Raw genomic sequence first — 55,005 nt, 5'->3', positions numbered from 1 at the left:
GGCAGTGCTCGATCTCGGCAGCGCAGCCCAATGCGTCGGCGTCCTCGGCGGTATCGTCGATGATTCGCGAGAGCATCTCCGAGATGGTCACCGCACCGTCCCTTGATGCAAAGATGCAATCCGTGCCGTAGCGCTGGGCGCGCCACTTGTTCTCGACCGCAATCGCGCGTTCGACCGCGGTGACCTCTTTCGACAGATGCGGCCGCAGGTAGAGGTGCCGCGTCAGACAGCGATACAGCGAGGCGATGGCGACGGCGTCGTCGACGAAAGTGCAGGTGTCGGGCGCGCGAAGCTCCAGTGTCGGATGCTTCATCGATGGCCGCATCGCCCACCAGATGTGGCTCTCGTCGGAGATCACGCCGGAGCGCTGCAATGCGCCGACATAGTCGTCGAATTCGCTTTTGCCGTCGAACAGCTCGGGCAGGCCGGTGCGCGGCAACTCGGAATAGGCCGCAAGCCGGTAACCTTTCAGTCCGGTCTTGTGCGAATTCCAGAACGGCGAGGACGCAGCCAGCGCAATGAACAGTGGCAGATGCGGCAGCATCGCCCGCATCACCGCCATCCGCTTCTCGGGATCCGGCAATTGAACATGCACGTGCATACCGCACATCATGTTGCGATGGCCGATGCTGCGCAGATCCTCGATCATCTCCTCGTAGCGCGGCTTCGGGCTCGGCTGCGACATGCGCCACACCGCCGTGGGGTGCGTGCCGCAGGCCATGATCACAAAGCCATACTGCGCGGCGACATTGGCGACCTCGCGGCGCAGGAACCTCAACTCTTCCCGTGCGTCATTGACGTCGACGTGAACATTGGTGGCGACCTCGAGCTGCGACTGCAGCATCTCGCGCATGGCCTGGCCACCGGTCGACCAGTTGGCTGATTCGAACAGCTCGTTCGGAGTCTGGATTGCGACCTCGAGGGTACGGCGATCGGCAAGGAAGTACTCCTCCTCGATGCCGAAGGAATATTCGGCCGCCTTGCCGCGGCCGCCGGCCGAGCGAATGACGAGATGCTGCTTGTCGTCGGAGGAATCGAGGCGCAGCAATTTCAAAACATCCAAAGCAATCGTCATCGTGCCACCCGGCGATGGTACTACCTGCGGGCGATAATCCGTCTGATAGGGGCGGGTTCCGCCTCGGAGCCCCTGGAAATTGAGAGGTCGAATGGAACAATTTTCGCGGCTTCGGATGCGCGCGCGATCAGCGCGTGATTCGCGGGCACCTCCGTCCAGTCCGTTTCCTTGTCGAACGGCTCTGACACGACGACGACCTGGTCGCCAGCCTCGCGGAAATAGAGCGTGTTGGCGGCATCGTTGACGGCGACACGAAATGCGTAGAGATCGCGCCCGTTGGCGATCGCGCTGGTGAAGCGCAGCCGCTCGCGAAGCTGGCCTTCGTTGACGAGACCGACGAGCGACTGCAGCACGGCCTTGGTTGCGCCGAGCGGATCGGCGTCGAGGCCGGCACCCATCATCGCGAGGAACACGGCCTCGGAATCGGTCGTTCCCGTTCGGGACGGGTAATAGGCGTCCGGAATCAGCGCCTCGACCTTCCGCCGCAACCTGTTCCAGCTTCCGACAAAACCGTTATGCATGAACATCCACTGGCCGCAGGCGAATGGATGGCAATTCTGCCGCGTCACCGCGGTGCCAGTGGCGGCGCGCACATGGGCAAAGAACAGATGCGAGCGCAGGTGGCGACAGAGGTAGCGCAGATTCTCATCCGACCAGGCCGGCCGCGTCTCACGATAAAGACCAGGCTCCGGATGCTCGCCATACCAGCCGAGACCAAAGCCGTCGCCGTTCGATCCCGCCGTCGACTGCAGCGAGCGGATGCTCTGCGCGATCAGCGAATGCTCGGGCTCGGTGACATAAGGTTCGAACGAGGTGGTCTCGCCCCGATATGCGATCCAGCGGCACATGCGGCCTTCCTGTCAGGTTTCCTGCTGAGATGCCCCAACACGCCTGACAGGATGATTGTTCCGGGGAACAACCGCTCAGCTTGGCAGCGGGATCAGGGGCGCGACCTCGCGATCGGTATGGTTCTCGCTTGCCGCGAGACCAGCCGCGACGCCGATACGATCGGCCTCCGGCCGGTTCTGGCTCATCTTGCGCTTGCCTTCGAACCGCACCACGGGGATGCGCACGCCGACGATCCCGCGCAGCTGCGCGGCGATGAAATCGGCAGGCGCGTCACTGACCGCCCACGGTTCTGCGCGCGCGCCTTCGTGCTTGCTCGTCAGCCGCGTCACGACCTCGAGCAGGCGCTCCGGCTCCTGGAAGAATTCCACCGGGCCATAGGCGAGCACGGCGATGTAATTCCAGGTCGGCACGACCTTTTCGGTCTCCTGCTTGGTCGCGTACCAGGATGGCGTCACATAGGCATCGGGACCTGCGAAGATCGCAAGTGCGTCGCCGATCGGCTGCAGCTTCCATTGCGGGTTGGCCTTCGCAACATGTCCGTACAGCACGCCGTGCTCGCCGTCGTTCTCATCGAGGAAGAGCGGCAACGGGGTCGCGACCAGCCCCTCTGTGGTGGCCGTGACGAGGCTTGCGAGACGGGCGGCGCGAATGGTTGCGCGGATGCTCTCGATGTCGTCGTCCCTGAAAGCCGGGGGGATATACATGGTGATCTCCGTTCCTGACACGGAGATAGCCGGAATCCGGCCCGCCATAAACTGCCAGTTTTGGACGATCTCATCAGCCCGGCTCGGCAATCGCCTGCGTCGGACTATAGTTTCTAGCCCTGTTCGCCGAGCGTTTCGACGTAAGCCTTGCCATAGGGGTAGAAATGCTCCTTGTGGCCCGCATCCCATTGCGCCTTAAATCCGGGCGCGGTGATGTCCCAATCCGGACGGCAGCTCATGCTGACGGCTCTGAGATCATGGCGAAGCTCTTCGACGGTCGGCCGACCGAAGAACCAGTAGCCATTATAGATCTTGTGAATACGCAAGCCGGGCTCGAGCACGATGACATGCGGGATCATCGGATTGTGGACGGGATCGGTATATTCGGCGATGTCGAGATCCTTCTGCACGATCCGCCTGGGATCGGACAGGAAAGGCCAGTGCGCTCCCGCTCCTGACCGGTATTCGTTGGTCTGGGTGATGGTGTCGGTGGTGATGGTCACCAGCCGGCAATAGCCGACCTCCATCTCGCGATGGAGTTGCACCAGCCCCTCGGTCTGCCGACGGTCCTTCGGACAATATCCGCCGCGACCGAGCACGACGATCATCGGATCGATGCCTTGCAACTCGGAAAGCTTGCGATGTTTGCCGGTGTGGTCGCTGAGCTCGTAGTCCGGGAAGGTCACTCCCGGCACCATGTCGGTTCGCATGCGGCTCTCCTGTAGTCTCAGAGATCGATCACAATGTCGCTGTGTGGTCGGGCGCAGCAGATCAGGACATTTCCGTCCGCCGGTCGGTCGAGCGGATCGGGCTGATAGCTGACGCCGCCCGCAATCAGCCCGCTCTCGCAGTTGTGGCACACTCCCGTTCGGCACGACCAGCGCACGGGGACGTCGCAGGCCTCGGCGAGCTCGAGTAGGCTCGCATATGATGGCGCCCAGCAGACATTGAGGCCGCTGCGGGCGAAAGACACCATGGGTCCGGGGCCGCGCGAGCCGACCGGCGGATGCGGGCGCGGCTTCGCCGACGCCTTGATGCCGGGCGTCAGCGACGGTCTCGCGCCAAACAACTCCGTGTGGATGCGATCGGATGCGACGCCCCATTCGTGGAGGCCCGAGGTGAGGTCGCTCATGAAGGTGGCCGGTCCGCACAGGTAGAAGTCGCCGTTTTGCGGCAAGTTGAGTTGCCGCAGCAGGGCAGCGTCCAGATGTCCGACGCTGTCGAAATCCATCTCGATCCGATCGCCGGGATCGGGCTTGCTGTAACAGACATGGCTGTGATGGTGAGGAAGTCTGGCCAGGAGCTCGCGCACCTCGCCGGCGAACGCGTGCTCGCGGCCATTGCGGGTGCCGTGCAGCCACCAGATGTCTCGTGACGATCCTTCTGCTGCGAGCGCGTGAAGCATGGCGAGCACCGGCGTCGCGCCTATGCCGGCGCTCAGCAGAACGACCGGCCGCTTGTCCTTTCGTAGTGTAAAGCTGCCGCGGGGCGCGCCGAGTTGCACGATGTCGCCGGACCGGAGCTCGTCGGCGACGTATGCGCTGGCAATGCCGTGCGGCTCCCGCTTGATGCTGAGACGATAGGACGCCGCGTCGACCTGGCTCGACAGCGAATAGCTGCGCGTCATCGGCGGCGTATTGGAAGGCCCGAGCCTGATGGTGACGAATTGACCGGGCAGGGCGGCCGCCCCGGCATGTCCATCCGCGGGTTCTAGGACCAACGACGTCACGTCGTTGGTTTCGACGATCTTGTGCGCAACGCGAAACGGTCGGAATCCGTGCCACGCCGGAGGCGGGCTTGCAGCGGGGCCGAGACCGGCGTTGCCGGCCGCCGCATTCTGGCCAAGCAGCGCCTCGAAGGCACGATGCCAGCCACGGCTCAGCGCCGGAATCTTCAGCGCGCGTTCAAGACCGTCGCGCGGGTGAGGGGGCAGGTAAAGCAACGCGTTGATCTCGGACACGCTCATCCCTTCAGGCCCACTCGCGACCCGAACGATCTCGTCGCCGGCCCCGACGTCACCTTCCTCGATCACGCGACAATAGAAGCCGGGCCGGCCGTGCTTGACCAGCAGCGCAGCCATGTCGGGCTCCCGCATGCGAATGCCAAGCCGGTAGCATGTGACGCGCGGCTGCGTCACCTCGAACAGGGCAGAGCCGATCCTGTAACGATCTCCGATGAAGACGTCGGCGTCGGCCAAGCCTTCAACCGTGAAGTTCTCACCGAATTGGCCAGGGACGAGGTTCGAGCGCCCCAGATGTTTTTGCCAATAACGATAGGACTCATCCTGATAGACGTAGACAGCGCGCTGTTCGCCGCCGTGACCTGCGGCATCGCCCTGGCCATCGCCGTCGATGTTGAGCCGTCGCGCCCTGCGCCGGCCTTCGACGGGAGACTTCCAGATGCCGGTATGGACCGTCCTGCCTTGCCAGGTGACGTCGCCCGGCAGGCCAACATTGACGGACAGCAAGCGTGCCATTTCTGTTCTCCGGCGTGACCAGAGCCGCGCTTCGACCCGGCGGATTCCGGATCGAGGCAGGTGCCAATCTGCATCCGGTTCGTGGCTTTGGCACGTTAGGCGTTGTTAGACTTTGCTAGATCGTCTTGCCGCCGGCCGTCTGCACGCCGATTTAAAGGCAGGTCATCGCAAAGCGGGAGGTCGCAATGGACGACAATGCCACGCGGACAGCGCTCCAGCGCCACTGGGACGCCTCGGACGCGAACGATTTCGAGGCGGAGCACGACATCTATCGCGAGGATGCCGTGCTCGACTATCCGCAGTCCGGCGAGCGCATTCACGGTCGCCGCAACATCAAGGAAAGCCGCTTTGTGCAGCCGAACAAGAAGCGCTTCACGGTGCGGCGGATCATCGGCGGTGGTGATCTCTGGGTCAGCGAATTCGTCCTGACCTATGACGGCATACCGTCCTATGTCGTCAGCATCATGGAATTCCGTGACGGGCTGGTAACGCACGAAACGCAATATTTCGGCGATAGGTTCGATCCGTCGCCATCGCGCGCGCATCTCGTGGAGCGATTGGGTTAAGCACGCTGATGTCTTGATCAGGTTTGACACCACGGAACCCGATGCGGCGGCTGGTCGCAGCCCGATGCCTTGATTCCGGCCCACCCATCGTTATTTCTGAAGCGAACAAGAATCCGGGCCCCTCTGGCGAGGACGCTGATCATGTCAGCAAAACCTCGCGATGTCGGATGACCTGTCCCGCGCGAATGCGATGGATCGGCCGATTGTCGGGCCCTCTTGAGTTCCCTCCGACCCGATCGTCCCCATCGCTAGCCCCGCGGCCATTTCGCAAGCAAAGGGAGCAACGATGTCTGACGCTATCCATTCCAATCCCATCGAACCCGAAATCACCGAGCCGTCGCGTTTCAGCGAGCAGGCTGCGGCTGCACTGGTGATATCAGGCGCGCTGGTTGCCGTCGCTGACCGGCGCGTGTCCCCGGTCGAGCGCGACGAGGTGATCCGCTTCATCAGGGAGCGCGGTCTGGCGCCGCACATCAGCGATGACCGCTTGTCGTCCATGTTCGATGAGCTCGCCGCACGGCTCGAGGAGCCTGACTTCGCTAATGTCGTCATCGACACGCTGCGTCCGGTCTCGGACCTGCCGCTGTCGTCCCATCTCATCGAGCTGTCGGAGCGCGTCGCCGCCGCTGACGAAGACGTGCATCCGCACGAAGTGCAGGCGATCAAGCTGTTGCGACTGCTGACGCTGGTGCTGCCGCGCGCCAAGCCGGTGGCTGCGGTCAGCGTCGCCGCGAAGGAATGATCATGAGTGCAGCGTCGGACGAGCAGCGGACGAAATTCGAGGGCGCCGGTAGCGGGCCTGCCGGTGGCGACCCGCGGCTCGATGCGCTTGTCCATCGATTGCCGCCGCGCCTTGCCGGCACTGTCGACTATCTCCTGCAACCATCCAGCCGCTGGGTCCGGATTCCCGCTGGGATGCTGCTTATCGTCGGGGGCACGCTGTCCTTCCTGCCGGTGCTCGGGATCTGGATGCTGCCGCTGGGCCTCGCGCTGCTCGCCGAGGATGTGCCGGCGCTGCGCGCCTCGCGCTCGAAAGTCTTCGACTGGATCGAGCGCCGCAAGCCGCACTGGCTGGATCCGTCCGCTCCGAAGAATGATGGGACATGATTGACTTCACCACGGCCGACGCGCTGACCGCGCTGCTGCAGGTCGTTCTGATCGACCTCGTGCTCGCCGGCGACAACGCCGTCGTCATCGGTCTTGCCGCCGCCGGCCTGCCGCCCGATCAGCGCCGCCGCGCCATCGTCGTCGGCATCATCGCGGCCACTGGCCTGCGCATTGCTTTTGCCGGCGTCGCGACCCAGCTTCTGCAGGTGATCGGCCTGCTGCTGGCCGGCGGCGTGCTGCTGCTATGGGTGTGCTGGAAGATGTGGCGTGAGCTGCGCGAGCAGGCCGCACAGTCCAGTCAGCTTGCGTTCAACCATGGCGGGGGCGCGACCGGCGTGGCGGTGACCCGGAAAACCTTCGGGCAGGCGGCGATGCAGATCGTTGCGGCCGACGTCTCGATGTCGCTCGATAACGTGCTCGCGGTTGCGGGTGCGGCGCGCGAGCATCCCTACATCCTGGCGTTCGGCCTGCTGCTGTCGGTCGCGCTGATGGGCGTTGCCGCCGACCTGCTCGGGCGCGTGCTGCAGAAGCAGCGCTGGATTGCCTATGTCGGTCTCGCCATCATCGTCTACGTCGCCTTCGAGATGATCTATCGCGGCTCGCTCGAGCTCGCGCCTGTCATCGCCAGTCTCTAACCCCTGCTTTCGTCTTCCTGCCTTCGTCTTCCTGGAGTGATCGATGTCGTCCGAATCCAAAGCACCTTTGGCGAACCCGCCGATCGGCCTGTTTCCGCGGCTGATCTTCGGCTCCCGCTGGCTGCAATTGCCGCTCTATGTCGGCCTCATCGTCGCGCAGGCGGTCTATGTGCTGCTGTTCCTGAAGGAGCTCTGGCACCTGGTCGCGCATTCGTTCGATGCCAGCGAGCAGCAGATCATGCTGGTCGTGCTCGGCCTGATCGACGTCGTCATGATCTCGAACCTGCTCGTGATGGTGATCGTCGGCGGCTACGAGACCTTCGTCTCGCGCCTGAACCTGCGCGGCCATCCGGACGAGCCGGAATGGCTGAGCCACGTCAATGCCAGCGTCCTCAAGATCAAGCTCGCAATGGCGATCGTCGGCATCTCCTCGATCTCGCTGCTGAGGACTTTCATCGAGGCCGGCAATCTCGGCACCACCCGCAGCAATTTCACCGAGACCGGTGTGATGTGGCAGGTGCTGATCCACCTGACCTTCATCATCTCCGCGATCGGCATCGCCTGGGTCGACCGTCTCAGCGACAACGGGCATCGCAAGGAGAACGGGCACGCCTGACGTGAGCCGGCCTGATCAGAGACGCCGGCTCCGCGCCAGTGTCTCGGAGGGCATCTCTCCGAACGCCAGCCGGTAGCCGCGGGAGAAGTCGCCGAGGTGCCAGAAGCCGTTGCCTAGCGCTGCGGCCTTGACGCTCAAGCCGGAAAGGCCGGACATGAGTTGAATGCGGGTGGACCACAGCCGCTTGAGCCGCAGATAATGATGCAAGCTCACGCCGTGCACCGCATGCGTCGCGGTCTGGAGCGTGCGCACCGAGATGTTGAGGGCGGCGGCGAGGTCTTCGCTGTAGAGCGGGCGGCTGCCGAACATCGCCGCCACTTCGTCGAGCTGCGCGATCAGCTTGCGGTGCTTGTCGAACGATCCTGCTCGTGCACGGAGACTGTCGGTCGGCACCAGCGTGTCGTCGAGGCAGGCGAGCAGCGTCTCCTGGATCGGCCGGTTGAGCAATGCGAACTCCCTGGGGTCGTCGAGGCTGGAGGCCAGGCTGAACATGCTCGTGATCGCGGTGCGCAAGCGTGCCATCGCCGCGTCGTGCGGGCGGTAGTAGGTAAGCCCGCTGGTGTAATCAGCCCAGCCGCGATGGCGCATCTCCGAGTTGAAGCGCATCATCAAGTACGTGTTGGTGCCATGCGCGAGGGAATCGATCGGGACCTTGCCGCGCACGACGTTGACCATGGAGCTGTCGATCTCACTGCCGTTGGTGATCGAGTGAAACGAGAACGGCACCGTGAGGCCGATGCCCTGGTCGGTGCCGACCTCGGCCTCCAGGCGGCGAGCGAAGGCACGCTGCAGCACGAACAGTCCGTCCTGCAGCGGCAGGATGGCGCGCGTCAGCGAGACGTCTTTCGGACGGAGCGGCGTGCTGACGCCGAGACCGAGCACGTCATTGGCGCGAAACGCGTCGAAGTCCGAGAAGCGCTCGATGCGAAGGATGCGCGAAGCTGTGAGCTGACGTACCGGCATGTCTGGATACCGAGCGGTGCCAGGAGAAGCAAGAATAGCACCGGCGGAAGGTATCAGGTAGCCGGTCCTCGGCCCTATTCCGGAAAACTACTGCGGCGCTTTATCAGGCGATTTGCGCATAGGCGGCATTCTCGCGCCGCTCACGCTCGCCCAGTTCGCGCACCAGCTCCTGAAGAAATGCGTCCGTGAAGGCGGGCAGGGTGCGCTCGGCGCGAACATAGATGCCGAGATCCGACCACACCGGGCTTCCGGCATTGTCGAGCGGCAGGAACACGAGCTGGCTGTCGCGTGACAGCCTGATAATGCCGAGCTGGGTCTGGAAGGCGACGCCGACGCCGCGCGCGGCGAGCTCGCGCATCAAATCGATCGAGTTGGCCTGGATCGCCGGTTCCGGCGTCTCGGAAAGCTGCGCGATCAATGGCTGCAGCAAATGATAGATCGACAGCTCCGGCAGCGCCTGAATGACGGGGAAGGCGAGACATTGCTCCAGCGTCACGGTCTTGCGGCGTGCCAGCGGATGCTCGCGGGCGACCAGCGCGCCGAGGCGGAACCGCTTCAATGCGACCTGGCGCAGGTCGGGCGGATGCCTGAGCGCGATGGCGATGCCGATGTCGGCCTCGCCCCGGCGCAGGGCTTCGAGCACGTCGGACGATCCCATCACCTCGGTGGTGAAGCTGACGCGCCGGGCCCGGCTGCGATGCGAGGCGATCAAATCCGGCAACACCGATTCCGTGAGGGACTCGATACAGGCGATGCTGATCGTGCCGCGCCAGGCGCCTGATAGTGATGCCACGTCGGAGCGGAAGCGATCGAGGTCCTGCAGCACGTTCATGACGTGGCGGGCCAGCATCTCGCCGACTGTCGTCAGCGTCAGGCCACGGGCGGTTCGCTCGAATAAGGGTGATCCAACCTCTTGTTCAAGTTTGAGAATTTGGCGGCTAACGGCTGACGAGGCGACGTTCAAAAGACGCGCCGCGGCTCGGATCGAGCCGGTGCGGCGGACGGCGTGAAAGTACTGGATGGCCGGTGAATGAAAGCGCATGGGACCCCCGGCGACCACTATAGCTGTTGCCGAAACGGCAGCAACATGTGCGAAAATCTCTGCCTTTTGAGAGCACTGTTTTCACCCTAGTGTCATCTGCCGACGGGCCCTCGGGCCCGCGCGGCAACGTGCCCGCAACGATGCGGCAGGGGGATTTGGGGTGAACGAGACGATCGCTTGCGAGCTGGAGCACGGGGATGCCCGTCTGGTCGACCGCCGCCGCGCGGCTGCCTATGTCGGCGTGACCGCCGGCCGCTTCGAGCAGCTGGTGCGCGACAATGTCGTGCCGGCGCCTGTCATGGTCGACAACAAGCGGCGCTGGCCGATCGCGCTGCTCGACGTTGCCCGGGACGCGGTCGGCAGCAGCCTGCCGTCACCCCCGGCAGTGAAAGCCAATGTCGAGGCGCGTCCGTGCGATCGCGACGCCGTCCCGTCTTCGCGAGAGCTGCCCGATGCGGCCTGGTTCGAGCAGCGCGCGAGCTTCGTGCAGCGCGTCCGCCGCTCGCTGCTTTCGGGCAACGAGATCCGACTGCTGCGCGAGTTCAAGCTGCTCAGGCAGAGCCAGATCAGCATGTACGGCTACTACGGCAGCTTCGAAGCGCTGATGGTGCGCGGCTACATCGTCGAGATCGACCGCAAGCCGCCATCGAGCCGCCCGCTGGTCAGCTACCGCCTGACGGCGCAAGGCGAGCAGGTGATCGCCGCGCTGAGAGACGAGCCGGTGTTCTGACCGAACGCGCGACGATCGTTCGAGAAGTTCCAGAAAACACGACTGGACCATCTCGGCACTCACGCTATATATTCGCGAATATAGCGTGGAACGCGCGAGGATTTGCGATGGAGATCAAAGTCAAGTCACTGACGACTTGCGAAGTCGCCGAGGACGGCGGTGCGATCTCGCTGGGCTTCGAGGATGCGACAGGCAATCCCGCCGCGGTCAGCATCTCGCTCAACCAGGTCGGCGCGCTCATCATGACGCTGCCGGGATTGCTCGAGGCCGCGCTCAAGGCCCGCTACGGCGACCACAGCCTGCGCTACGCCTATCCGCTGGCCTCATGGGTGCTGGAACAGTCGACCGATACGACCCAGCGCATCATCACGCTGGAAACCGAGGACGGCTTCAAGGTTCGCTTTTCAATCCCGAAGGACGAGCAAAGCCTGCTCGGCGAGGCGCTGACCCAGCCGATGCCTGAGATGACGGCGCGGCCGAACTAGAGCTTGCTGACTCGAGAACAACTGCTCCGCCAGTCTGCTCGCGAGCGCGCGCAGCTAAGGTATCGCCCTTCCGGTCACGACTTGCGGGAACGGGCGATGTCGCTCCTCAGCGCTTCAAGATCCTTGTGCACGGCGCGTGCGGCGTCGCGCTCGATCTTGCGGTATCGCGCCACGAGCTTTTCGCCGAACGGGGTGAGCATCGCGCCGCCGCCGTTCTTGCCGCCGGCCTGAGGCTCGACCGCGGGATGTCCGCAGATGCGGTTGATCTCGTCGACGAGATCCCAGGCGCGCTTGTACGACATGTCCATGGCACGGCCGGCCGCCGAAATCGAGCCTTGATCGCGGATCTGCTCCAGCAGCTCGATCTTGCCCGGCCCGATCCGATCCTCGCTGTCGATGTCGATGCGAAGGCTGAGCTGGGGCAACGATCTGGCGCTTGCGCGCGACATGATGGCTCTCTTGAATGACTCTAAACCGAGATTGCCATTCTTGCCCGTCGCGAACAAGGCGGCATCCGCATCACCGTACGGCGTGCAACTCCAGGAATGCCTTCACGCCTGTCACTTCGCCGGTGTCGGATGCGGTGTAGCCGGGCAGGGTGGCGATAGCCGCGCGGAAATCGTGGCTGCGGATGATGTCGAGGATGCGCCGCATCGGCTCGGTCTCGAGGAAGGCGCGCTTGCAGACGAAGAAATAATCCTCGGTGAGGATGCGGATGAAGTCGAGGCCGAACTGGCGGGCGGCCGCCTCGACGCCGAAGCAGACATCGGCCATGCCGCTTGCGACATAGGCCGCAACCGCGGCGTGGGTGAATTCGATCTGCTGGGCGCCGTTGATCTTGCTCTCGTCGATGCCGTGGGCGGTGAGCAATTGATCGAACAGCAGGCGCGTGCCGGAATCGTGATCGCGGTTGACGAAGCGGGCGTTTGGCTTGGTGAGGTCATGGAGTGAGGCAATGCGCAGCGGATTGCCGCGTGCGACCATCAGGCCCATCTCGCGCGTCACAAAGCTGATGATGCGATCCTCGCGCGGGTCGAGCCACTCGCGCGCGGCCTTGATGCCCTGGGCGCGCAGCGCGCCGTGCGGCAGATGCAGGCCGGAGAGGTCGCAAGCGCCCTGCGCCAGCGACACCAGCGAGTGCTGGTTGCTGACATAGCGCAGGTCGACGCCGATGCCGGGCTCGCGGTCGAGGAATTCGCGCAGCTTTGCCACCGCAAAGCCGTGGCTGGCGTGGACGCGGATCACGGAGGGGCGCTGCTCCAGGAACGGCTTGATCTCGCTTGCAAGCTCCTGCGCGAGGTTTTCCAGCTGCGGTCCGAGCCGCGCCTGCATGCGCTCGCCCGCCCACACCAGCCGCTCGCCGAACGGCGTCAGCTTCGAGCCCTTGCCGCGCTGGGTTTCCACCAGTGGCGTTCCGAAGAACTCCGACCATTGCTCGATCAGATTCCAGACATGCCGGTAAGAGAGGTGGGCATCGCTGGCCGCGCTCGTGATCTTCCCGGTCTTCCTGATTTCGTTGAGTACGTTGAGCATGACGACCGCAGTGCGCGGATTGCCCTCGCGGCGAAATCGCCAGACGGCCTCGATCTCAACCTGAAGCATCGCAGATCCTTATGAACTTCGCTTCATATGCAGAGCGGCCATCGGCAAACCATATCATATTTACTCGGCTACCTACGTGCCTAATCTGGCATACCAGATCAGGAGGAAATATGATGTCTGTTGCATATGACTTTGTGTGTTCGCCGGCCACTGAGTTCATGGCCCGGCCGCAGCATCTGCTTATTGACGGGCGCCGCGTGCCCGCGAGTTCCGGCCGCACCTTCAAGTCCCTCAATCCTGCGACCGGGCAGGTCATCGCCACCATCGCCGAGGGCGGCGAGGCTGATGTCGAGATCGCCGTGGCCGCGGCCCGCCGCGCCTTCGAAGGTCCGTGGCGCACGATGCGCGCCTCCGAGCGCGGCCAGATATTGATGCGCTGGGCGGAGCTGCTCAAGCGCAACGCCGATGAGATCATCGAGCTGGAATCGATCGATGCCGGCAAGCCGATCTCAGCGACGACGCGCCAGGACTTTCCGGCCGCTCTGGACACGCTGACCTACTATGCCGGCTGGGCCGACAAGATCACCGGCGATGTCGTGCCGGTGCGCGACGATGCCCTGACCTACACCATGCGCGAGCCGGTCGGCGTGGTCGCGGCGATCGTGCCGTGGAATTTCCCGTTGATGATCGGCATGTGGAAGCTCGCCCCGGCGCTCGCCTGCGGCTGCACCATCGTGATGAAGCCGGCCGAGCTGACCTCGCTGTCGGCGCTGCGCATCGCCGAGCTCGCGCTCGAAGCCGGCCTGCCGGCGGGTGTCTTCAATGTCGTCACGGGGCCGGGTCGTGTCGTCGGCGACGCGCTGGTCAACCACCCGGACGTAGACAAGGTCACCTTCACGGGGTCGCCGGGTGTGGGGCGCGGAATCATGAAGGGCGCGGCGAGCAACTTCAAACGCGTCTCGCTCGAGCTTGGCGGCAAGTCGGCCAACGTCATCTTTGATGACGCCGATCTTGAAGCCGCCAGCAAGGCTGCGGCCTCCGGCATCTTCTTCAATGCGGGCCAGGTCTGCTCGGCCGGCTCGCGCGTGCTGGTGCAGGCAAAGGCCTATGACGAGGTCGTCGAGCGCCTCGCCGCGCGCGCGAAGTCGATCAGGATCGGCGATCCGCTCGATCGCAAGACCGCGCTCGGGCCCGTCATTTCCGAGAAGCAGATGAAGTCGATTCTCGACTATGTCGAGATCGGCCAGAAGGAAGGGGCAAGGCTCGTCACCGGTGGCGAGAGGGTCAGCGAGCGCGGTTATTTCATCAGCCCGACCGTGTTCGCCGACGTTGCGCACGAGATGCGGATTTCGCAGGAGGAAATCTTCGGGCCGGTCGTCAGCGTCATCAAGTTCACCGACGAGGCCGATGCTTTACGGATCGCTAACGGCACGGCCTACAGCCTTGCCGCCGGCGTCTGGAGCCGCGATGTCGGCAAGCTGCAGCGCTTCGTCAAGCGGGCGCGGGCCGGCACGGTCTGGATGAACACCTATGGCTATACCGACGTGCGGCTGCCTTGGGGCGGCGAGCGCGATTCCGGCCTCGGCCGTGAGCACGGCACCGCCGCGCTCGACAATTTCACCGAGCCCAAGGCCCTCTGGATGAACTTGGCCGTCTGATACCTCCCGAGCGGCCAAACCCTGGAGCCCGCCTGATCCGCCCGATCAGGCGGGCTCTTTTTGAGATCGATAAAATTGTCTGGAGTCCGCTCAGGTGCGGCAAACCCTGCAGAGAAGAAGCGCGGCAGCTTAAACCAGAGTTTTGGAACCGACCTGCATTCTGCCGCAAAAGGGCAGGGCATCAACATGTCAGTTCTCAAGGAGGTCGTCGCTGCAGTCGTGGGGGTCTATGCGCTCCTGTTTGCGTGCGACGCATGGTTCGGGGTCGGCGAGGCGCGCTTCGACGATTCCTATTACAGCGCCAGCTTCTACGCGCCGAAGCCGCAGGAATTCCGCTTCAAGGGCGACACGCCGCCGGCGACCAGGGTCAGCGACGCATTTGCGCAGTTCTCGGCGGCTGAAGCCAAGCCGAACAAGCGCTACTCGTCGCTGACGACGATTATCCGCTAGGCGCGCTCGGCTGCCTGGTTCTCGCCCGGATGCTGTCCCGCGCGTTGCGGGATCAGCAGCAGGCAAACCACCATGAATGCCGCGATCACGGCGGACGCCAGCGGCCGGCTCAAGGCTAGTCCGCCATGATCGAGCGGCTTGTCGAGGAAATCGCCGACCGTTGCGCCCAGCGGACGCGTCAGGATGAAGGCGGCCCAGAACAGGGTCACGCGAGAAACGCGGGTCCAGAAGTAGAACCCTGCAACGACGGCAAGCGCCGCGGCGAAGATCAATGCGCCGCCGCGATAACCCATATCGCCGGTGTCGGCGATCCAGTCGCCGAGCGCGGTGCCCAGCGTCTGCGAGAAGGTGATCGCGCCCCAATAAAAGGCTTCGACGCGCGGCGTGCTGACGCTATTGACCGAGATCGTTCCCTCCGAGCGATACCAGAGGCCGAGCACCAGCACGAGACAAGCGAGCAACAGCGTTGCGCCGCCGGTGTAGCCGATGCCGAGCGAGCGGTCGGCAAAGTCGGCCATGGTTGTGCCGAAGGTGGTCGAAGCCACGATCGTCGCCCAGTACAGCGCCGGGTGGAATCTGCTTGCGCGGATTTGCGCGGCGACCAGGACGATCATCGCCGCCAGGAACAGGCACGTGCCCGCAAAGTAGCCCCAGTTGAGCGTCATGGTGACGGTGTCGCCGCCGGTCTCGCCCAGCGTGGTCGCCGCGATCTTGATGATCCAGAAGCCGAGCGTGACTTCGGGGACCTTGCTCTCGCTGAGAATGCCGCTCTTGGTGGGATCTTGCATGAAACTCCTCGCCGCGTCCGACATGCGGCGAACGCGATCAATCGTGTTGCCGACGATGTGACGGCTGACATACGGCGACGGTGGACATCAGTTTCACCGTGATTGGTGACGGGAAGGTGGCGGCTCCCTTCAACAAGGCGTGACGCTCACTCCCCCTGGATCCATTCCGCAACCCCGCGCCACAGCGTGTCGCGGTGTTCGGGGCGGAAGAAGCCGAAATGGCCGATCGCCTTGGCGCCGACATCAGACGGGTTGACGGTCAGCACCTCCGGCTTGATGCCGCTGAAGCCCGACGCGAGCAGCTCGACGGCTGGTCGCGTTGCCCAGGGATCGTCGGAGAAGCAGAGCGCGCGCAGCTCGCCTTTGAACCTGGCAAAGTTCTCCAGCGCCGGCAATTTTGAATCGAACAGATAGCGCGGGCTCGAAACCCAATCGGCCCATTGCAGGAACACGCCCTTGGGCAAATCCTCGCCGATGCCGACCCAGCCTGGCGCGTAGCCGAGTGCGTGGACCAGCGGCACGCCGACGAAATTCATGAAGGCGAAGACGCGATATCTTTCCGGCGAGGTCATCAGTCGCCAGGTCGCGGCCTGCGAGGCCACGAACGCCGCGCGCGAAATCTCGCTGTTGTTCTCGATCAGCCCGAGCGCCTGACCTCCGAAGGAATGGCCGATGTAGGCGAGCGGCAGGCCATGATAGCGCTCGCGCATCCAGCGCACTGCCGCGGTGACATCAAGCGCGGCCCAGTCCGACATCGAGGCCTTGAAGCCGACCAGCGATTTCGGCTGGTTGTAGCCGACCATCGCCGGCAGGCGGGAGTCGCCGATGCCGCGATAATCATAAGTGAGCACCGCGCAGCCGCGATGGGCGAGGTAGGAGGCGAAGCCCTTGTAGATCTTGCGCGGGACGGCGGTCGCCGAATTGATCAGGACGGCTTGGCGCTTGGCGCCGCGCGGCAGGAACAGCGTGCCTGATAGCGCATACCCGTCGGTCGCCGGGAAGCTGATCTCGTCGATGAAAGCGTCGTCCAGTGGCGCGTCCATGGTGGATGCTGTCTTGCCGGGTTTGCTCTGCCGCCCCCTAGCAAATGCGAATTCGGCTTTGCCCGCAAGGGTTTGCCTTGCGAAATGGATTTACAACTGGCGGTGTCGTGCCAGCCTGTGTATAAGGCGGCCCTCGCAACCCACAGATCAGGTTGCACTTTTCGCTTCACGGAGAGATTGCGATGTCCGAGCGGTGGACGCCCGAGTCCTGGCGCAGCAAGCCGGTGCTACAGGTGCCCGATTATCCCGACGCCAAGGCTTTGGCCGACGTCGAGGCGCAGCTTGCAACCTTTCCGCCGCTGGTCTTCGCCGGCGAGGCGCGCAACCTGAAGAAGGCACTGGCTCGCGTTGCGGCCGGTGACGCCTTCCTGCTGCAGGGCGGCGATTGCGCCGAGAGCTTTGCCGAGCATGGCGCCAACAACATCCGCGATTTCTTCCGCGTGCTGCTGCAGATGGCTGTCGTGCTGACCTATGCCGGCGCCGTGCCGGTGGTGAAGGTCGGTCGCATCGCCGGCCAGTTCGCCAAGCCGCGCTCATCGCCGACCGAGAAGGTTGGTGGCGTCGAGCTGCCGAGCTATCGCGGCGACATCGTCAACGACATCGCCTTCACCAAGGAAGCGCGCATACCGGATCCGCAGCGCCAATTGATGGCCTATCGCCAGTCGGCCGCGACGCTGAACCTGCTCCGCGCGTTCGCGACCGGCGGCTACGCCAATCTCGGCAGCGTGCACGAGTGGATGCTCGGCTTCCTGAAGGATTCACCGCAGTCCCGCCGCTACAAGGAGCTGGCCGACCGCATCTCGGACGCGCTCAACTTCATGCGCGCCTGCGGCCTCGATCTCGAAAGCCATCCGGAGCTGCGCGCCACCGATTTCTACACCAGCCATGAGGCGCTGCTGCTCGGCTACGAGCAGGCCATGACCCGCGTCGATTCCACGACCGGCGACTGGTATGCGACCTCGGGCCACATGATCTGGATCGGCGACCGTACCCGCCAGCTCGATCATGGCCATGTCGAATATTTCCGCGGCATCAAGAACCCGATCGGGTTGAAGTGCGGCCCGTCGCTGAAGCCCGACGAGCTGTTGAAGCTGATCGACGTGCTCAATCCCGACAACGAGCCCGGCCGGCTGACGCTGATCAACCGCTTCGGCTCCGACAAGGTCGCCGATCATCTGCCGGGCCTGATCCGCGCGGTGAAGCGCGAGGGCAGGGTGGTGGTCTGGTCGTGCGATCCGATGCACGGCAACACCATCACCTCGACCACGGGCTACAAGACGCGGCCGTTCGATCGCGTGCTGTCGGAGGTGAAGTCGTTCTTCACCATCCACGCCGCCGAAGGCACCCATGCCGGCGGCGTGCATCTGGAGATGACGGGCCAGGACGTCACCGAGTGCATCGGCGGCGCCCGCGCCATCACCGACGAGGATCTCAACGACCGCTATCACACGGTGTGCGATCCCCGTCTCAATGCGGAGCAATCCATCGATATGGCCTTCCTGGTCGCCGAACTGCTGAAGCAGGAACGCGCCGGCAAGGTTCGGCCGATTCCGGCCGCGGCGGGGCTCTAAGACCTTGCTGCGCATCTGGAAGGCGACGATCAATTCCCGCAACGGAATGGCCTTTGCGTTCCGTTCGGAGCAGGCCATCCGCGAGGAGGTCTTTGCGCTGATCCTGTCGCTGCCGGTGGCGTGGTTCGTCGCCGCCACCGCGATGCGGGCAGTCGAGCTGGTGTGTGCGGTTGCGTTCGTGCTGGTCGTCGAGCTGCTGAACACGGCGATCGAGAAGCTCGCCGATCGCCTGACCATGGATCACGACAAGCAGATCGGCCGGGTCAAGGACATGGGCTCGGCCGCAGTTGGCGTCGCGCTGCTGATGGCCGGCGCATTCTGGATCATCGCCGTCATCGAGCGATTGGGATTCCTCTAGCCCGAGGGCGGCGGCCATGACCGAACGTCTCAACGCATTCGCGGTCACGCTCGCCCAGCTCAATCCGACCATGGGCGATATCGAGGGCAACGCGGCGAAGGCTCGCGTCGCACGCTCGCGCGCCATCGCCGACAGCGCCGATCTCGTGCTGTTTCCGGAATTGTTCATCGCCGGCTATCCGCCGGAGGATCTGGTGCAGAAGCCGGCCTTCCAGGCCGCCTGCCGCGCCGCGATCGAAGCGCTCGCGCGCGAGACCGCCGACGGCGGTCCGGCCATGCTCATCGGCACGCCCTGGGTCGAGGACGGCAAGCTCTACAATGCCTGCGCGCTGCTCGATGGCGGGCGCATTGCGGCGCTGCGCTTCAAGTGCAATCTGCCGAATTACGGCGTGTTCGACGAGAAGCGGCTGTTTTCGCGCGGCCCCGCGTCCGGTCCCGTCACGGTGCGCGGCGTGCGGATCGGCGTGCCGATTTGCGAGGACATCTGGTTGGAAGAGTCCGAGGATTACGAGAATTTGGTCGAGACGCTGGCCGAGACCGGCGCCGAGATCATCCTGGTGCCGAACGGCTCGCCCTATGCCCGCGACAAGAACGACGTGCGTCTGTCGGTGGCGGTTGCGCGGGTCACCGAAAGCGGCTTGCCGCTGGTCTATCTCAATCAGGTCGGCGGCCAGGACGAGCTCGTGTTCGACGGCGCCTCGTTCGCGCTCAACGGCGATCTCTCGCTCGCGGCGCAACTGCCTGCGTTCGCGGAGAGCATCACCACATTGCGTTTCACCAGGACCGGCGGCGACTGGCGCTGCACCGGTCCGATCGCGGAGCAGCCCGAAGGCGACCGCGCCGATTACGCGGCCTGCGTGCTCGGCTTGCGCGACTATGTCAGCAAGAACGGCTTTCCCGGCGTGCTGCTCGGCATTTCCGGCGGCATCGACTCCGCGCTGTGTGCCGCGATCGCGGTCGATGCGCTCGGGGTCGACCAGGTGCATGGCGTGATGCTGCCGTATCGCTACACGGCGGCTCACTCGATTGCCGATGCCGGCGAGCTCGCCGGCCATCTCGGCATCCGCTACGAGGTGTTGCCGATCGCCGAAGCGGTGAACGGCTTCGAGACCATCTTGTCCGGCCTCTTCAAGAACCTGCCGCCTGACATCACCGAGGAAAACTTGCAGGCCCGCACCCGCGGCACGCTGCTGATGGCGATCTCCAACAAGACCGGGCTGATGGTGGTGACGACCGGCAACAAGTCGGAGATGTCGGTCGGCTATGCCACGCTCTATGGCGACATGAATGGCGGCTTCAATCCGATCAAGGACATCTACAAGACGCAGGTGTTCCGTCTCGCGAGCTTGCGCAATTCATGGAAACCAGACGGCGCGCTCGGACCGACGGGCGAGGTGATCCCGTCTGACATCATCACACGCCCGCCGACGGCGGAGCTGCGCGAGAACCAGACCGATCAGGATTCTCTGCCGCCCTACGACGTGCTCGATGCGATCCTCGAGCGTCTTGTCGAACGCGAGGAGCCGCTCGACCAGATCATCGCCGCCGGTTTCGACCGCGAGACGGTGACCCGGATCGACCATCTGCTCAACGTCGCCGAATACAAGCGCCGCCAAGCCGCGCCCGGCGTCAAGGTGACGCGCAAGAATTTCGGCCGCGACCGCCGCTATCCCATCACCAATCGCTTCCGCGATCGGGGCGAGAAGCTGCCAGTGCCGGACGAGACGCTGGTCTCACGCGGCAACAAGGCGTCAATCGACGCGTTCGAGGGGTGAGGCGAGACGTGGTGAGCAAGTGGTCTCGCCACCTGTGACGCTGTCATCATCCGCGAAGGCGGATGATCCAGTACGCCGCGGCGGACATTGTGAAAACTAACTTCTGCCCCGAAGTACTGGATGCCCCGCCTTCGCGGGGCATGACAGTTGAGTTTGTGGCAGCCTACTTCTGCTGCGGCAGGAAGGTCGGGCCGACCGAGCGGATCGGCTTGTTCTCCGATGTGGTCGCGGCGTTCGCATCCGCAGGCGGCGCTGCAGCCGGCGCGGCGGCGGTCGTCGGCGCGGGAGCTGCGCCCTTCTTGCCATTCGCAGGCGTGCCCCTGGTGAGCTGGCGCTGCTGCATCTTCTTGGCGCTCTCCTCGGTGACGATGATGTCACCCTGCTGCTCGACGGCCGCCTTGTCGTCGGCCGATTTCAGCGCGTCGGCCCAGCTCTGGCCGGCCGCCTTGCAGGAGCAGGACGGGTTGAACTCGCTGCGGAATTTGAAAGCGTTCGGCAGCGACGTGTAGGGCTGGCCGCTGATCGAGACCGCGGAGTTCATGTCCTCGCCGGGATTGCGGTGGGCATAGAGCACGGCTTCGGCCGCCGGACACAGCGCCTTGCAGGTCTTCTCGTCGTCGGGGAAGCGCGCCGGCACGGTCGCAAACGAGATCGGGAAATAGGCGCCGTCGCAGGTGCGCACGCACACGGTGCGATAGGTGCCGGACTGCGGGCCGAGATCGGATGGCGGCACAGGTTGCGGATTATTCAGGTTGTTGCCGCCGCCGAACAGATTGCTCAGGAAGTTGCCGCCCTGCGACTGCGCGGCATTGGCGTATTGGGGGCCGCAATTGTTCTGCGCGAGAGCGACCAGCACGGAGCGACGCTGGCTGTCGCGCTCGGGGTTGCCGCCGCCCGGGCCGCCACCGCGCAGGCGCTCGAGATTGCCAGTGATCTGGTCCAGATTGGCGCGCATCTGCTGGATCTGGGTGTTGACCGGACCGCATTGCGCGGACTGGCCGTTGAACAGCGAGAAGAAGCCGGTGGAGTCGCAGCCCATGCGCTTGGCCTGCATGGTGACGCGGTCGAGTTCGGCCTGCTGCTTGGCCTGGGAATCCTGGTAGCGGCGGATCTGGTCCTCGCGCGCGGGATCGCTGCTGCCGCCGCGGTCGAGCGCGGCGAGCTGGCCTTCCAGGCGCACGCACATCGGGTTCGGTCCGAGGCCGCCCTGAGCAGGCGGAGGCGGCGCCGCGCCCGGCGGGCCAGCCTGCGCGAAGGCATCAGTGGCGAGCACGACGCCGAGAAGCACGGTGCAGGCAAGGAGGAAGCGGGGACGGGACAGGGACAAAAGTTCAGGCATATCCGCCATTCTAGCGAGGTCACGGCCCCAAGTGACTTTCCAATACGATTGGGGGCACGACGCGCGCCCTCCAATAGCCGCTTCCCGCGGCATCGTCACGTCGTTTCAGGGGCCGTAAACGGGTCCTAAGGTCCGCCAGTTCCGAGCGAATTCAGCGCTGGCAGGTGATTGCGACATATTCGTCGCAATGGCCATGGGAGCAGTTTGCGCCGGATTTGGGGACAGAGCCGGTAATTTCGTCGGGATCGACCCGGCGGTAGGCTGATGCCTGTGCAAAGTCTCGTGATTGGCAATAGGTGCGGGCGACCTGAGCGCCGCACTTGTCGCCCTTGGCCAGGCACTGGTCGACGCCATAGCCGTTGGCCTGGTTTTCAATGATGAAGATGCGGGTCTCAGCGCAGGCGCTGGATGCAGCAAGGATCGAGGCGCAAGAAATCAGCGCGTGCAAGGTTCGCATGAAAACACCTTGGGGCATAAAAGGAGGAACTGCCGGTTCCAGAATGGGCTCAAATGGTTAAGGATGATGAACCATCAGGGCGGGGCGGCCGCGCTTTGCGGAAATAAGGCGGCATTTCCGTGGCTCTCTTGACGAAAGCCGGCTTCGTGGCCCATATGGCCGGCATGAACGGTCTCCTCGCCATCTGCATTATTTGCCGCGAGATTACGAGCTAGCGATTCGCTGGCTGGAGCCGTCTTTTCTCAAAACACATTGAGAGCACTGGACGCCCGGCCAACAGCCGACGGGTGTCCATATGGAATTGCGTCTTTACGATACGTTGAGCCGGGAGAAGCGCACCTTCGTGCCGCTCGATGCGAACAACGTCCGCATGTATGTCTGCGGACCGACCGTCTATGACTTCGCCCATATCGGCAACGCCCGGCCGGTGATCGTGTTCGACGTGCTGTTTCGGTTGCTCCGCCATCTCTATGGCGAGGCCCACGTTACATACGTCCGCAACATCACCGACGTTGACGACAAGATCAACGACCGCGCAGGCCGGGACTTTCCCGGCCTGCCGCTGAACGAGGCGATCCGCAAGGTCACGGAAGCCACGGGCAAGCAGTTTCACGCCGACGTCGATGCGCTGGGTGCGCTGCGCCCGAGCGTCGAACCGCGTGCGACCGAGCATATCGGCGAGATGCGCGAGATCATTGAAAGGCTGATTGCCGGCGGCTTTGCTTATGTTGCGGAGGACCACGTGCTGTTCTCGCCGCAGGCGATGAACGCGGCCAATTCGGACCTGCCGCGCTATGGCGCGCTGTCGAAGCGCTCACTCGACGAAATGATCGCCGGCGCGCGGGTCGACGTGGCGCCCTACAAGAAGGATTCGACCGACTTCGTGCTGTGGAAGCCGTCCAAGCTCGGCGAACCGTCCTGGCCTTCGCCGGCCGGCATCAAGGCCGAGGGGCGTCCGGGCTGGCACATCGAGTGCTCGGCCATGGCCTGGAAACATCTCGGCGAGCAGTTCGATGTCCATGGCGGCGGCATCGATCTCGTGTTTCCACATCACGAGAACGAGGTGGCGCAGACCTGCTGCGCCTTCCACCAGCAGCGCATGGCGAACTACTGGATGCACAACGGCTTCCTGCAGGTCGAGAGTGAGAAGATGTCGAAGTCGCTCGGCAACTTCATCACGATCCACGAACTGCTCAAGGACTGGCCGGGTGAAGTGCTGCGCCTCAACATGCTGAAGACGCACTACACCTCGCCGATCGACTGGACCATGAAGTCGCTGGAGGAGAGTGGCAAGACGCTTGACGACTGGTATCGGACCGCCGCCGACGTCGAATCCGGCAAGCCGGCTGCGTCCGTGGTCGACGCGCTGCTCGACGATCTCAACACACCGCTGGCGATCGCGGCGCTGCACAGCCTGCGCGGCAGTGACGTGCCCGCGCTTGCGGGCTCGTTGCGGCTGCTCGGCTTCCTCTCCGAGAGCGCTGCGCAATGGACGGATCGCAAGCAGCAGGCGAGCGGCGTTGACGTCAAGGAGGTCGAACGCCTGATCTCGGAGCGGACGGCGGCGCGGGCGCGCAAGGATTTCGCCGAGTCCGACCGCATCCGCGATCAGCTCGCCGCCATGGGCGTCGCGATCAAGGACTCCAAGGACGGGACAACCTGGGAGATCGTGCGATGACGCGGCCCGATACGCCGTTTCCGCGGCACTGGCTCTATTACATCGCGCTGAAGATCCTGCTGCTCGGGGCCGCCGTGGCGATCGTGCTGAAACTCTACGGGATGTGGTGAAGACGATGGCACAGGCGCATCCCAAGCCCGGTCTGCGGCCGTTTCTGCCTGATGACGTGCCGATGCTGGCCGCGATCTTCGTCGCCAGCATCCAGGAGCTGACCGGGGACGACTACAGCGAGGCGCAGCAGGAGGCCTGGATGGGGGCGGCCGAGACCGAAGAGTTCGGCAAGCGGCTCGCGTCCGACCTGACGCTGATCGCGACGCTGGACGGCTCGCCGGTCGGCTTCGCCTCGCTGCGCGGCGCCGATCACATCCGCATGCTCTATGTGCATCCGGCCGTGGGGCGGCAGGGTATCGCGACCATGCTGGTCGATGCGCTGGAGAAGCTCGCCGGCGGTCGCGGCGCCGCGGCCCTCACGGTGGACGCGAGCGAAACCGCCCAGAACTTCTTCGCCAAGCGCGGCTACACCGCCCAGCAGCGCAACAGCGTTACCATCAATGACGAATGGCTCGCCAACACCACCATGAAAAAGACGCTCGGAGCGCCGCAATGAGTAAAGAGCGCCTTTATCTGTTCGACACCACGCTGCGCGACGGCGCGCAGACCAACGGCGTCGATTTCACCCTGGCCGACAAGCAGGTCATCGCGGCGATGCTCGACGACCTCGGCATCGACTATGTCGAGGGCGGCTATCCCGGCGCCAATCCGCTCGACACGGAGTTCTTTGGCGCCAAGCCGAAGCTCAACCATGCGCGCTTCACCGCCTTCGGCATGACGCGGCGGGCAGGGCGCTCGGTCTCCAACGATCCCGGTGTCGCCGGCCTCTTGGAAGCCAAGGCGGACGCGATCTGCTTCGTCGCGAAGTCGTCCGCCTATCAGGTGCGCGTCGCGCTCGAGACGACGAAGGAAGAGAATCTCGCCTCGATCCGTGACAGCGTCGCAGCCGCAAAGGCCGCCGGCCGAGAAGTCATGCTCGACTGCGAGCATTTCTTCGACGGCTACAAGGAAGATGCCGGTTTTGCGCTCGCCTGCGCCAAGGCGGCCTTCGATGCCGGTGCGCGCTGGGTGGTGTTGTGCGACACCAATGGCGGCACCATGCCGAACGAGGTGGAAGCCATCGTCACTGAAGTGACAAAACACATCCCCGGCGATCACGTCGGCATCCACGCCCATAACGATACCGAGCAGGCGGTGGCGAACTCGCTCGCCGCGGTCCGTGCCGGTGCGCGGCAGATCCAGGGCACGCTGAACGGGCTTGGCGAGCGCTGCGGCAATGCCAATCTCTGTTCGCTGATCCCGACGTTGAAATTGAAGAAGGAGTTTTCCGACGCCTTCGAGATTTCGGTGACACCGGAGAAGCTGGCGACCCTCGTCAAGGTTTCGCGCACGCTCGATGACATGCTCAATCGCGTGCCGAACCGCCATGCGGCCTATGTCGGCGAGAGCGCCTTCGTCACCAAGACAGGCATCCATGCCTCCGCCGTGATGAAGGATCCGCAGACTTACGAGCACGTGTTGCCGGAGCTGGTCGGCAACCATCGCAAGGTGCTGGTGTCGGACCAGGCCGGCCGCTCCAACGTCATGGCCGAGCTCGATCGTGCCGGCATCGCCTATGAGAAGAGCGATCCGAAGCTGACGCGGCTGGTCGAGGAATTGAAGGAGCGCGAGGCCCAGGGCTACGCCTATGAATCCGCCAATGCCTCGTTCGATCTTTTGGCGCGCCGGACACTGGGCAAAGTGCCGCATTATTTCGAGGTCGAGCAGTTCGACGTCAATGTCGAGCAGCGCTACAACGCGCTCGGCGAGCGGGTCACTGTGGCACTCGCGGTGGTCAAGGTCGATGTCGCCGGCGAGCATCTGATCTCGGCCGCGGAAGGCAACGGCCCCGTCAACGCACTCGACGTTGCCTTGCGCAAGGACCTCGGCAAGTACCAGAAATATATCGAGGGCCTGACGCTGATCGACTATCGCGTTCGTATCCTCAATGGCGGCACCGGCGCGGTGACGCGCGTGCTGATCGAGAGCGAGGACGAGAACGGCGATCGCTGGACCACCGTCGGCGTGTCCCCGAACATCATCGACGCCTCGTTCCAGGCGCTGATGGATTCGGTGATCTACAAGCTCGTGAAATCGGGCGCGCCGGCGTAGGCTAGGGCGTGGGGCACTGGCGGTGCCACAAACACCGTCATTGCGAGCCTCCGGGCCCGCGCGCAGCGCGGCCCGATGACAGGCTCCGCGAAGCAATCAGACTGTCTCCGCGGAGGGATTCTGGATTGCTTCGCTGCGCTCGCAATGACGAGGAGGAGAGGGCAAGGGAATGATCGACCACATCTCCGTCGGCGTCAGTGAGCTCGAGCGATCCGTAAAATTCTACGAGGCTACGCTCGCCGCGCTCGGCCTCACGCGCCTCGTCACGCGGCCGCGCACGGTCGGTTTCGGCAAGGCCTATCCCGAATTCTGGATCAATCTGCGGGAGGGGATGCCGCGCGTAGGTCCTTCGAGCGGCGTGCACATCTGCTTGCGGGCGAAGACGATCGGCGAAGTCGATGCGTTTCATGCCGCCGCGCTTGCGAGCGGCGGCGCCTCGGACGGCGCACCTGGCATCCGCCCGCACGATCGCGTTCGCTATTACGCGGCTTTCGTCACCGACCCCGATGGCAACAGGATCGAGGCGGTGACTTTTCCAGCGGAATGATCAGAGCTTGCGCGCGACGTCCGGGGCCATCTGCTTTTCCGCCTCGGCGATCTGCGCCGCCGCTGACCTCAGCTTCGGCAGAATATCCTCGACCCGTTCGGCCTTGAGGATGTCGACCGAAAGGCCGGCGCGGATGAACTCGGTCTGGCGCATATGCGACAGCAGCGAGAACAGCGGCTCCCAGAAATTGTCGATGTTGGCGAGCAACACCGGCTTGGCGTGCCGGCCGAGCTGCTTCCAGGTCAATTGCTCGACCAGCTCCTCCAGCGTGCCGACGCCGCCCGGCAGCGCCACGAAGGCGTCGGAGCGCTCGAACATCAACCGCTTGCGCTCGTGCATGTCGGGGGTGACGATCATCTCCTGTACACGGGTCAGCGCGTTCTCGCGCTTGCGCAGGAATTCGGGGATGATGCCGGTGACGGTGCCGCCGTGATCCAGCACGGAGGTTGCGACCGAGCCCATCAGGCCCAGCGAGCCGCCGCCATAGACCAGGCGGATGTTGTTCTCGGCGAGCGCCTTGCCGAACGCCTTGGCGCCTTCGGTGAAGTGGGGATTGGTTCCGGGACCGGAGCCGCAATAGACACAGACGGTTTTGATCGTGCTCATTGGCACCATGATGCATTGCAGCGAAGGGCCGTCAAGCCCTTCAGGTGATTCGGACTACCCGGAAATCTACCGGTAAATGGCGACAAACAATCGAAGATTCGCCATCTGGCGGGGTGCGCTTGGCCCCGGAAGCTTCTATATGACGAGCGAAAACAGTTAATCGCAACGCGCCCGCATCCGGCGGACCCTCCAGGTTTCTTCATGAGCCCACCTCATTCGCCCGACGTGCCTGAGCCCGCAGCCGGTCCGCTGGAGCGGGCCACGCTGATCGGCACGCTGGCGCATCTGTGGCCCTATATCTGGCCGAGCGACCGCTTCGACCTGAAAATGCGGGTGGTCTGGTCGATGGTGCTGCTGCTCGCGGCCAAGCTGATCACGCTGACGGTACCGTTCAGCTTCAAATGGGCCACGGATGCGCTCACCGGGGCCAACACTGCGCCGGTGCAGGCCGGCAACTGGCACCTCTGGGTGGTTGCATCGCCGCTGCTGCTGACGGCGAGCTACGGCGTCATGCGCATCGTGATGGCGGTGCTGACGCAATGGCGCGACGGCATCTTTGCGCGCGTCGCCATGCATGCGGTGCGCAAGCTCGCGAACATCACTTTCATCCATATGCACGAGCTCTCGCTGCGTTTTCACCTCGAGCGCAAGACCGGCGGCCTGACGCGCGTCCTCGAGCGCGGCCGCGCCGGCATCGAGGTGATCGTGCGCATGGTGATTCTCCAGCTGATCCCGACCATTGTCGAGGTCTCGCTGCTGATGGCGGTGCTGCTCTGGCACTTCGATTGGCGCTACGTGGTCGCGACGCTGATCACGGTGGCGGTCTACATGTACTACACCTACGTCGCGACCGAGTGGCGGATCGGCATCCGTCGCAAGATGAACGATTCCGACACAGAGGCGAACACCAAGGCGATCGACTCGCTGCTCAATTACGAGACCGTCAAGTATTTCAGTGCCGAGGCACGCGAGGCGCAACGCTACGACCGCTCGGTCGCGCGCTACGAGGAGTCGAGCGTCCAGGCCTATACGTCGCTCGCCGTCCTCAACACGGGGCAGGCCGTGATCTTCACGCTCGGGCTGACCGCCACCATGCTGATGTGCGCGATCGGCGTGCGCAACGGCACCAACACGGTCGGCGATTTCGTGCTGGTCAACGCCATGATGATCCAGCTCTACCAGCCCCTGAATTTCATGGGCATGGTCTATCGCGAGATCAAGCAGGCGATCATCGACATTGAGAAGATGTTCAGCGTGATCCACCGCGAGGCCGAGATCAACGACGTCCCGGGTGCGCAGCCGCTGGTCGTTTCCGCGGGCACAGTGCGCTTCGAGGACGTGCGCTTTGCCTATGAGCCGAAGCGGCCGATCCTCAAAGGCATCAGTTTCGAGGTGCCGGCCGGCAAGACGGTGGCGATCGTCGGCCCCTCCGGCGCCGGCAAGTCGACGATCTCGCGGCTGCTGTTCCGCCTCTACGACGTCTCCGGCGGAAAGATCCTGATCGACGGCCAGGACATCAGCGAGGTGACGCAGTCGAGCTTGCGCGCCTCCATCGGCATGGTGCCGCAGGACACGGTGCTGTTCAACGATACCATCCGCTACAACATCCGCTACGGCCGTTGGGATGCGACCGACGCCGAAGTCGAGGAGGCGGCAAGCCTTGCACAGATCGACCGTTTCATCCGCATGGCGCCGATGGGCTACGAGACCCAGGTCGGCGAGCGTGGCCTGAAATTGTCAGGCGGCGAGAAGCAACGCGTCGCGATCGCGCGCACCGTGTTGAAGGCGCCGCCGATCCTGGTGCTTGACGAGGCGACCTCGGCGCTCGACACCCACACCGAGCACGAGATCCAGGGCGCGCTCGAACGCGTTGCGAAGAACCGCACCTCGCTGGTGATCGCGCACCGGCTCTCGACCATCGTGGGCGCCGACGAGATCATCGTGCTGGACCAGGGCCGCATCGCCGAGCGCGGCACCCATGCCAGCCTGCTCGCGCAGGACGGTCTCTACGCCAGCATGTGGAACAGGCAGCGCGAGGCCGAGGCCGCGCGCGAGAAACTGGCCCGTATGGCCGACAGCGGCGAGGCGCCCAACCGGGAGCCGCCGCCTGTGGAGGACGCCCTCACGGCCCAGGCGGCCGCGGAGTGAGCTTGTCTCCGGTCCCAACTCTGGCCTAAACAGGCCCGCGCGACGACCCGTGCCATAACCCCGAGCGGCAGATACCGATGTCCATCCTCGATTCGATCCAACGTCAGATCCCGCCGATCCACAAGGAGGGCTATCCCTTCATCGGCATCTTCGCGGCTGTCAGCATTATCTTGATGTGGCTGTGGTCGCCGCTGGGCTGGATCGGCACCATCCTCACCGTGTGGTGTGCGCTGTTCTTCCGCGATCCCGTGCGCGTGACGCCGCAGCGCGACGGGCTCGTGGTGTCGCCGGCCGACGGGCGGGTGTCGATGATCACCATGGCGCTGCCGCCGGCCGAGCTCGGGCTCGGCGACCGGCCGCTGCCGCGCATCTCCGTGTTCATGAGCGTGTTCAACTGCCACGTGAATCGCAGCCCGGTGGCCGGCAGGGTGGACCGCATCGCCTATCGGCCGGGGCTCTTCATCAATGCCGAACTCGACAAGGCGAGCGAGGACAATGAGCGCAATTCGCTCGTCATCTCGACCCCGCAGGGCCGTATCGGCGTGATCCAGATCGCGGGCCTCGTGGCCAAGCGCATCGTCTGCTTCGTGAAGGAAGGGCAGGCGGTCGGCGCCGGCGAGCGGTTCGGCCTGATCCGTTTCGGCTCGCGGCTCGACGTCTACCTGCCTGTCGGCACCAAGGCGCTGGTCTCGGAGGGGCAGGCTGCGATCGCCGGCGAGACCATCCTGGCCGACCTCACCGGCGATGATCCCGGCCGCACCTATCGCGCCAATTAACCAAGAAGCCGCTGTCGGGGGACTTCCGCCGCAATGGCGGAGGGAAGCACGGCTTGCTATATCTCGCCTGCAGGTGAGGACGAGCCAATGACGCCCTACGACTACCGAGATCCCGATATTCGCCGACGGCGGTTCCGCCCGATCCCGGTGCGGATGCTGGTGCCCAACGTCATCACGCTGCTGGCGATCTGCGCCGGCTTGACCTCGATCCGGCTGTCGATCGAGGGGCGGATGACGCTCGCCGTCTATGCCATTGTCTTCGCGGCCGCGCTCGACGGCATCGACGGCCGCGTCGCGCGGATGATCAAGGGCCAGTCGAAGTTCGGCGCCGAGCTCGATAGCCTCGCCGACTTCGTCAATTTCGGCGTCGCTCCGGGCCTGATGCTGTACTTCTGGCAGTTGCACGAGCTCGGCAATGCCGGCTGGATCGCCGCGATGGTGTTCGCGATCTCAGGCGGCTTGAGGCTGGCGCGCTTCAACGCCACCATGGACGATCCGAACAAGCCGGCATTCGCCGCCAATTTCTTCACGGGCGTGCCGGCGCCGGCTGGCGCCATCACCGTGCTGCTGCCGATCTATGTCGCGTTTCTCGAGCTTGGCCGGGCGCCGGCGGCGCTGACCGCGGCCTATACGCTGCTGATCGCTTTCCTGATGGTCTCGCGCCTGCCGGTGTTCTCCGGCAAGACCAAGCGCATGCGCGTGTCGCCAGAGCTGGTGTTGCCGGCGTTCGTCGCTGTCATCGTCTTCATCGCGATCCTGATTGCCTATCCCTGGCACGTGCTGTCGGTCGGCACGGCGCTGTATCTGCTCTGCCTGCCGCTCGGCTACAAATCCTACCGCGATCAGGCACGCGCGCTGGAAGCTACGGCGCCTGCCGGCGGCGAGGTCCCGTCGCCGCCTTCTGCTCCAACGATGGCAAGCCTGTCCGAGCCGCCGCACGACGACGACCGGCCCGGACGGCTGCACTGAGCGATCGCACGCGGATATCTGCCAGGATACCTGCCAAGATACCTGCCATGAGAGCGCCTTGGTTGGGTTGAGGCCCGATCTCGGCTATATCGCCATGTGACGGCGGCATCGCGTCAATCAGCCGCCAATCTGGGAGAAATGCCGTGACCAAGACCGCGACCGGGCCGCTGCCCGCTTCCGTCCTCGAAGCGCTGGGCCGCTATGACACGCCGACGATCTGCAATGCTATGGAGATCGTGGCGCCGGAGCGCCGCCTGATCGGCTACACCACCAAGCAGTTGGTCTGCCCGTTCCCGGATCTGCCGCCGATGGTCGGCTATGCCCGCACAGTCGCGATCCGCTCGGTGCTGAAATCGTCGCTGCCAGCCGAAGAGCAGTCGAAGCGCCGCATCGAATATTACGAATATGTCGGCACCGGCCACGGTCCGCGCATCTCGGTGATCCAGGACATCGATGGCCCCGACGTCGGCTATGGCGCGTTCTGGGGTGAGGTGCAAAGCAACGTGCACAAGGCGCTCGGCTGTCTCGGTGTCATCACCGACGGCTCGATCCGCGACATCCCGCAATGGGCGCCGGGCTTCCAGGCGCTGGCTGGTTCGATCGGCCCGTCGCATGCCTGGGTGCATGCCGAGAGCTTTGGCGGCGAGGTGCGCGTCGCCGGCATGACCGTGAAGTCGGACGATCTGATCCATGCCGACCGGCATGGCGCCATCGTGATCCCGCTCGACATCGCTGCGAAACTCCCTGAAGCCGCCGAGCTCTGCGGCCGTCGCGAGACGCCGATCCTCGAGATCGCCCGCAGCCCCGACTTCTCGCTGGAGAAGTTGAAAGCCGCGTTGAAGCGCTCGGCGGAGATCCACTAAAGCGCGAATCATCGCGCTTTAGGTTTTTCTCTGGAGCATGATCTCGCCGGAAAACCGCTTCACACTTTTCCGGATCATGCTCTGGCCCGGGATGACGTCATGGACATGCGCGGCAAGACGGTGCTGATCACGGGCTCGACCGATGGCGTCGGGCGCTATGTTGCAACCCGCCTTGCCGCCGAAGGTGCCAACGTCCTGATCCATGGCCGCAATGCCGAGCGCGCAAAGGGGCTGATCGATGAGATCGTGAAGGCCGGGCACGCTGCGCCGACCTTCTATCAGGCCGATCTATCGTCGATGGCAGGTGCGCGCGGCCTTGCCGCGGCGGTGATCGGAGATCACAAGCGTCTCGACGTCTTCGTCAGTAACGCCGGCATTGGCTCGCAGAACGACGGGCCGCATCGGCAGGAGAGCCGTGATGGTCACGAGCTGCGCTTTGCCGTGAACTATCTCTCAGGCTTCCTGCTCGTCCATCTGCTGAGGCCATTGCTGAAGGCTGCTGCGCCCTCGCGCATCGTCAATGTCGCCTCGCTTGGCCAGCATCCGATCGACTTCGACGATGTCATGATCACGAAGGGCTATAGCGGCTCGCGCGCCTATGCGCAGAGCAAGCTGTCGCAGATCATGTTCACGATCGATCTCGCCGAGGAATTGAGAGGCGACCGGATCACCGTGAACGCGCTGCATCCGGCGACCTATATGAACACCACCATGGTCCGCGCCGGCGGTATCACTCCGATGTCGACGGTGGAGCAGGGCGGCGCGGCGATCCTGCATCTGGTCGAAGGCGATGATGTTGCCGCTCGAAGCGGCCTGTTCTTCAACGGCATGAACGAGGCGCGCGCCAATCCGCAGGCCTATGATGCCGATGCGCGCCGCCGCCTGCGCGCGCTCAGCCTGGAGCTGACAGGACTGTCGTCCTGACCCGCCTCCTTTATGGTTAGCAAAGTGTTGAGATTGATGTCGCAGAACGGCAAAGCCGCGGTCGTTCCGTCACCTTGCGCCGCTCGGTCGCATCGGCTGAACTTAACCTTTACGCAGCTTTAAGGGCGGCGCTCTACGGTTTCCAATGCGGTTCGGGGTTGGGCCGCACCACCGGCCAGGATGGCCGTTGTCGCGTACGCGTTGGAGTCTTCCATGGATATCATGACGGGCGTCGGCCTCGTGGCGGGCATTATCGTCATTGCGACGATGATGCTGCTGGGCGGCGATCTTCACATGTTCGTCTCCGAGCACGCGATGATCATCATCTTCGGTGGATCGACCGCCGCGACCATGATCCGCTTTCCGCTCTCGGCGCTGATGCATGGCCTGCCGCTCGGCGCCAAGTTCGCCTTCACCATGAGCCGGCTGTCGGCGCACGACCTCGTCGACGAGCTCGCCCGCATCGCCGAGATCGCCCGCAAGCAGGGGCCTGTGGGATTGGAAAAGGTCGAGACCGACGAGCCGTTCCTCGCCAAGGGCATCCGCTACGTCGCCGACGGTTATGACCTCGATTTCATCCGCGACAATCTCGAGCGCGACCGCGACAATTTCCTGATGCATCTGGACGAAGGCAGCAAGATCTATCGCGCCGTCGGCGATTGCGCCCCTGCCTTCGGCATGGTCGGCACCCTGATCGGCATGGTGCAGATGTTCGCCAACATGACCGACCCCTCCAAGCTCGGTCCGTTCATGGCGACCGCGCTGCTCGCAACACTCTACGGCGCGCTGGTCGCGAACCTGTTCTGCATCCCGATCGCCGACAAGCTGCACGGCAAGCTCTTGGACGAAGAGACCAACCGCACGCTGATCATCGATGGCATTTTGATGATCCGCGACTCCAAGAGCCCGACGCTGGTGCGCGAAATGCTGCTGGCCTATCTGCCGGAGAAGCATCGCCACGCCGAAGGCGAGCCGGTGCCGGCGTAACACCGCCCCGCGGGATTTAGGACATGGCCAAGAAGAAGCGCGGCGATGCTCACGGCGGCGGTCACGGCTGGTTCGTGACCTTCGCCGACCTGATGGGCCTGATGATGAGCTTCTTCGTCATGCTCGTTGCGTTCTCGACCCAGGACGCCAACAAGCTCAAGGTCGTCGCGGGCTCCATGCGCGATGCCTTTGGCGTGCAGAGCGAAGCGCGCTACGCCGGCATCGTCGAGTCGGACGGTCTGCCGACCCGGCCGCGGCTCAAGAACGTCGACCACATCGAGCCCGAGGACGCCTCGAACACGCCGACCCCGGACCAGGAAGATCGCGACCGGACCCAGGGCGCGAAGATGAAGATCGATCGCAATTTTGCGCTGGCTGCCGCTTCTCTGCGTCAGGCGTTGCAGGACATGCCGGAACTGACCGAGATGTCCAAGCATGTCATGTTCGAAGAGACCAAGCAGGGCCTCAACCTCGAGATCGTCGACCAGGATGGCCGTTCGATGTTCGCGGACGGATCCAAGGTGCCTTACGATCGCACCCGCCGCCTGATCGAGAAGCTCGCGGTCCCGCTCAAGGCCACACCCTTGCGCGTCTCCATTGCCGGCCACACCGCGGCGGGCTTCGTGCCGACGCGCAGCGACTATGGTGCCTTCGACCTGTCGGCCGATCGCGCCAATGCGGTGCGCCAGATCCTCGAGCGCGAGGGCCTGCCGCCGTCGCACATCTTCGCAGTCTCCGGCAAGGCGGACACCCAGCCGTTGTTCCCGGACGATCCATCGCTCGCCGCGAACCGCCGCGTCACCATCACCCTGATGCGCGAAGATCCGCCGTTGCCGCCGAACTTGAAGCCCTAAGGGTCTTGCGCTACCATTTTACCTGTCGCCAATCGCGATGGCGGCGAGCGTGGCTGCGCCGTCACAGCATCTGCCGTGGCGCCTGCTATGGTGACCCTCCGATTGCCAGGTGCGCCGGAAGCGCCGAGGGCACCGGATCAATTCCAGGGACGAAGCGTTTTCCACCCTTATGACGGCGAGCATCACACAGGCCGAGACCCAGGAGGGGCCGGCCACATCAGGTTTTTGGGCCCTGACGCTTGGGAGCATCGGCGTCGTCTTCGGCGACATCGGCACCTCACCACTCTACGCGTTCCATGAGGCGGTGAGGGGCGCGGCTCACGGCGCGCCGGTGACGCGGCTAATGGTGCTCGGCGTGCTGTCGCTGATCCTGTGGGCGCTGCTGATCGTCGTCACGACCAAATACGTGCTGCTGCTGCTGCGCGCCGACAATAACGGGGAGGGCGGCACGCTCTCGCTGATGGCGCTCGGCCAGCGCGCGCTGGGGCGCCGCAGCTGGCCCCTGCTGGCACTCGGCGTCGTCGGCGCCTCGATGTTCATCGGTGATTCCATGATTACGCCGGCGATCTCGGTGCTGTCGGCGGTCGACGGACTGAAGCTCGCAACACCAGCATTCGAGCATTACGTCGTGCCGCTCACGGTGCTGATCCTGCTGCTGCTGTTCGCGGTCCAGAGCAAGGGCACGGCGCTGGTGGCCTCGGCCTTCGGCCCGGTGATGGTGATCTGGTTCACGTGTCTTGCCGTGTTGGGTGTCATTCACATCGCCGACGATCCGTCGGTGCTGGTTGCGATCAATCCCTATTACGCGCTGCAATTCCTGCTGTCGCACGGCACGATTGGCCTGGTGACGCTTGGCGCCGTGTTCCTCGCCGTGACCGGCGGCGAAGCGCTCTATGCCGATCTCGGTCATTTCGGCCGCAAGCCGATCCAATCGGCCTGGATGTTTTTCGTGCTGCCCTCGCTGCTGATCAACTATTTCGGGCAGGGCGCGCTGGTGCTGTCCGATCCGAGCGCAATCGAGCATTCGTTCTATCGCATGGTGCCCGAGCATCTGGTGCTGCCGCTGGTCGGGCTCGCGACGGCTGCGACCGTCATCGCGAGCCAGGCGGTAATCACAGGTGCCTATTCGCTGGTCTATCAGGCCGTGCAGCTGGGCCTCCTGCCGCGCTTCGAGGTGCGCTACACGTCGGAGACCCATGCGGGCCAGATCTATCTGCCGCGCGTCAACCGGCTGCTGCTGATCGGCGTGATGCTGCTGGTGCTGCTGTTCCACACACCCAGCAATCTCGCTTCGGCCTATGGCATCGCGGTCTCCACCACCATGGTCGCCGACGGCATCATGGGCTTCGTGGTGATCTGGAAATTGTGGAACTGGAAGGCTGCTGCGGCGGCGGCCGTGATCCTGCCCCTTGTCATGGTCGATATCACCTTCTTCAGCGCCAATTTGCTGAAGCTGCTCGAAGGCGCCTGGGTCCCGTTGCTGTTCGGCGTGGCGATGGCTGGGACGATCTGGACCTGGCGGCGCGGCTCGGGAATCCTGATCCAGAAGACGCGCCGCATCGAGGTGCCGCTGGAAGACCTGATCAGGAGCCTGGAGAAGCGGCCACCGCACATCGTCAAGGGCACGGCAGTGTTCCTGACCAGCGATCCCGCTTTCGTGCCGACGGCGCTGTTGCACAACCTCAAGCACAACAAGGTGCTGCATGAGCACAACGTGATCCTGACCATCGAGACCGCGCACACGCCGCGGGTCGATCTCTCCGAGCGCTTCAAGATGGAGAAGATCAGCGAGAAGTTCTCCAAGGTCCGGTTGCGCTTCGGCTTCATGGAGCAGCCCAACGTGCCCAAGGCGCTGGCGATCGCACGCAAGCAGGGCTGGCAGTTCGACATCATGTCGACGTCGTTCTTCGTGTCGCGGCGCTCGCTGAAGGCCTCGGCGCAATCGGGCATGCCGCTGTGGCAGGACCATCTGTTCATCGCGCTCAGCCGCTCGGCCAATGACGCCACCGACTATTTCCAGATTCCGACCGGCCGGGTGGTTGAAGTCGGAACCCAGGTCACCATCTGAACGGAAATTGGGACGCAATGGCGGACCCATGCAAAATTTGCATGCCAAGGGCCCAGAATCGGGCTAGGCTATGCCGGCAGCGCAGGACTATAAGCCGCGCGCTCTCTTCAGCCGTTGTGCAGTGAAGCATTTTTAGAGGCCACCAGGCTCTCCCATGACAAGTGACGTAGCAGTTCCCGCCCCGGAAACGGCGGCGGCCAATGGGCATGGCGATGCCCACACCACCGCCGGCTTTGGCGCGCTGACGCTCGGCAGCATCGGCGTCGTCTATGGCGATATCGGCACCAGCCCGCTCTACGCGTTCCGTGAGGCGGTGATGGCGGCGTCCGGCGCCGAAGGCGCGCCGACGTCGGCGGCTGTCCTCGGCGTGGCGTCGCTGATCCTGTGGGCGCTGATCGTCGTGGTGACGCTCAAATACGTCGTGATTCTCCTGCGCGCCGACAACAACGGCGAGGGCGGCACCCTGGCCCTGATGGCGCTGGCCCAGCGTGCGGTCGGCACGGGCGGGGCGACCATTGTCATGCTTGGCATCATTTCGGGCGCGCTGTTCTACGGCGATGCCGTGATCACGCCGGCAGTGTCGGTGCTGTCGGCCCTCGAGGGCATGAAGGACGTCACGCTGCGGTTCGAGCCCTACATCATTCCGCTCACAGTGCTGATCCTGGTCGTCCTGTTCGCCGTTCAATCGCGCGGCACCGCCCGCGTCGCGGCGTTCTTTGGACCGGTGATGTGCGTCTGGTTTGGCGTGATCGCGGCCGCTGCGATCGGTCCGATCATTCAGCAGCCGCAGGTGCTGCTGGCGCTGAACCCGTTCTATGCGGTCTCGTTCATGCTCCACCACGGCATCATCGGCTTCGTCACGCTGGGTGCGGTGTTCCTGGCCGTCACCGGCGCCGAGGCGCTGTATGCCGACCTTGGCCATTTCGGCAAGCGGCCGATCCAGACCGCCTGGCTGTTCATCGTGCTGCCCTCGCTCGCGCTGAACTATCTGGGGCAGGGCGCGCTCGTCCTCGGCGATCCCGCCGCGATCGAGAGCCCGTTCTTCCAGCTCTTCCCGCAAGGGATCATTCGCGGCAGCATGGTCGTACTGGCCACCGCCGCCACCGTCATCGCGAGCCAGGCCGTCATCACTGGCGCCTATTCGCTGACGCGGCAGGCGATTCAGCTTGGGCTGCTGCCGCGCTTCGAAATTCGCCATACGTCTGAAGCCCATTCCGGCCAGATATTCATCCCGCGCATCAACCAGCTGCTGCTGGTGGCCGTGATCATGATGGTGCTGCTGTTCCGCTCCTCCAGCGCGCTGGCCTCCGCCTATGGCATCGCCGTGACCGGCACCATGGTGGTCACCGGCCTGATGGGCTTTGTCGTGATCTGGAAAGCCTGGAAGTGGTCGCCGCTGTGGGCTGCGGCCCTGATCGCGCCGTTCCTGTTCCTCGACCTGACGTTCCTCGCCGCCAACCTGCTCAAGGTGTTCGAGGGCGGCTGGGTGCCGCTCGCGCTCGGCTCCCTCATGATCATCATGATGTACACGTGGCGGCGCGGTAGCAGGCTCCTGTTCGACAAGTCGCGCAAGCTCGAATTCCCGCTCGCCGACCTCGTGGCGATGCTGGAGAAGCGGCCGCCGCAGCGGGTCCCAGGAACCGCCGTGTTCCTGACCAGCGATCCCCTGAGCGCGCCGACCGCGCTGATGCATAGTCTGAAGCACTACAAGGTGCTTCACGAGAAGAATGTCATTCTCACCATAGAGACGGCGCAGACCCCGCGCATCGATCCGGCCGAGCGGGTGAAGCTGGAGGCGATCAGCCCGACCTTCTCCAAGGTGACGCTGAAGTTCGGCTTCATGGAATCGCCCAACGTGCCGAAGGCCCTGGCGATCGCCCGCAAGCTCGGCTGGCAGTTCGACATCATGTCGACGTCGTTCTTCCTGTCGCGCAGGGCGCTGAAGCCCGCCGTCCATTCGGGCATGCCGCGCTGGCAGGACCGGCTGTTCATCTCGCTCAGCCGCTCCGCCAACGACGCGACCGACTATTTCCAGATCCCTTCGGGGCGCGTCGTCGAGGTCGGCACGCAGGTCACGATCTAGGGGCGGGATTCAAAGCCGCACTTCAAGTCGCTGCGATTTAGCTTTAACTTGCGCAAGGCAGCTCAAGCCTTTGTAGCGCTTGATTTTCGCATGCCGAGAGGCGAGGTTGCCGCCGGCCGGGAGCGCCCGGCGACGGGCCCCGCGACGTTGGAGGATGATGTGGCAAATCAAGTACAGGATCTGACCCCCGAGGAGGTTTCCAAGGGTGTCACGGAGGGCCGCTATCTGCTCGTCGACGTCCGGGAGCCGAACGAGGTCGAGGCCGAGGCCTATCCTTATGGCGTCGTCGTGCCGCTCTCGACCTTCGATCCCAAGGCGATCCCCGATCCCCAAGGCAAGGAGGTCGTGTTCGCCTGCCGCTCCGGCAAGCGCTCGGTGACCGCCTCGCTCGCCGCCCAGGCCGCGGGCCTGCCTTACGACAAGCATCTGGCCGGCGGCATGCTCGGCTGGAAGGCTGCGGGTCTTCCCAGCAAGGTCGGTGGCTGATCGGGTCGATGTCCAAAAGCTCTTCCTTGAACAAGGTCTTCGCCGACCTTCCCGTCACCATCTTCGAGGCGATGTCGCAAGCCGCACGCGACAACAACGCCATCAATCTCGGCCAGGGCTTCCCTGACGACCCCGGCCCCGAGGATATCCGCCGCGCCGCGGCCGACGCCTCGCTCAACGGCTACAACCAGTACCCGTCGATGATGGGTATCCCTGAACTGCGCCAGGCGATCGCGACCCATTACGACCACTGGCACGGCCTCAAGCTCGATCCGATGAGCGAGGTGATGGTGACGTCAGGCGGCACCGAGGCGCTGACCTCGGCCATTCTCGCGGTGGTCCAGCCCGGCGACGAGGTGGTCTGCTTCCAGCCGGTCTATGACTCCTACTTGCCGATCATCCGCCAGGCCGGCGGCATTCCGCGCCTGGTGCGGCTCGAGCCGCCGGGCTGGCGATTGAATGAGGACATGCTGAAAAGCGTCTTCAATTCAAAGACCAAGGCGGTGCTGTTCAACAATCCCCTGAATCCGTCCGCGGTGGTCTATCCGCGCGAGGACCTCGAGCTGCTCGCACGCTACTGCCAGGAGTTCGACGTCATCGCGATCTGCGACGAGGTTTGGGAGCACGTCACCTTCGACGAGCACAAGCACATCCCGCTGATCACCATCCCCGGCATGCGTGAGCGCACCATCAAGGTCGGTTCGGCGGGCAAGATCTTCTCGCTGACCGGCTGGAAGATCGGCTTCGTCTGCGCCGCGCCGCCGCTGCTGCGCGTCGCCGCCAAGGTGCACCAGTTCCTGACCTTCACCACCGCGCCGAACCTGCAGGCTGCCGTCGCCTACGGCCTCGGCAAGCCCGACGAGTACTTCCTGTCGATGCGCAAGGATCTGACCCGGAGCAGGGACCGCCTGACCAAGGGGCTGGAGAGCCTCGGGTTCCCCGTTCTGAAGTCGCAAGGAACCTACTTCCTTACCGTTGATCTCTCTCCGCTCGGACTCAACGAGAGCGATGCCGAGTTCTGCTGGCGGATCGTGAAAGACTACAAGGTCGCGGCGATCCCGGTCTCGGCGTTCTACGAGCAGGATCCGGTGACCTCGGTGGTCCGCTTCTGCTTTGCCAAGAAGGACCAGACGCTCGACACCGCGCTGGAGCGGCTGTCAGACGCGATCCGCGGACGCAAGAGGTAGACAGCGATGACTGACGTCAGCCGCTTCAGGCTTTGCCTTGGTTTTGCAATCGCCGCAGCCCTGACGTTCGCCTCGCCTCCCGCCGGGGCCGAGGAGCGGGTCGTCAACTTCTACAACTGGTCGAACTACATGGCGCCCGACGTCCTTGAGGCTTTCACCAAGGAGACCGGCATCAAGGTGGTCTACGACACGTTCGATGCCAACGAGACGCTGGAGACGCGCCTGATGGCCGGCAAGTCCGGCTACGACGTCGTGGTGCCCACCGCTTATTTCCTGCAGCGCCAGATCAAGGCGAACATCTTCCAGAAGCTCGACAAGTCGAAGCTGCCGAACCTTGCCAATGCCTGGCCGATGGTGACCAGGAATCTCGCGACCTACGATCCCGGCAACGTCTACGCTGCGAACTACATGTGGGGCACGACGGGCATCGGCTTCAACGTCGCCAAGGTGAAGCAGATCCTCGGGCCTGACGCGAAGATCGACAGCTGGGACATCGTCTTCAAGCCGGAGAACCTCGCAAAATTCAAAGACTGCGGCGTGCACATGCTCGACTCCGCCGACGACATCTTTCCGGCGGCGCTGAACTATCTCGGGCTCGATCCGAACTCGACCAAGCAGTCGGACCTCGAGAAGGCCGCCGATGTCGTCGCCAAGGTCCGTCCCTTCGTGCGCAAGTTTCACTCCTCCGAATATCTGAGCGCACTCGCGACCGGCGAGATCTGCTTCGTGGTCGGCTGGTCCGGCGACATCATGCAGGCCCGCGCGCGTGCGGCGGAAGCCAAGAACGGCATCGAGATCGGCTACGCGATTCCGAAGGAGGGCGCGCAGATGTTCTTCGACAATCTCGCGATCCCCGCGGATGCCAAGAATGTCAACGAAGCCTACGAGCTGATCAACTACCTCTACCGCCCCGACGTCGCCGCCAAGAACTCGGACTTCCTGTCCTACGCCAATGGCAACCTCGCCAGCCAGAAGCTGGTCGATCCGAAGATCCTCAACGACAAGAACATCTATCCGGACGAGGCGACGCTCTCAAAACTATTCGTCATCACAGCGCGCGACCCCGCCACCCAGCGCATCATCAACCGGCTCTGGACCAAGGTGAAGACGGGGCGGTGAGGACGACGGACCGGTGGTTACCGCCACCTTCTATGCAGCCAAAGCCATTGGTCCGGATATTCCCGCACCCAGCCTTCGATCACCGACGTCACCGCCTGCATGGTGCCCTGGATGTCGATATTGCCGGCGGCGTCGCGCACCGGCTTCACTTCTTCGGTGAGCTCGGCGCGAAAACGATGGTCGGGAAGGCGGATAATGCGAACGCCGTGGATCGGGCATTCAACCTGTCGGATGAGGCGCGCCAGCGTCGGGTTGGCCTTGGTCTTGCGGCCGAAGAAAGTGACGTCGACGCCGTTGGTGAACCACTGGTCTACCAGCATGGCAACGTGCTGGCCGTTCTGTAGCGCCTGCCCGAGCTTGAGCGGCGCCTCGCGTCCGGCCGCGACCAGCGTGCCCATCTTGACCGCACGCGTGCGCTCGATGGCGCGGTCGGCCGCCTCGCTGTTGGGACGGCGAAACAGGATCGCGCAGTCGAGGCCGTGGGCGACGGCGCCGAGCGCCGGGATTTCCCAATTGCCAGTGTGGCTGGCGAAGAAAATCGCGGGCTTGCCGTCGTCGCGTAAGCTGTCAAACAGCTGCTTGGTGCGGGCGTCGAACTCGATCCGGCTCGGCTTGTCCGGATGGTCGACGTCGTAATCCCAGATGTGGTCGAGATGGGCGAACTCGGCGCCGATGCGGCCAAGATTGTGCCAGACGCCGGTCAGGATCTGCTCGATCTCCTCCGGCGATTTTTCCGGGAATGCAGCCTTCAGATTTTCGCGGCCGATGCGGTCTTCCCGCAGGAAGCGGCCGATCAAGCGCGCAGAGCGGGCGAAGAATTCCGCGGTCTTGTCCGGATCGAAATAGCGCGTGGTGCGCAGCAGCGCGATCGTCAGCCCGCCGACCGCGGCCTCGGACACCGGCTTGAGGGCATCGCGCAGGCGCGCCCGGGAGCGGAGGAGCAGGCGGTTCATCGCGGAGGGGACGCGCGGAGCCGGCCTTAGGCCGGTTCGCGGGTCAGGATCAGCGAGGCGTTCTGGCCGCCGAAGCCGAACGAGTTCGACATCACCGCGGTGACGCGGGCGTCGCGCGCCTTGTTGCCGACCACGTTGAACAGGATCGTGGGATCCGGCGTCTCGTAGTTGATGGTCGGCGGAATGCGCTGATGCTCGAGCGTCAGCAGCGAGAAGATCGCCTCAACGGCGCCTGCGGCCGAGATGGTGTGGCCGACCATCGACTTGTTGGAGGTGACCGGGATCTTCTGCGCGAGATCGCCGAACACGGCCGATGTCGTGTTGAACTCCATCTTGTCGTTCTCGGGCGTCGCGGTGCCGTGCGCGTTGATGTGGTCGATCTGATCAGGCGTCATGCCGGCATCGGCCAGCGTCTTGTTCATGCAGCCGATGATCGGCTTGCCGTCGGGCGAGGAGCGGGTGCGGTGGAACGAGTCCGTGAGCTCGCCGCAGCCGGCGATCACGCCGAGAATCTTTGCACCGCGCGCGGTGGCCGCCTCGTAGCTTTCGAGCACCAGCGCGCCGGCGCCCTCGGCCATGACGAATCCGTCGCGGTTCTTGGAGAAGGGGCGGGAGGCCGCCTGCGGCGGATCGTTCTGGGTCGACAACGCCGAGAGCAGGGAGAAGCGCACCAGCGCTTCCGGATTCACCGTGCCGTCGGTCGCGACGCACAGCGCCGCATCGGTTTCGCCGCGGCGGATCGCCTCGACGCCGAGCTGGATCGAGGTGGCGCCGGATGCGCAGGCCGTCGACAGCGAGATCGGCGAGCCCTTGGTGCCAAAGGTCTCAGCGAGGTGGGCTGCGACCGAGCCGAACATGAAGCGGTGATGATAGGCGTTGTACTTGCCGCCGCCGGAGATGCGCAGCAAATCGTCATAGTTGAAATCGGCCTTGCCGACGGCGCGTCCGAGCTCGCGGCGCTGCGGCCACTCAACTTCAACAGGTGCGACCGCGAGGAAGAGCGGCCCGGGGAAATCGCCCTTGGCGCCGATGCCGGCCTGCTCGAGCGCTTCCTGAGTGACAAGCTCGGCCATCCGCTCCGACAGGCCGGTCGAGGAGAACGGATCGACGCTGACGAAATCGACCGTGCCGGCCATCGTGGTCTTCAGGCCGTCGATCGGAAAGCGAGTGATGGTGCGGATGCCGGATTCGCCGGCGACCAGCTTCGACCAATTGTCGGCCTTGCCGGCGCCGAGCGAGGTCGTGATGCCCATGCCGGTAACGACGACGACGGGACGTCCGAGTTTGTCGCGTGGTGCAGTCATGTGGATCGTCCCCCGATAGAGCTAGAGCATGATCCGGAAAAGTGTAACGCGGTTTTCCGACCAGATCATGCTCAAACAACAACGAGCTAAAGCGCTGGGCGCTTTAGCCAACAGCCTCGACTAGCGCCATGCCTTCGCCGCGCCAGTGCCCGGCTCCCACCACCACAATCTGGGTGGGCGCGCCCTGCATTTCAATCTCGGTCCCGGTCGAATCGTTCGGCGGGAACAGCGCGCCACGCGAGATTGAGAGCGCCGCGAGCGCAATGCCGAGCGGAAACTGCGTTTCCATGGTGTGCCCGAACATCGTACCGGTCGCGCGGACCGGGAAATCGGCGTGCTTCTTCAGGAAGTCGCGCTCCTCCGAGGTCGCCGGCTCTGCGCCCGATGCGCCCGAGATGATCGCGCCCTTGCCGTCGCGCTTGGGCAGCTCGCCCCAAAGCTTCTCCAGCGTCGCTGCCATGTCTCCGGACTGCTTGCGCCGGGCAAGATCAGTCACGACGCTCGACAGCTTCGCGTACGGCTTGGCGCCGCGCGCTTCCGCATGCGTCTTGGATTCCAGCACCAGGAAAGCGCCGGCCGAGCCGAGCGCGAAACCGGCGTGATCCTTGCGCGCCCACACGGGGGCAAACTTGTCCTTCAGGTTGAAATCGCCGAATTCGTAGAGCACCAAGAGGTCCTTGCGCTCGCCATTGTGCGAGCCGCCGACCAGCGCAATGTCGCTCTCGCCCGAGGCGATGCGCGACAGCGCGATGCGCGCCGCATCGGCGCCCGCAACCTCTTCGCCCATGAAGGTGCGCGAGGTGCCGCCGAGACCGTTGACGATGGCGATGTTGCCCGCGAGCAGATTGGATAGCTGCGCCAGGAACAACGTGGGGCGCAAATCGCTCATCAGCCGTTCGTTGAGGAAGCCGGGCGCATTGGCGCCCTTGGCTTCGGCGGTGAGCACGCCGGTATCGACGTTCAGGTCGCGCTCGCCGCCGCCGGCCGCCACGACCATGTCGATCTTCGACAGGATGTCCTTGTTGCCCTTGATGCCGGCCGAATCGAGCGCGAGGCCGGCGGCATAGACGCCAATGCGCTGCCAGGCTTCCATCTGGCGCTGGTCGCCCTTCTTCGGGATCTGGCTGTCGAAGGAGACGGGCAGCAGCGGGTGCACGATGAAGGGCGCAAAACCCTTCTCGTCGACATTGATGCGCTTCTCGGCAAGCGCGGCCCAGTTGGCGTCGAGCCCTTCGCCGAGCGAAGTGGCAAGACCAATACCGGTGATCCAGACTTCCGTCTGGCCGGGCTTCGAAGCAGTGTCAGTCATGGTGAGACGGCCTGTTGCGGAAAGCCGACGCGGGTTGCGACCGCGTCCATGTAGCCGCGCATATCCGAATTGGGGAAGGGGATCAGCGTGAAGGTCAGCGTCGAATTCGCGCGCAGCTTGCCGCCGACGCGGATCTTCGCCTCGGTGATCGCATAGCCCGAGCCCTCATGGACGACGCTCGCCTCGAGCGTCATGAGGTCGCCCGGAAACACGGAGCCGCGTACCTTGGCTTCCTTCACGGCGGCGAGAATCGGCATGCGCTCGAACTTGAGCACGCCAAGCAGCAGAAAGCCCGAAGCCTGCGCCATCGATTCGATCAGCAGCACGCCGGGCATCAGGGGATAGCCCGGGAAGTGGCCCTCGAAGATGGTGCTCTTCTGGGGAACCTGGGCCTCGACGACGATCGTCTTTTCGTCGACCTTGAGGTCGACGATGCGATCGATCATGTGAAAGTATTCGAGTTGCATGGTCGCCCGATTAGGCGCTCGCGCCCTTGGCGGCAACCAGCTCGTCGATGCGCGCGCAGAGGTTCTTCAGTACGAAATACTGCTCGGTGGTGGCCTTGCCGTCGTTGACCTCCTGGGTCCACTTTTCCAGCGGCAGCTTGATGCCGAACTGCTTGTCGATCGCGAACGCGATGTCCAGGAAATCGAGGCTGTCGATGCCGAGGTCATCGATGGCATGGCTATCCGGCGTGATCGTGTCGCGCGGGATGTCGCAGGTTTCAGCGATGATCGTAGCGACCTGATCGAATGTGGAGGACATCACTAAGCCTTTGATATATTGCGGGTATTTGTCAGAAATCCAGGAGTGGAACGGTGGGTGGGCATCGCGCCCCTGATGACGCCCTCAAACCCCCCTCTGGACGGGTCGAGAGCCCGTATATCGGAGCGCCGCCCTGAGTTCAATGGAGCCGGACAGGGGTGGGACAGGGCTGGGGATGCCCGCCCGTGGGCCTTTTGCCCGGGGACGGGGCCTAGATATGGGGCGTCGTGATCTTGACGCAGTCCCGCCGGCCCATCAGCACGCAATCCTGGGTGCGGCGCAAATCGGCGATGCTGACCGCGAGCCAGATCCCGATCGCAGTCAGGGCGATGGTAAAGGCGAGCGCGGCGATATTGGCGAGCATGCGATGCCGGAAATCGTCGGGCTCTGCGCGGGGCTGCTCGTAGCGCGACAGGTCGAGTGGTTCGGGCGTCGCCGCATGCAGCTTCTGGACGACACCGCTGCCCCGATGGATCACCGGAGAAGGCGTCGTTCGCGGCCTGAACTGGAGCACCTGGTGCTCGTCGTCCGAGGTTATGGGCCGCTGGGATTTCATGGGGTGGGGATTACTCCGAAGCAGCGATTTTTAGATAGCACAGGGGACGCCGGGGAGTGCAGAAAATCTTCTCAACGCGAACGTTCATTGCGCGTTCGCAGGGTCTTCCAGGACAGCGGCTCGCCAGCATGGGAGCCGGTTGTTATCCCGGCGTCAGGGGCCTCAGGGTTGCGCTGCAGCACCGCCGGTGGGACCGCATTTTCCTGTCTCGAACGCGTGTTGCCGCCGCAAGGCCGATGGCATAATCGGGAACCCAGACGACAGCCTGCAACCAGACAAGAGGCCCTCGATCATGACGACCAACGCGCGCGAGCCGAGAGTGCACCCGGTACCGATCCTGTCGCTTCGTCCGACGCAGATGACGGTCGGCATGCGCGAGGTCAAGGAGAAGCGCAAGCGCTGGCGCGAGCACGGCAAGCAGAAGCAGTCCGACCTGCTGGGCACTCACATGGTCCCCGTCGTCGCCGGCCCTGACGGGCGCTACTACGTGATCGACCATCACCATCTCGGCCGCGCGCTGCACGACGAGGGCATCAAGCAGGTGCTGGTGACGGTGGTCGGCGATCTGCGCATGGTCGAGCGCGAGGCGTTCTGGGGCGTGATGGACAACAAGCGCTGGGTCTATCCTTACGACTCCAAGGGCGAGCGTCGGCCTTTCCGCGATCTGCCGAAATCGGTCGCCGACCTCAAGGATGATCCGTTCCGCAGCCTCGCCGGCGAGCTCCGCCGTATGGGCGGCTTCGCCAAGGACACCACGCCGTTCTCCGAATTTCTGTGGGCTGATTTCCTGCGTCGCAAGCTGACGCGCAAGGCCGTGGACGCCAATTTCGACAAGGCTTTGGAGAAGGCGCTCGCCGCGGCCAAGAGCAAGGATGCAATCTACCTGCCCGGCTGGTGCGGGCCGGCATCGGACGATTAGGCGCGCAATACTCGCATCAGTCGCGCTGGAAGATCTTGGCGCCGGGATAAGCGCGCCTGGCGTAGGTTACGACCAGCGCGCGGTCCTGGGTCTCCAGGAAGGGCGTACGGATTCGATACGACCCGACGATGAGGTGCCACAGGCCATTGAGCCTTTGAATGACGATTTTCATCTCAGTATCCTCGAAGACGCTGCACGCGAGCAGCTCCTGCTTGTCGCGGCCGTCTTGCGAGTCTCGATCATCGTCGCAGGCGTGAAATTCCCGATACGGCCTGCGCCGGCTGCAAGACGTCAGCCACTATTGTTAGTTGGTTACGGCGTGCTGCGCCGTGAGCCGGATCGGATCACAGCCGCTTGAACGCAATCATTTTCCGCGCCGATGAAGCCGTCCTGAAACAGAGCGAGCCCACTAACTGGTGGTAGTCGAGCTCACACAGGAGGCTCACATGCGTCGTCTGCTTTTCGGAATTGCGTTGGTCGTGGTTGCTTCAGCAGGCATCTCGGCGTCGTTCGCCGCAGTCCACCAGGCCAGGACCTTGACGTTTGAGGAGCGCTTCGCGCCCGCGCTCCCCTTGATGGTCAAGCACTAGCGGTCTCGCGGCTCGGCGCAATTATTTCGGGCTTTGCGGGCCGGGCGGGGAGAGCCAACGCTCCATCTCCGCGGCGGCCTCGCCGTCGCGGACCTTTTGCAGCAACTCGCGACGCTCGACGCCGGCCGGGAGATTCTTGGCCGCGGCGCGGGCGTTCTGCGTGAACCTGACAAGGCGTTCCTGGAGGGACAGGGCCGGTCGCGTACGATTGCGCTTCTTCATGGTGAATTGCCCTTTCGAGCGCCAAGCCAACCATGTGACGCCAAGACGCGTCCTTAACTTTTGTTGGAACCGGGTAAGGCGATCGCGGGTTTTTGTCCTGGCGGCGCTGCGGCGCTACGAGTTCCATCTCCACGACGGGAGCCAATCGAAGTGCCCAGCGACGCGATCCGCGCGGCGCTCATCAAGCGCCTGCGTCTTTCGTCCGCGATCGCGGACGAGGACATCAAGGAAATCGAAGCCTTGCCGATCTCGGTCCGGCATTATCCCGCCGAAACGGCGGTGGTGCGCGATGGCGAGCGCGCGACCGATTGCTGCCTGATCGCGGACGGATTCTGCGTGCGCTCCAAGACCATTGCCAACGGCAAGCGGCAGATTCTTTCGATTCACATTCCCGGCGAGATCCCCGATCTCATGAGCCTGTTCCTTCACGTTATGGATCATGATCTGTCGACGCTGACGCCCTCGACGCTCGGCTTCATCAGCCATGAGACGCTGCAAAAGCTGCACCGCCGCAGCCCTGGCATCGCCGAAATGTTCTGGCGGGACACGCTGATCGATTCCGCCATGTTCCGCGAATGGATCGTCAATGTCGGCCAGCGGCCGGCGCCGGCGCGCCTCGCTCATGTCATGATCGAACTGCGCGAACGGCTCAGGGTCATCGGCCGCGTGGACGGCGGCAATTTCGAGATGCCGCTGACCCAGGAGCAGATCGGCGAAGCCCTGGGTATCACCGCGGTTCACGCCAACCGTGTGATCAGGCAGCTGCGCCAGGAGGGGATCGTCGAGTTCAATCGCGGCCGGGTCACCGTCCTGGACGAGCGGAAATTTCAGGAACTTGCGGATTTCGACAACCGTTACCTCCACCAATCGCCAACACTCTGAGGCGAACACGACCATTGAGTCGACGAAGCGATCAAATGGCTCAAGCTCGCGTACGCTCCGGCGAGCCAGGTCGTCATAACGATCGGGATGCGACGACATCCGGATCACGACATCAGCAGCGTGACGCCGGCGGCGTCGATAGGAACGAAACCAACATGGGTTACTTGACCCGTCATCGTTCCCGCGACGGTGAATTTGTGATGCCCAGATTCTACTTCAACGTCCGCAACGGCGATCGGATGAATGACCGCGACGAGCTTGGCCAGGAACTTCCGGATCGACGCGCAGCCTGGGAAATTGCGACCCGTTACGCCGGCGACAGCTTGCGAGACCTCGATGGCGATTTGCAGCCTGACGATGACTGGCGCCTCGAGGTGCAGACCGAGGACGGCGCACGCATCTTCCAGATATCGATCCGCGCACGCCTCGGCTGAGGACGGCCGCTCAAACGCAACGCAACTATGACCTAGTTTGCCAGGATGGCCCCGCAGCGCGCCAAGAAGACACCTGCGGAGGGCGATTTCGGGCCTACGTCGTGAGCGTTGGTCGATGCTCGCTTACGACTTCCGCTGGCTCCAATAGTCGTCGAGCGTCGGCGTTTCCATGTCGAAACGGTCGCGAATGGTGGAGCATGTGCTGCCGCCGAGCCTTGCGATGGCGTCGAGCTTCGCTGGATCGATATGCAGGCGCTCGGCATCCACGACGTCGGAATGGTAATGCGCGAACAGGATCTCGCCCATGATGATCTGGCGCGACTTGCCGAGTTCGAGCGTGATGTGGCGGCGGCATTCGAATGCGGCCGGCGCCTCCTTGATCCAGGGTGACGCGACGGTCTTGCCCGGCATGGCGGTCAAGCCTGCGGCCTTGAGTTCATCATCCTCCGGCGCGAACGGCACGGCGCAGACATGCATCGCTTCGGCAATGGCGTGCGAGACGATGTTGACGGTGAAGACCTCGGTCAGGCGGATGTTGAGGCCGGTGTCCTTGAACCGCATGTCCGGGTGGTTCTCGACGCCGAGCGCAAGGATCGGCGGATCGGCCGACAGGCAGTTGAAGAAGCTGAACGGCGCCGCGTTGATCTTGCCTTGCGGATCGACCGTCGTCACCAGTGCGATCGGCCGCGGTACGACGGTGCCGATCAGCAGCTTGTATTTGTCGCGCGCCGACAGGGCGCGGAAGTCGAACGTCACATCGCCAGGGGCGTGAGCACTACTGTCCATCATGTCTCTCGGGTTCGAACGGTCGGCGCCGGCTGACGGCCCGCGAAATCTTTAGCGGCAATTATCAGAGCTCCAGACCAATAGGCGAGCGGAAGATTTGAGCAAGGCCTGCTAGGCCTGCCTGTTGTCCTCGTGCGGCTCGTCTTTGCCGCCGAGCATGCGGTGGACGTGGCGCTCGATCCTGCGGCCAACCGTAAGCAGCACGAAGGCGAGTGCCAGCGCGACCGCGACGATCTTCCATTGCCCGGCGCCGCAAACCACGCCGAGGCAGGCGGCAAGGAAGGTGCAGGCGGCGCTGGTCAGGCCACGGACGCGAAACCGCTCGCTTTCATGGACGATGACGCCGGCGCCGAGAAATCCGATGCCGGTGAGGATGCCCTGGATGACGCGGCTGGTGGCATCGACGACCTTGCCGGGCTCGGAGAGCTGCAGCGCCAGCAGCACCACGGTTGCGGTGGAGAGGCCGACGACGCCGAGCGTCTTCAACCCGAGCGGCTTGCCCTGCAGATCGCGATTGAGCCCAATCGCGGCCCCGGCAAGCGTCGCAACGCTGAGGCGCAGCAGGATTTCGGGCCAGTCGAGGTCGGTCATTGCTTCGGCAGTCGTCCCATCAAATAGAATTCCTCATTCGGTCGCATGCTGGTGAAATTCGCCAGCCGGTTCGACAGGCCGAAGAAGGCGGAGATCGCGGCGATGTCCCAGACGTCGTCGTCGCTGAAGCCGTGCTGGGCAAGGGTTGCAAAATCCTCCTCCGAGCTCCGCTGCGCATCCGTCGAGATCTTCATCGCGAAATCGAGCATCGCCTTCTGCCGTGGCGTGATGTCGGCCTTGCGATAGTTGGTCGCGATCTGGTCGGCAATCAGCGGGTTCTTGGCGCGGATGCGCAGGATCGCGCCATGGGCGATCACGCAATATTGGCACTGGTTGGCGGACGAAGTCGCCACCACGATCATCTCGCGCTCGGCCTTGGTGAGGCCGCCATCCTTCTCCATCAGCGCGTCGTGGTAGGCGAAGAAGGCGCGGAACTCGTCGGGCCGGTACGCCAGCGTCAGGAACACGTTGGGCACGAAGCCGCTCTTCTCCTGCACCGCAAGGAGGCGCGTGCGGATGTCGTCGGGCAGGCTGTCGATGGCGGGTGCGGGGAAGCGTGTCGCGGGCTTTGTCATGGGCATGGATTTCCGGCTTGGGGGCGGGAAACCATAGTCGATGCGGGCGGCGGGCTCAATCTGCCGTAGCGGCCGCGACGAAGGTGTGCGTTAGCAGCACAGCTCTATCCGCCGTCATTGCGAGCGCAGCGAAGCAATCCAGAATCCCGCCGCGGAAGACTCTGGATTGCTTCGCTACGCTCGCAATGACGATGTGGATAGAGCGAGGCCTTACCGCAGCGGCTTCTTCAGCAGCGAGAAGCGGTCCGGGTCGAGGCCCAGCGAGGGCTGCAGCATCGGCGATTCGGCCGGCGCGAGCGTCTTGGCGGGCGGCGCCGCGAACACCGGATCGTTCGGTACGTCGCGCTGCGAGGTCGCACCGCGCCAGCGCTCGAGCACGGCGCCGACGAAATGCATGTCGTGACCGGCGGAAATCGACGGCACGCTCGAAATGGTGGCCTCGCCGCGCGGCAATTGATGCGGCGGCACTTCCTTGAAGCGCAGGCGCGTCGGCAGTGCGACGCCTTCGCCGAACGCCAGCACCTCGCGGGTGCCGAGCGACGGCACGAACGACAGCAGGTTTGCGGCCGCATCCGAGACGGCGGCGCGCAGCAGGGCCTGGTCGCGGTCGTTGGCAAGACGCATCGTGAACAGCGTGTTGCACTGGGAAATGATGGTGGCGTCGAGCTCGGCGGGGCGCTGCGTGATCAGCCCGAGATAGACGCCGTATTTGCGGCCTTCCTTGGCGATACGCGAGACCGCCTTGCGGGTCGGGCCGAAACCGATATTGCGATCGGCGGAGGCGTAGCGGTGCGCTTCCTCGCAGACGAACAGCATCGGCGAGACGCCGTCGCTCCACAGGCCGAAGTCGAACGCCATGCGGCACAGCACCGAAACGACGGAATCGATGACCTCGGCCGGGAAGCCGGCCAGCTGCATCACCGTCATCGGCTTGCCGTTGGCGGGCAGGCGGAACAGATGGCTGATGACTTCGGCCATGGTGTCGCCGCCGACATTGGCGTTGTCGAACATGAAGGCGTAGCGCGGATCGTTCTTCACGGCTTCGATGCGCGAGATCAGCTTGTGATAGATGATGCGCGAGGAGCGGTTTTCCAGCTTGCCCATGCGCTCGTCGATCAGCGAGACCAGATCGACCAGGCGGTACGGCACGGGCGTGTCGACGGTGAAGCCGATCTGCTTGGGATCGATGCGCTTCAGGCCGAGGCGATCGGTGTTCTGATATTGCGTGTAGATGCCCTTGGCGATCGGGATGACCTCGGCGAGCACGTCGAGCTCCTCGGGCACGCCGGCGCGGCCGCCGAACAGCACGTCGACGATCTCCTCGAAATTGAACAGCCAGAACGGCAGCTTCAGGTTTCGCGGGTTGAGCACCAGCGCGCGGTCGCCGAAGCAGCGGCCGTATTCGTTGTGCACGTCGAGCAGGAAGATGCGCAGGTTCGGGCGCGCCTTCAGAATCTCGTTGAGCAGCAGCGACACGCCGGTCGACTTGCCGACGCCGGTCGATCCCAGCACCGCAAAATGCTTGGACAGCATTTCCTCGATGTCGACATAGGCGATGACCGAGCGGTCCTGCTGGAGGAAGCCGACATTGATCTGGTCCGACCCGGTCGGTGCGTAGATCGTGCGCAGCTCCTGGCTCGTGATCAGATCGACCGCATCACCGATGGTCGGATAATTGGTGACGCCGCGCTGAAATTTCGCCTTGTCGGCGGCGTTGAGGATTTCGCCGAGCAGGTCGACCGAGGCGACCGCGATGTATTCGCCGGTGCTTGCGAGGTTCTCGCAGGACACTTCGGTGATCATGGCGACGATGACCGAACTGGCGCAGCGGATGCTGACGAAGCGGCCGACGGTAGCCCGTACCTCCGAGATCGACATCTGGCTTTGCGCCAGAAGCCCGACCCGGGCGAGCGATCCACGTACCGAAATCACGCGTCCAAAAGATGTCACGATGGATGAACCTGAAAAGTCAGACTGTTTCTGAGACTATGCGGGTCGCGGCTGCACAAACGGTTAAACAGCAGCCGCGGTGGCTTTGTTAAATCCGCTACAATTCGGCCAATAGCTTTGTTCCGAATGCATACTTATGGGCGGAATCTGCCTCAGAATGCTGGGTTTATAGGCCTGGAAGCCGCAATTCGCGTTAAGGAAAATTTTACCATCCGGACAGCCATCCGCCATTCGGAGAGAGCTGTTCGAATCCGAGGGCCGATTTGTTGACGGGACCTAATCATTTGTACATTGGTACAAATGATCCCGCAGGCCGACGGCCACCCGCACGCCCGTTGCCCCACGCGCGATCGCGCGATTCCGCAAGACGGATCGCAGCCAGTTTTGGAGGAACCATGCAGAGCGAACCGATCCTCGATCTCGCCCATCTCGGCCACATGGAGCTGCTGACGCCCAAGCCCGATGAGAGCCTGAAATTCTTCGTCGACGTCATGGGCATGACCGTGAGCGGACGAAAGGGCGAGTCGGTGTACTTGCGCGGCTGGGATGACTACGAGCGCTATTCGCTCAAGCTCACGGCCTCGAAGACCTCAGGCATGGAGCACATGGCGCTGCGGGCGCGCAGCCAGCAGGCGCTGGAACGCCGCGTCGCTGCGCTCAAGGGCTCGGGCTTCGATATCGGCTGGATCGACGGCGACATGGGGCAGGGGCCGACGTTCCGTTGCCGCGACCCCGACGGCCACATCGTCGAGCTCTATTACGAGACCGAATGGTATCAGGCGCCGCCGGAGCTGAAGCCCGCGCTGAAGAACCAGGCGCAGCGCTTCCCCGCGCGCGGTGTCAATGTCCGCCGCCTCGATCATCTCAACTGCCTCGCCGTCGACATCAAGGCCAACCGCGAGTTCTTCGAAAGCTATCTCGGCTGCCGTCTCACCGAGCAGATCGTGCTCAATGACGGACGGGAAGCGGCGATGTGGCTGACCATGTCGAACAAGAGCTACGATTTCGCCTATTCGCTCGACCATTCCGGCACGCCCGGTCGCTTCCACCACGTCACCTACGCGCTCGACAGCCGCGAGGAGATCCTTCGCGCCGCCGACATCTTCCTGGAGAACGGCGTGCACATCGAGACCGGCCCGCACAAGCACGCGATCCAGCAGACCTTCTTCCTCTATGTCTACGAACCCGGCGGCAACCGCGTCGAGGTCGCCAATGCCGGCGCGCGCCTCATCCTCGCGCCGGACTGGAAGCCGATCGTGTGGACGGAAGAGGAGCGCAAGAAGGGGCAGGCGTGGGGCCTCAAGACGATCGAGTCCTTCCACACCCACGGCACGCCGCCGGTGGAGATGAAGAAGCACGGGTAAGTTGACGCACGTCAGCTTGGTGGGATCTGAGCAAGCGCCTCGTCCTTCGAGACGACCGCTTCGCGGTCTCCTCAGGATGA

59 protein-coding genes (1 of these 59 only partly in view) are annotated in these 55,005 nt (G+C 64.1%); 33 read left to right on the top strand and 26 right to left on the bottom strand.

The window, feature by feature from the left end:
• The 5 genes from Q0687_RS08095 to Q0687_RS08075 all read right to left on the bottom strand — a co-directional run.
• Positions 1–1,075 carry the 5' portion of a carboxylate-amine ligase gene (locus Q0687_RS08095; RefSeq protein WP_298874255.1) on the bottom strand. It extends 155 nt beyond the left edge of the window, so only the first 1,075 of its 1,230 coding nucleotides appear in the window; it begins with the start codon at positions 1,073–1,075; the stop codon falls past the left edge of the window.
• A gap of 20 nt (positions 1,076–1,095) precedes the next feature.
• Positions 1,096–1,923 (bottom strand): class II glutamine amidotransferase, encoded by an 828-nt coding sequence (locus tag Q0687_RS08090; protein WP_298874252.1) that lies wholly within the window; start codon positions 1,921–1,923, stop codon positions 1,096–1,098.
• A gap of 75 nt (positions 1,924–1,998) precedes the next feature.
• Entirely contained in the window at positions 1,999–2,628 is a 630-nt protein-coding gene (locus tag Q0687_RS08085; protein ID WP_298874249.1) for an FMN-binding negative transcriptional regulator, read from the bottom strand.
• 113 nt (positions 2,629–2,741) lie between these two features.
• Positions 2,742–3,338, bottom strand: a complete 597-nt coding sequence (locus Q0687_RS08080; RefSeq protein ID WP_298874246.1) for a redoxin domain-containing protein — start codon at positions 3,336–3,338, stop codon at positions 2,742–2,744.
• Positions 3,339–3,355: 17 nt separating this feature from the next.
• Positions 3,356–5,104 (bottom strand): MOSC and FAD-binding oxidoreductase domain-containing protein, encoded by a 1,749-nt coding sequence (locus Q0687_RS08075; RefSeq protein ID WP_298874244.1) that lies wholly within the window; start codon positions 5,102–5,104, stop codon positions 3,356–3,358.
• Between the two features lie 185 nt (positions 5,105–5,289).
• Here Q0687_RS08075 and Q0687_RS08070 point away from each other — a divergent pair, with 185 nt between their 5' ends.
• The 5 genes from Q0687_RS08070 (at position 5,290) to Q0687_RS08050 (ending at position 8,028) form a co-directional block, all read left to right on the top strand.
• Complete coding sequence (locus tag Q0687_RS08070; protein WP_298874242.1) at positions 5,290–5,670, top strand: nuclear transport factor 2 family protein; 381 nt, start codon at positions 5,290–5,292, stop codon at positions 5,668–5,670.
• A 286-nt stretch (positions 5,671–5,956) separates the two neighbouring features.
• Positions 5,957–6,412, top strand: coding sequence for a TerB family tellurite resistance protein (locus tag Q0687_RS08065; RefSeq protein ID WP_298874240.1), 456 nt, complete (start codon positions 5,957–5,959; stop codon positions 6,410–6,412).
• Positions 6,413–6,414: 2 nt separating this feature from the next.
• Positions 6,415–6,777 carry a hypothetical protein gene (locus Q0687_RS08060; protein ID WP_298874238.1) on the top strand — a complete coding sequence of 121 codons (363 nt, stop codon included), beginning with the start codon at positions 6,415–6,417 and terminating at the stop codon, positions 6,775–6,777.
• A complete protein-coding gene (locus Q0687_RS08055; protein ID WP_298874236.1) occupies positions 6,774–7,412 on the top strand; it encodes a TerC family protein in 639 nt (212 codons plus the stop codon). Before Q0687_RS08060 ends, Q0687_RS08055 begins: the two co-directional genes overlap by 4 nt.
• A 43-nt stretch (positions 7,413–7,455) precedes the next feature.
• The gene (locus Q0687_RS08050; RefSeq protein WP_298874234.1) at positions 7,456–8,028 is read left to right on the top strand and encodes a TIGR00645 family protein; all 573 of its coding nucleotides are present in this window, start codon (positions 7,456–7,458) and stop codon (positions 8,026–8,028) included.
• Positions 8,029–8,043: 15 nt separating this feature from the next.
• On the opposite strand, the gene Q0687_RS08045 is transcribed toward Q0687_RS08050, so the two are convergent.
• Both Q0687_RS08045 and Q0687_RS08040 read right to left on the bottom strand, forming a co-directional pair.
• The gene (locus tag Q0687_RS08045) at positions 8,044–8,991 is read right to left on the bottom strand and encodes a helix-turn-helix domain-containing protein (protein WP_298874232.1); all 948 of its coding nucleotides are present in this window, start codon (positions 8,989–8,991) and stop codon (positions 8,044–8,046) included.
• 103 nt (positions 8,992–9,094) lie between these two features.
• Positions 9,095–10,033, bottom strand: a complete 939-nt coding sequence (locus Q0687_RS08040; protein WP_298874230.1) for a LysR family transcriptional regulator — start codon at positions 10,031–10,033, stop codon at positions 9,095–9,097.
• 160 nt (positions 10,034–10,193) lie between these two features.
• On the opposite strand from Q0687_RS08040, the gene Q0687_RS08035 reads away from it, so the two are divergent.
• Together Q0687_RS08035 and Q0687_RS08030 are read left to right on the top strand one after the other, a co-directional pair.
• The gene (locus Q0687_RS08035; protein ID WP_298874228.1) at positions 10,194–10,763 is read left to right on the top strand and encodes a hypothetical protein; all 570 of its coding nucleotides are present in this window, start codon (positions 10,194–10,196) and stop codon (positions 10,761–10,763) included.
• Between the two features lie 107 nt (positions 10,764–10,870).
• Complete coding sequence (locus tag Q0687_RS08030; RefSeq protein WP_298874226.1) at positions 10,871–11,248, top strand: hypothetical protein; 378 nt, start codon at positions 10,871–10,873, stop codon at positions 11,246–11,248.
• Positions 11,249–11,322: 74 nt separating this feature from the next.
• Here the strand turns inward: Q0687_RS08030 and Q0687_RS08025 are convergent, their stop codons facing one another.
• Positions 11,323–11,697, bottom strand: coding sequence for a winged helix-turn-helix domain-containing protein (locus tag Q0687_RS08025; RefSeq protein WP_298874224.1), 375 nt, complete (start codon positions 11,695–11,697; stop codon positions 11,323–11,325).
• Positions 11,698–11,767: 70 nt separating this feature from the next.
• Positions 11,768–12,850: a substrate-binding domain-containing protein gene (locus tag Q0687_RS08020; protein WP_298874222.1), complete on the bottom strand. Its 1,083-nt coding sequence runs from the start codon at positions 12,848–12,850 to the stop codon at positions 11,768–11,770.
• Between the two features lie 113 nt (positions 12,851–12,963).
• Between Q0687_RS08020 and Q0687_RS08015 the strand changes: the two genes are divergently transcribed.
• Positions 12,964–14,448, top strand: coding sequence for an aldehyde dehydrogenase family protein (locus Q0687_RS08015; RefSeq protein ID WP_298874314.1), 1,485 nt, complete (start codon positions 12,964–12,966; stop codon positions 14,446–14,448).
• A gap of 186 nt (positions 14,449–14,634) precedes the next feature.
• Positions 14,635–14,898 (top strand): hypothetical protein, encoded by a 264-nt coding sequence (locus tag Q0687_RS08010; RefSeq protein WP_298874220.1) that lies wholly within the window; start codon positions 14,635–14,637, stop codon positions 14,896–14,898.
• Here the strand turns inward: Q0687_RS08010 and Q0687_RS08005 are convergent.
• Both Q0687_RS08005 and Q0687_RS08000 read right to left on the bottom strand, forming a co-directional pair.
• The gene (locus tag Q0687_RS08005; protein ID WP_298874218.1) at positions 14,895–15,686 is read right to left on the bottom strand and encodes a hypothetical protein; all 792 of its coding nucleotides are present in this window, start codon (positions 15,684–15,686) and stop codon (positions 14,895–14,897) included. The genes Q0687_RS08010 and Q0687_RS08005 overlap by 4 nt on opposite strands.
• A 146-nt stretch (positions 15,687–15,832) precedes the next feature.
• Positions 15,833–16,729: an alpha/beta fold hydrolase gene (locus Q0687_RS08000; protein WP_298874217.1), complete on the bottom strand. Its 897-nt coding sequence runs from the start codon at positions 16,727–16,729 to the stop codon at positions 15,833–15,835.
• Positions 16,730–16,911: 182 nt separating this feature from the next.
• On the opposite strand from Q0687_RS08000, the gene Q0687_RS07995 reads away from it, so the two are divergent.
• The 3 genes from Q0687_RS07995 to Q0687_RS07985 are packed head-to-tail and all read left to right on the top strand — an operon-like array spanning position 16,912 to position 20,432.
• The gene (locus Q0687_RS07995) at positions 16,912–18,300 is read left to right on the top strand and encodes a class II 3-deoxy-7-phosphoheptulonate synthase (protein WP_298874215.1); all 1,389 of its coding nucleotides are present in this window, start codon (positions 16,912–16,914) and stop codon (positions 18,298–18,300) included.
• Positions 18,301–18,304: 4 nt separating this feature from the next.
• Positions 18,305–18,658 carry a diacylglycerol kinase gene (locus Q0687_RS07990; protein ID WP_298874213.1) on the top strand — a complete coding sequence of 118 codons (354 nt, stop codon included), beginning with the start codon at positions 18,305–18,307 and terminating at the stop codon, positions 18,656–18,658.
• 16 nt (positions 18,659–18,674) lie between these two features.
• Positions 18,675–20,432, top strand: coding sequence for an NAD+ synthase (locus Q0687_RS07985; protein ID WP_298874210.1), 1,758 nt, complete (start codon positions 18,675–18,677; stop codon positions 20,430–20,432).
• 163 nt (positions 20,433–20,595) lie between these two features.
• Here the strand turns inward: Q0687_RS07985 and Q0687_RS07980 are convergent, their stop codons facing one another.
• Both Q0687_RS07980 and Q0687_RS07975 read right to left on the bottom strand, forming a co-directional pair.
• Positions 20,596–21,780, bottom strand: a complete 1,185-nt coding sequence (locus Q0687_RS07980) for a DUF2865 domain-containing protein (protein ID WP_298874208.1) — start codon at positions 21,778–21,780, stop codon at positions 20,596–20,598.
• Positions 21,781–21,922: 142 nt separating this feature from the next.
• Positions 21,923–22,228: a hypothetical protein gene (locus tag Q0687_RS07975; protein ID WP_298874205.1), complete on the bottom strand. Its 306-nt coding sequence runs from the start codon at positions 22,226–22,228 to the stop codon at positions 21,923–21,925.
• A 295-nt stretch (positions 22,229–22,523) separates the two neighbouring features.
• Between Q0687_RS07975 and cysS the strand changes: the two genes are divergently transcribed.
• From cysS to Q0687_RS07955, 4 genes are all read left to right on the top strand, one after another.
• Positions 22,524–23,906, top strand: coding sequence for a cysteine--tRNA ligase (cysS, locus tag Q0687_RS07970; RefSeq protein WP_298874203.1), 1,383 nt, complete (start codon positions 22,524–22,526; stop codon positions 23,904–23,906).
• A 115-nt stretch (positions 23,907–24,021) separates the two neighbouring features.
• Positions 24,022–24,513 carry a GNAT family N-acetyltransferase gene (locus tag Q0687_RS07965; RefSeq protein WP_298874201.1) on the top strand — a complete coding sequence of 164 codons (492 nt, stop codon included), beginning with the start codon at positions 24,022–24,024 and terminating at the stop codon, positions 24,511–24,513.
• Positions 24,510–26,108: a citramalate synthase gene (cimA, locus tag Q0687_RS07960; RefSeq protein ID WP_298874199.1), complete on the top strand. Its 1,599-nt coding sequence runs from the start codon at positions 24,510–24,512 to the stop codon at positions 26,106–26,108. The genes Q0687_RS07965 and cimA overlap by 4 nt, the downstream gene beginning before the upstream one ends.
• Positions 26,109–26,277: 169 nt before the next feature.
• On the top strand, positions 26,278–26,655 hold the full coding sequence (locus Q0687_RS07955; RefSeq protein ID WP_298874197.1) for a VOC family protein: 378 nt from the start codon (positions 26,278–26,280) through the stop codon (positions 26,653–26,655).
• Here Q0687_RS07955 and Q0687_RS07950 read toward each other — a convergent pair whose 3' ends face one another.
• Positions 26,656–27,261 carry a TIGR00730 family Rossman fold protein gene (locus tag Q0687_RS07950; RefSeq protein WP_298874195.1) on the bottom strand — a complete coding sequence of 202 codons (606 nt, stop codon included), beginning with the start codon at positions 27,259–27,261 and terminating at the stop codon, positions 26,656–26,658.
• 201 nt (positions 27,262–27,462) lie between these two features.
• Here Q0687_RS07950 and Q0687_RS07945 point away from each other — a divergent pair, with 201 nt between their 5' ends.
• From Q0687_RS07945 to Q0687_RS07890, 12 genes are all read left to right on the top strand, one after another.
• The gene (locus Q0687_RS07945) at positions 27,463–29,409 is read left to right on the top strand and encodes an ABC transporter ATP-binding protein/permease (RefSeq protein WP_298874193.1); all 1,947 of its coding nucleotides are present in this window, start codon (positions 27,463–27,465) and stop codon (positions 29,407–29,409) included.
• A gap of 71 nt (positions 29,410–29,480) precedes the next feature.
• Positions 29,481–30,185, top strand: a complete 705-nt coding sequence (locus Q0687_RS07940) for a phosphatidylserine decarboxylase (protein ID WP_298874312.1) — start codon at positions 29,481–29,483, stop codon at positions 30,183–30,185.
• 87 nt (positions 30,186–30,272) lie between these two features.
• A complete protein-coding gene (locus tag Q0687_RS07935) occupies positions 30,273–31,154 on the top strand; it encodes a phosphatidylcholine/phosphatidylserine synthase (RefSeq protein ID WP_298874191.1) in 882 nt (293 codons plus the stop codon).
• 143 nt (positions 31,155–31,297) lie between these two features.
• Positions 31,298–32,017 (top strand): RraA family protein, encoded by a 720-nt coding sequence (locus Q0687_RS07930; RefSeq protein WP_298874189.1) that lies wholly within the window; start codon positions 31,298–31,300, stop codon positions 32,015–32,017.
• A 99-nt stretch (positions 32,018–32,116) separates the two neighbouring features.
• Positions 32,117–32,941 carry an SDR family NAD(P)-dependent oxidoreductase gene (locus Q0687_RS07925; protein WP_298874187.1) on the top strand — a complete coding sequence of 275 codons (825 nt, stop codon included), beginning with the start codon at positions 32,117–32,119 and terminating at the stop codon, positions 32,939–32,941.
• Between the two features lie 213 nt (positions 32,942–33,154).
• The gene (locus tag Q0687_RS07920; RefSeq protein ID WP_298874185.1) at positions 33,155–33,928 is read left to right on the top strand and encodes a MotA/TolQ/ExbB proton channel family protein; all 774 of its coding nucleotides are present in this window, start codon (positions 33,155–33,157) and stop codon (positions 33,926–33,928) included.
• Positions 33,929–33,951: 23 nt separating this feature from the next.
• The gene (locus tag Q0687_RS07915; protein ID WP_220001871.1) at positions 33,952–34,782 is read left to right on the top strand and encodes a flagellar motor protein MotB; all 831 of its coding nucleotides are present in this window, start codon (positions 33,952–33,954) and stop codon (positions 34,780–34,782) included.
• 169 nt (positions 34,783–34,951) lie between these two features.
• Entirely contained in the window at positions 34,952–36,850 is a 1,899-nt protein-coding gene (locus Q0687_RS07910) for a potassium transporter Kup (protein WP_298874177.1), read from the top strand.
• Positions 36,851–37,004: 154 nt separating this feature from the next.
• Positions 37,005–38,933: a potassium transporter Kup gene (locus Q0687_RS07905; RefSeq protein WP_298874175.1), complete on the top strand. Its 1,929-nt coding sequence runs from the start codon at positions 37,005–37,007 to the stop codon at positions 38,931–38,933.
• A 159-nt stretch (positions 38,934–39,092) separates the two neighbouring features.
• The gene (locus Q0687_RS07900) at positions 39,093–39,419 is read left to right on the top strand and encodes a rhodanese-like domain-containing protein (protein WP_298874172.1); all 327 of its coding nucleotides are present in this window, start codon (positions 39,093–39,095) and stop codon (positions 39,417–39,419) included.
• 8 nt (positions 39,420–39,427) lie between these two features.
• A complete protein-coding gene (locus Q0687_RS07895) occupies positions 39,428–40,606 on the top strand; it encodes an aminotransferase (RefSeq protein WP_298874170.1) in 1,179 nt (392 codons plus the stop codon).
• A 6-nt stretch (positions 40,607–40,612) separates the two neighbouring features.
• Complete coding sequence (locus Q0687_RS07890) at positions 40,613–41,725, top strand: polyamine ABC transporter substrate-binding protein (protein ID WP_298874168.1); 1,113 nt, start codon at positions 40,613–40,615, stop codon at positions 41,723–41,725.
• Between the two features lie 17 nt (positions 41,726–41,742).
• On the opposite strand, the gene Q0687_RS07885 is transcribed toward Q0687_RS07890, so the two are convergent.
• The 6 genes from Q0687_RS07885 to Q0687_RS07860 all read right to left on the bottom strand — a co-directional run bounded on the left by Q0687_RS07885 (position 41,743) and on the right by Q0687_RS07860 (position 46,612).
• Positions 41,743–42,678: a lipid A biosynthesis lauroyl acyltransferase gene (locus Q0687_RS07885; RefSeq protein WP_298874166.1), complete on the bottom strand. Its 936-nt coding sequence runs from the start codon at positions 42,676–42,678 to the stop codon at positions 41,743–41,745.
• Positions 42,679–42,704: 26 nt separating this feature from the next.
• A complete protein-coding gene (locus Q0687_RS07880) occupies positions 42,705–43,982 on the bottom strand; it encodes a beta-ketoacyl-ACP synthase (protein WP_298874164.1) in 1,278 nt (425 codons plus the stop codon).
• Positions 43,983–44,085: 103 nt separating this feature from the next.
• Positions 44,086–45,291 (bottom strand): beta-ketoacyl-ACP synthase, encoded by a 1,206-nt coding sequence (locus tag Q0687_RS07875; protein WP_298874162.1) that lies wholly within the window; start codon positions 45,289–45,291, stop codon positions 44,086–44,088.
• Positions 45,288–45,758 (bottom strand): 3-hydroxyacyl-ACP dehydratase FabZ family protein, encoded by a 471-nt coding sequence (locus tag Q0687_RS07870; protein WP_298874160.1) that lies wholly within the window; start codon positions 45,756–45,758, stop codon positions 45,288–45,290. The genes Q0687_RS07875 and Q0687_RS07870 overlap by 4 nt, the downstream gene beginning before the upstream one ends.
• A 10-nt stretch (positions 45,759–45,768) precedes the next feature.
• Entirely contained in the window at positions 45,769–46,056 is a 288-nt protein-coding gene (locus Q0687_RS07865) for an acyl carrier protein (RefSeq protein WP_007592476.1), read from the bottom strand.
• Between the two features lie 211 nt (positions 46,057–46,267).
• A complete protein-coding gene (locus Q0687_RS07860) occupies positions 46,268–46,612 on the bottom strand; it encodes a hypothetical protein (RefSeq protein WP_298874158.1) in 345 nt (114 codons plus the stop codon).
• 292 nt (positions 46,613–46,904) lie between these two features.
• Between Q0687_RS07860 and Q0687_RS07855 the strand changes: the two genes are divergently transcribed.
• Positions 46,905–47,531 carry a ParB-like protein gene (locus Q0687_RS07855; protein WP_298874156.1) on the top strand — a complete coding sequence of 209 codons (627 nt, stop codon included), beginning with the start codon at positions 46,905–46,907 and terminating at the stop codon, positions 47,529–47,531.
• A gap of 16 nt (positions 47,532–47,547) precedes the next feature.
• Here Q0687_RS07855 and Q0687_RS07850 read toward each other — a convergent pair whose 3' ends face one another.
• On the bottom strand, positions 47,548–47,703 hold the full coding sequence (locus Q0687_RS07850) for a hypothetical protein (RefSeq protein WP_298874154.1): 156 nt from the start codon (positions 47,701–47,703) through the stop codon (positions 47,548–47,550).
• Positions 47,704–47,977: 274 nt separating this feature from the next.
• Here Q0687_RS07850 and Q0687_RS07845 point away from each other — a divergent pair, with 274 nt between their 5' ends.
• Entirely contained in the window at positions 47,978–48,121 is a 144-nt protein-coding gene (locus tag Q0687_RS07845; RefSeq protein ID WP_298874152.1) for a hypothetical protein, read from the top strand.
• 21 nt (positions 48,122–48,142) lie between these two features.
• Here the strand turns inward: Q0687_RS07845 and Q0687_RS07840 are convergent, their stop codons facing one another.
• Positions 48,143–48,343, bottom strand: coding sequence for a hypothetical protein (locus Q0687_RS07840; RefSeq protein WP_298874150.1), 201 nt, complete (start codon positions 48,341–48,343; stop codon positions 48,143–48,145).
• A 150-nt stretch (positions 48,344–48,493) separates the two neighbouring features.
• Between Q0687_RS07840 and Q0687_RS07835 the strand changes: the two genes are divergently transcribed.
• Complete coding sequence (locus tag Q0687_RS07835) at positions 48,494–49,225, top strand: Crp/Fnr family transcriptional regulator (RefSeq protein WP_298874148.1); 732 nt, start codon at positions 48,494–48,496, stop codon at positions 49,223–49,225.
• Positions 49,226–49,425: 200 nt separating this feature from the next.
• Complete coding sequence (locus tag Q0687_RS07830) at positions 49,426–49,659, top strand: hypothetical protein (protein WP_298874146.1); 234 nt, start codon at positions 49,426–49,428, stop codon at positions 49,657–49,659.
• Positions 49,660–49,782: 123 nt separating this feature from the next.
• Here Q0687_RS07830 and Q0687_RS07825 read toward each other — a convergent pair whose 3' ends face one another.
• The 4 genes from Q0687_RS07825 to Q0687_RS07810 form a co-directional block, all read right to left on the bottom strand.
• Positions 49,783–50,445 carry a flavin reductase family protein gene (locus Q0687_RS07825; RefSeq protein ID WP_298874309.1) on the bottom strand — a complete coding sequence of 221 codons (663 nt, stop codon included), beginning with the start codon at positions 50,443–50,445 and terminating at the stop codon, positions 49,783–49,785.
• Between the two features lie 111 nt (positions 50,446–50,556).
• Positions 50,557–51,036, bottom strand: a complete 480-nt coding sequence (locus tag Q0687_RS07820; RefSeq protein WP_298874144.1) for an MgtC/SapB family protein — start codon at positions 51,034–51,036, stop codon at positions 50,557–50,559.
• Positions 51,033–51,611, bottom strand: coding sequence for a peroxidase-related enzyme (locus Q0687_RS07815; RefSeq protein WP_298874306.1), 579 nt, complete (start codon positions 51,609–51,611; stop codon positions 51,033–51,035). Before Q0687_RS07815 ends, Q0687_RS07820 begins: the two co-directional genes overlap by 4 nt.
• Before the next feature lie 210 nt (positions 51,612–51,821).
• The gene (locus Q0687_RS07810) at positions 51,822–53,561 is read right to left on the bottom strand and encodes a DUF87 domain-containing protein (RefSeq protein WP_298874142.1); all 1,740 of its coding nucleotides are present in this window, start codon (positions 53,559–53,561) and stop codon (positions 51,822–51,824) included.
• Positions 53,562–53,956: 395 nt separating this feature from the next.
• Here Q0687_RS07810 and Q0687_RS07805 point away from each other — a divergent pair, with 395 nt between their 5' ends.
• Positions 53,957–54,925, top strand: coding sequence for a catechol 2,3-dioxygenase (locus tag Q0687_RS07805; RefSeq protein ID WP_298874140.1), 969 nt, complete (start codon positions 53,957–53,959; stop codon positions 54,923–54,925).
• Positions 54,926–55,005: the final 80 nt, after the last annotated feature.

Source organism: uncultured Bradyrhizobium sp. (genome assembly GCF_936928535.1).
In the GTDB taxonomy this organism is placed as follows: Bacteria; Pseudomonadota; Alphaproteobacteria; order Rhizobiales; family Xanthobacteraceae; genus Bradyrhizobium.
The sequence above is the reverse complement of the archived record's forward strand: the minus strand, read 5'-3'. Positions and strand labels throughout refer to the sequence as shown.

Bases quoted from the DNA above. Each gene is read 5' to 3' on its own strand.
- Q0687_RS08090 (WP_298874252.1), bottom strand. From the start codon at position 1,923: ATGTGCCGCTGGATCGCATATCGGGGCGAGACCACCTCGTTCGAACCT.
- Q0687_RS08085 (WP_298874249.1), bottom strand. From the start codon at position 2,628: ATGTATATCCCCCCGGCTTTCAGGGACGACGACATCGAGAGCATCCGC.
- Q0687_RS08080 (WP_298874246.1), bottom strand. From the start codon at position 3,338: ATGCGAACCGACATGGTGCCGGGAGTGACCTTCCCGGACTACGAGCTC.
- Q0687_RS08075 (WP_298874244.1), bottom strand. From the start codon at position 5,104: ATGGCACGCTTGCTGTCCGTCAATGTTGGCCTGCCGGGCGACGTCACC.
- Q0687_RS08070 (WP_298874242.1), top strand. From the start codon at position 5,290: ATGGACGACAATGCCACGCGGACAGCGCTCCAGCGCCACTGGGACGCC.
- Q0687_RS08065 (WP_298874240.1), top strand. From the start codon at position 5,957: ATGTCTGACGCTATCCATTCCAATCCCATCGAACCCGAAATCACCGAG.
- Q0687_RS08060 (WP_298874238.1), top strand. From the start codon at position 6,415: ATGAGTGCAGCGTCGGACGAGCAGCGGACGAAATTCGAGGGCGCCGGT.
- Q0687_RS08055 (WP_298874236.1), top strand. From the start codon at position 6,774: ATGATTGACTTCACCACGGCCGACGCGCTGACCGCGCTGCTGCAGGTC.
- Q0687_RS08050 (WP_298874234.1), top strand. From the start codon at position 7,456: ATGTCGTCCGAATCCAAAGCACCTTTGGCGAACCCGCCGATCGGCCTG.
- Q0687_RS08045 (WP_298874232.1), bottom strand. From the start codon at position 8,991: ATGCCGGTACGTCAGCTCACAGCTTCGCGCATCCTTCGCATCGAGCGC.
- Q0687_RS08040 (WP_298874230.1), bottom strand. From the start codon at position 10,033: ATGCGCTTTCATTCACCGGCCATCCAGTACTTTCACGCCGTCCGCCGC.
- Q0687_RS08030 (WP_298874226.1), top strand. From the start codon at position 10,871: ATGGAGATCAAAGTCAAGTCACTGACGACTTGCGAAGTCGCCGAGGAC.
- Q0687_RS08025 (WP_298874224.1), bottom strand. From the start codon at position 11,697: ATGTCGCGCGCAAGCGCCAGATCGTTGCCCCAGCTCAGCCTTCGCATC.
- Q0687_RS08020 (WP_298874222.1), bottom strand. From the start codon at position 12,850: ATGCTTCAGGTTGAGATCGAGGCCGTCTGGCGATTTCGCCGCGAGGGC.
- Q0687_RS08015 (WP_298874314.1), top strand. From the start codon at position 12,964: ATGTCTGTTGCATATGACTTTGTGTGTTCGCCGGCCACTGAGTTCATG.
- Q0687_RS08010 (WP_298874220.1), top strand. From the start codon at position 14,635: ATGTCAGTTCTCAAGGAGGTCGTCGCTGCAGTCGTGGGGGTCTATGCG.
- Q0687_RS08005 (WP_298874218.1), bottom strand. From the start codon at position 15,686: ATGCAAGATCCCACCAAGAGCGGCATTCTCAGCGAGAGCAAGGTCCCC.
- Q0687_RS08000 (WP_298874217.1), bottom strand. From the start codon at position 16,729: ATGGACGCGCCACTGGACGACGCTTTCATCGACGAGATCAGCTTCCCG.
- Q0687_RS07995 (WP_298874215.1), top strand. From the start codon at position 16,912: ATGTCCGAGCGGTGGACGCCCGAGTCCTGGCGCAGCAAGCCGGTGCTA.
- Q0687_RS07985 (WP_298874210.1), top strand. From the start codon at position 18,675: ATGACCGAACGTCTCAACGCATTCGCGGTCACGCTCGCCCAGCTCAAT.
- Q0687_RS07980 (WP_298874208.1), bottom strand. From the start codon at position 21,780: ATGGCGGATATGCCTGAACTTTTGTCCCTGTCCCGTCCCCGCTTCCTC.
- Q0687_RS07975 (WP_298874205.1), bottom strand. From the start codon at position 22,228: ATGCGAACCTTGCACGCGCTGATTTCTTGCGCCTCGATCCTTGCTGCA.
- cysS (WP_298874203.1), top strand. From the start codon at position 22,524: ATGGAATTGCGTCTTTACGATACGTTGAGCCGGGAGAAGCGCACCTTC.
- Q0687_RS07965 (WP_298874201.1), top strand. From the start codon at position 24,022: ATGGCACAGGCGCATCCCAAGCCCGGTCTGCGGCCGTTTCTGCCTGAT.
- cimA (WP_298874199.1), top strand. From the start codon at position 24,510: ATGAGTAAAGAGCGCCTTTATCTGTTCGACACCACGCTGCGCGACGGC.
- Q0687_RS07955 (WP_298874197.1), top strand. From the start codon at position 26,278: ATGATCGACCACATCTCCGTCGGCGTCAGTGAGCTCGAGCGATCCGTA.
- Q0687_RS07950 (WP_298874195.1), bottom strand. From the start codon at position 27,261: ATGAGCACGATCAAAACCGTCTGTGTCTATTGCGGCTCCGGTCCCGGA.
- Q0687_RS07945 (WP_298874193.1), top strand. From the start codon at position 27,463: ATGAGCCCACCTCATTCGCCCGACGTGCCTGAGCCCGCAGCCGGTCCG.
- Q0687_RS07935 (WP_298874191.1), top strand. From the start codon at position 30,273: ATGACGCCCTACGACTACCGAGATCCCGATATTCGCCGACGGCGGTTC.
- Q0687_RS07925 (WP_298874187.1), top strand. From the start codon at position 32,117: ATGGACATGCGCGGCAAGACGGTGCTGATCACGGGCTCGACCGATGGC.
- Q0687_RS07920 (WP_298874185.1), top strand. From the start codon at position 33,155: ATGGATATCATGACGGGCGTCGGCCTCGTGGCGGGCATTATCGTCATT.
- Q0687_RS07915 (WP_220001871.1), top strand. From the start codon at position 33,952: ATGGCCAAGAAGAAGCGCGGCGATGCTCACGGCGGCGGTCACGGCTGG.
- Q0687_RS07910 (WP_298874177.1), top strand. From the start codon at position 34,952: ATGACGGCGAGCATCACACAGGCCGAGACCCAGGAGGGGCCGGCCACA.
- Q0687_RS07905 (WP_298874175.1), top strand. From the start codon at position 37,005: ATGACAAGTGACGTAGCAGTTCCCGCCCCGGAAACGGCGGCGGCCAAT.
- Q0687_RS07895 (WP_298874170.1), top strand. From the start codon at position 39,428: ATGTCCAAAAGCTCTTCCTTGAACAAGGTCTTCGCCGACCTTCCCGTC.
- Q0687_RS07890 (WP_298874168.1), top strand. From the start codon at position 40,613: ATGACTGACGTCAGCCGCTTCAGGCTTTGCCTTGGTTTTGCAATCGCC.
- Q0687_RS07885 (WP_298874166.1), bottom strand. From the start codon at position 42,678: ATGAACCGCCTGCTCCTCCGCTCCCGGGCGCGCCTGCGCGATGCCCTC.
- Q0687_RS07880 (WP_298874164.1), bottom strand. From the start codon at position 43,982: ATGACTGCACCACGCGACAAACTCGGACGTCCCGTCGTCGTCGTTACC.
- Q0687_RS07875 (WP_298874162.1), bottom strand. From the start codon at position 45,291: ATGACTGACACTGCTTCGAAGCCCGGCCAGACGGAAGTCTGGATCACC.
- Q0687_RS07870 (WP_298874160.1), bottom strand. From the start codon at position 45,758: ATGCAACTCGAATACTTTCACATGATCGATCGCATCGTCGACCTCAAG.
- Q0687_RS07865 (WP_007592476.1), bottom strand. From the start codon at position 46,056: ATGTCCTCCACATTCGATCAGGTCGCTACGATCATCGCTGAAACCTGC.
- Q0687_RS07860 (WP_298874158.1), bottom strand. From the start codon at position 46,612: ATGAAATCCCAGCGGCCCATAACCTCGGACGACGAGCACCAGGTGCTC.
- Q0687_RS07855 (WP_298874156.1), top strand. From the start codon at position 46,905: ATGACGACCAACGCGCGCGAGCCGAGAGTGCACCCGGTACCGATCCTG.
- Q0687_RS07850 (WP_298874154.1), bottom strand. From the start codon at position 47,703: ATGAAAATCGTCATTCAAAGGCTCAATGGCCTGTGGCACCTCATCGTC.
- Q0687_RS07845 (WP_298874152.1), top strand. From the start codon at position 47,978: ATGCGTCGTCTGCTTTTCGGAATTGCGTTGGTCGTGGTTGCTTCAGCA.
- Q0687_RS07840 (WP_298874150.1), bottom strand. From the start codon at position 48,343: ATGAAGAAGCGCAATCGTACGCGACCGGCCCTGTCCCTCCAGGAACGC.
- Q0687_RS07830 (WP_298874146.1), top strand. From the start codon at position 49,426: ATGCCCAGATTCTACTTCAACGTCCGCAACGGCGATCGGATGAATGAC.
- Q0687_RS07825 (WP_298874309.1), bottom strand. From the start codon at position 50,445: ATGGACAGTAGTGCTCACGCCCCTGGCGATGTGACGTTCGACTTCCGC.
- Q0687_RS07820 (WP_298874144.1), bottom strand. From the start codon at position 51,036: ATGACCGACCTCGACTGGCCCGAAATCCTGCTGCGCCTCAGCGTTGCG.
- Q0687_RS07815 (WP_298874306.1), bottom strand. From the start codon at position 51,611: ATGACAAAGCCCGCGACACGCTTCCCCGCACCCGCCATCGACAGCCTG.
- Q0687_RS07805 (WP_298874140.1), top strand. From the start codon at position 53,957: ATGCAGAGCGAACCGATCCTCGATCTCGCCCATCTCGGCCACATGGAG.